This is a genomic window from uncultured Dialister sp., from assembly GCF_900541605.1.
Taxonomy (GTDB): domain Bacteria; phylum Bacillota; class Negativicutes; order Veillonellales; family Dialisteraceae; genus Dialister.
In genome coordinates this window covers 1-48,577 of record NZ_UQKJ01000001.1, presented here as the reverse complement: position 1 = coordinate 48,577, position 48,577 = coordinate 1, and the positions used below count along the sequence as shown (strand labels likewise).

The following is a 48,577-nucleotide window of genomic DNA, read 5'->3' as shown; positions in this document are numbered from 1 at the left end:
TAGGGCAGGTCGGGTGCGCCGGAGGCGGCGAAAGCGCAGCATTCCACCAGGCGCTGGACAGTGCCGGGCTTGTAGTAGGAGGGAGCAAGGGAACTGGTGGCCACGAATCCACACTCCTGGGCAAAAGCGGCCAGTTCCCGGGCGTCCCAGACGCTGTTGGAACCGGTATGGGCGATAACTTCCACGCCATGCTTGGCGGAGGCTTCCTTCCAGGCGGAATAGATTTCCTTGCGTTCTTCAAGCTGCATGGAGGAGGATTCACCGGTACTGCCGGTAATGAAAGCAAGCTTGATGCCATGGGAGGCAAGCAGCTTGGCCTGGGCGTCAACGCTGGAAGGATTCAGAGAACCATCCGCCTTGAACGGAGTATGTACGGCGGCCACCAGGCCGTGGAGTTTCAATGACGTGTCCATATTGTATAGTGATATGAAAATAATTCGGGGCGATGATTGCAAATCATCTTGGGAAAGACAATCCCTGAATCCTCCTGAATCAAAAAAGACCACATGAAAAAATGCGCGTGAGCGCAGATGCAGAGAATTCTTCAAAACGCTGGAGGGAACGGTCTATTGGTTCATAACGTGATGCGGCGATTTGGCCGGGTGATTGCAGAAAAGGCATCCATTGCCGGCGCTGTCGGCGGCTGCCAGGCGGAATGCGGCGCTGCCTGCGGCATGGCGGCCGCTGCGGCGGTGGACCTTCTGAAGGGGTCCACGGAACAGATGGGGAATGCCTTTGCCCTGGCCCTGAAAAATATCCTGGGCCTGGTCTGCGATCCGGTGGGAGGCCTCGTGGAGGTGCCCTGTGTGAAGCGGAACGCTTTCCATGCGGTCCACGCCCTCCTGGCGGCGGATATGGCCATGAACGGCATCAAGAGCGTCATTCCGCCGGATGAGGTCATCGAAGCCATGGGCGATGTGGGACGGCGGCTGCCGGTGGAACTGAAGGAGACAAGCCGGGCAGGCCTGGCCATGACAAAGACCGGCAGGAAAATCAACGATGAACTTGTGAAGCGGGCGAAGGAAATTTAATAAGGCCGAGGTCGAGATTGAGATCGAGGGAACCAGGGAAGCACTGATTAATTCGCAGAGTCAGATTTCATAAGGATTTTTATGCACTGCTTCGTCATAATCCTCGTTACATAGCTGGCTTTTGGCTGTCAGGAAAGCTCACGGCTTTACGGCTTGATTATCTGGTCATACCTGATGGAGAAGCGCCTTATAGTATCGACACTCGACACTTAATACTCAACTTTTATATCATTTTTCAGGAGGGCTCCTATGAACCTGTTACTCGTGAATCTCCATAAATTTGTGGGCTACAGCGGCGGCATCGAGCATGTACTGTCACGGATGGCGCAGGCCATGAAGGACAGGGGCTATGACGTGTCTGTGGCCATGGCCGATGAAAGGGAGGGCTCTCCTTTTTATCCGGTCCCGGAGGGTGTGGATTTCTATAATATTTTCCACATGGACGGCATGGCGCCAGTCCATACGGGGGCAGCGGACAAGATTCTACGGGAGGCCACCCGCCTCTTCAGCAAGGAAGGGGCAAGGAACAGGAACTATAAAATCCTCCGGAAAGCGGAAAAGGGGATGGAACGGGTACTGGAACTGGCAAAGCCCGATGTCATTGTCTCTTTCCGGGAACCGACGGGGCGGCTCCTCCTGGAGGGGCTTCACACGGATATCCCGGTAATTTCCATGCTTCATAATGACCCGGATGAAATATTCCTCCATTCCCCTCTGGCGGAAAAGAAAGCACTGGAGAGGAGTGCGGCTATCCAGGTACTCATGCCGTCGTTCATCCAAAAAGCGGAGAAATATCTGGATTACGGCCATTTCGTCTATATTCCCAATGCGGTGAACGTACCGAAGGTCCATTCTTCGGCGGGGGAGGAAAAAAACCACCACCTGATTACCAATGTGGGCCGGGTTACCGGACGGACCAAGCGGCAGCACCTTCTGGTGGAAGCCTTCAGCCTGGTTGCCTCCGATTTCCCGGACTGGGAAGTCAATATATGGGGAGATACTTACGATAAGGCCTATGTGGCGGCTCTGAAGAAATTGATTCACAGCAGGCACCTGGAGGAACGGGTGCACCTTAAGGGCACTACCAGAGATATGGCCAGCGTCTGGAAGGATACGGATATTTTTGCCTTTCCCAGCCACCATGAGGGATTCCCTCTGGCCCTGTCAGAAGCCATGGCCGTGGGAATACCGGCAGTGGGCTACCGTTCCTGCTCCTCGGTGAATGAACTGATCAGGGACGGGGAAAACGGTTTCCTCGTGGAAGAGGGGCCGGAACCTTTCAGCCGGGCACTCCGGACACTCATGGAAGACAGGGAGCTCCGAGGCCGGCTCGGGGAGGGCGCCAGAGAATCGATGAAGCCCTTTTACCCCGATGCGGTGTGGGATTCCTGGGACCGGCTTATCCGGAAAACAATAGATAAAGGCCTGTAAAGCAGGAGTAAGGAACCATATGAAAGAAACTAATGTGAATGCAGACTTGAGCCACAAGACCATTGTGCTTATTTATATGCTCTATTTCGGGGACATGGTGTCCATTACCCCATTCCTGGAGGTCCTTCGCCGGGCGGCGGTGGGGTCTAAAATCATCCTTGTCATGGATGCCCGGTTCCAGGATGCGGTCCGGTACAATCCCAATGTGGATGTGATCGTCCCCTTTGACCGGCACGGGAAAGAAAAAGGCATGGGGGCCACCTGGAAACTGGGAAAAAAGCTCGCTGCCCTTCATCCCGATATCCTTCTCACCCTTCATGGGACCACCAGAAGCACGATCCTTGCCCTGGCCATGCATCCAAAGCACTGGGGCGGCGAAGCGGGTACCCGGATTGACTCTCTCTTCATGGATTGGCCCATGACCATTGAGACCTATAATTCCCATGCCGTAGACAAGTACCTGAAAGTGCTGGAACGGCTGGGGGTAAAGGACCTCCACCACAGCGGCATGCGGACCTACACCTGCGATGCCTGGGAAAAACGGGCAGACGATTTCTTCCGGTCTAAGGGTATCGGTGAAGGAGACCGTCTCCTGGGCCTCTCCGTAGGAAGTTCCACGGCAGAGAAGAACTGGCCGGCTAAAAATTATGGGAAAGTGGCGGACCACTTTGCAGAAAAAGGGATGATTCCTGTTTTCTTCGGCGTACCGTCGGAAAGGAAACTCATCGATGAAGCCCTGTCAGTCATGAAAAACAAAACTGCCATCATAGCGGCAGGAGAACTGTCCATGGGGGAATTTATGGCTGCTGCCGGCCGCTGCTCCCTGGCCTTTACCAATGACAGCGGACCTATGTATGTATTTGACAGCCGGGGGGTCCCGACCATTGCCATGTTTGGGCCAAGCAATGCGAAATTCCACCATCCCCTGGGTCCCTGTTCCAAGGCCCTTTCGTCCTGGGATATGCCCATGGGACCGGAACATGTCAACAAGACCATAGCCTCCGGGAAGTACACGCCTATTTCCAAGATTTCTGTGGAACAGGTCATAGAGGCAGGGGAGGAAGCCCTTCGTAAGGCAGGGAAATAAGAGGGAAACCGGAATCGGACCGAAGGCCTGAAAAATCAGGAATGAAGAATGGCGGCGGTCCACGAAAGTGTGGGAGTGACCGTGTGCTGGCCCGGTCGGAAAGACCTGTTTTTCCATTGTCCGCCATTCTTTGCTTCCCTTGCAATCAATTCTCAATTCTCAACTCTTTTTTAATTACAGGGACTGGATTTCCATGGTGAAATCCAATCCTTTTTTATCTGTTAAAACCGGCCGGTCCAATGGGGAAGAAAATCCCGTAAAACATGAATTTCATAAAAATGGTATAATATCATAATGGCTTTATTATGCGTTGTTTACAGGAGGTAAGTCGTGGAAGAGAAACGGCTCACAGGCGAAAAACTTTACTATACAATTACTTATGGCTGCCAGATGAATGAAAGTGATACGGAGCGTATCAACGGGCAGCTGGAAGAACTGGGATACAAACCGGCGGAGAACATGGAAGATGCGGATATTGTCATCATGAATACCTGCTCGGTCCGGCAGAATGCGGAAGAAAAGGTGTATGGGAAAATCGGGGAAATCAAGAAGCTGAAAGAGAAGAATCCCCACATGCTCCTCGGCATTGCCGGCTGCATGGCCCAGGAAAATAAGGGAAAGCTCATCGAACGGATGCCGATCATCGATTTTGTCATGGGACCTTACCATATTCATGACCTGAAGGATATCATCACGAAGGAAACCGCCACCGGCGGCCATGTGGTGAAAACGGAGCGGAATCCCCACAGCGTGAACGATTACAGCGAGCTCCATGCGGTGAGAAAGTCAAAAATCTTTGCATGGATTCCCATTATGCAGGGCTGCAACAAGTTCTGCACCTACTGTATTGTTCCCTATGTGCGGGGCCGGGAAATCAGCCGGACCATCCCCGATATCTGCGGGGAAATCCGCCAGCTTGCCAAAGAGGGGTACAAGGAAATCACCCTTCTGGGACAGAATGTCAATTCCTATGGACTCGATTTCCGGAATGGCACGAATTTCGCAGACCTTATCCGGGCTATCGATGAAATCGACGGCATCGAACGGGTACGGTACATGACTTCCCACCCAAGGGATATGACCTTCGACATGGTGGATGCCATGGCAGCTTCCCCGAAGGTGGTGCGCCATATGCACCTGCCCGTGCAACACGGGTCCAATGAAATGCTTCGCCGCATGAACCGGGGGTATACCATCGAACATTTCAAGGAACTCCTTGCCTACGTGCGGGAGAAAATGCCCGATATCGCTGTGACTACGGACCTGATTACCGGATTCCCGGGAGAAACGGAAGCTATGCACGAAGAAACCCTGAAGCTTCTGGAAGACCTGCGCTTTGATTCGGCCTATACCTTCATCTATTCCCCAAGGACAGGGACTCCGGCGGCCCGGATGGAAGATCAGATCGATGATGCCACAAAGCATCGCCGGCTGCAGGAACTGATGGATACGGAAAATCCGATTTCCCTGGCCCTCAATAAAAAGATGGAGGGCCATACCTATGAAATCATCGTAGAAGGACCGTCCAAGCAGGATGAAAACCACTGGTATGGCCGCACGTCTTCCAATAAGATGATTCTCTTCCCCCATAAGGAAGGCATCCATGTGGGAGATACGGTGAAGGCAAAGGTGGACCTGGCCCAGACCTGGGTGCTCAAGGGAGAACTGGTGGAGTGAGGATTCGGGCCGAAGGCCCTGTAGATCTAGATCTGGATCTAGACCCTTAGCGGCGGAGCCGTAGAATTTTGCTATCATTATTTCAAACAGGAGGGTGACATGGCAAAGACTCCTTTAATGGCACAATATAAGCAGGTAAAGGATGGATACAAGGACTGCCTCCTTTTCTATCGGCTCGGCGATTTTTATGAGCTCTTTTATGATGATGCCCTGACGGCATCCCATGAACTGGAACTGACGCTGACAGGGAAAAATGCAGGTCCCGAAGGCCGGGTACCCATGTGCGGCATCCCTTTCCATGCGGCGGAAATTTACATTTACCGGCTCATCCAGAAGGGCTATAAGGTGGCCATCTGCGAACAGCTGGAGGACCCCAAGAAGGCAAAGGGCCTTGTGAAGCGGGACGTGATCCGGGTCATTACGCCGGGCACCATTCTCTTTGAAAATTCCATTGCCGACAAATCCAACAATTACCTGATTTATATCATGGAGGCCGATAAGGAAATTGATGCGGTGCTGGCCGATGTTTCTACCGGTGAATGCTGGTGGGGGGTGTGGGACAAGAAGAAGGAAAAAGACGATTTCTTCGACATGCTTTCCGTCTATTCCCCGGCAGAGGCTGTATGCTCTGTGTCCGATGAATTCTATGGGAAACTGACCAGCTTCTGCGCTGCCCGGCTGGGGGCCTGCCTCATGTCCCGGTCCGAATCGGAGGAGGAAGGGGACATTCCGCCGGCCGCCGCTTCCATTGATAATGACAATGTGCAGCTCGTTTTCCGGCGGCTGTCGGCGTACCTGAAGGATGTCATGAAGACAGAGGCCGCCACGTTCCATTCGGTGCAGCCCATGAGGGAAGACCATACGCTTACTCTGTCGGAAGAGTGCCTGCGGAACCTGGAAATCACGAGAAACATGCGGGATGGCGGTCGGAAGGGAACGCTCCTGGAACTTCTGGACTATACCCATACCGCCATGGGAGCGCGGCTGCTCAAACGGTGGCTGGAACGGCCGCTGACCGATGTGAACCGGATTACCCTCCGTCAGAATGGTATCGAAGAACTCACCACCCATATGACGGAGCTTACGAACCTGGAGGACATGCTGTCCCAGGTGTTCGATTTCGAACGAATCCTTGGCCGTATCGAGGCAAATTCCACATCCCCCAAGGACCTCCTGGCCCTGAAGGCCAGCCTGAAAATGGTGCCCCATATCAAGAACCTTTTAAGTGGGGCGGGGTCGGTGATCCTGAAGAAACTGAATGCCCAGATCGGCATCCACGGCCCGGTGTATGACCTGCTGGACCGTTCCATGAATGAAAATGGTACCGGCAATATCCGGGACGGAAAATATATCAAAGAGGGATTTTCCTCTGAGCTGGATGAGGTCCGCTCCCTTTCCGAGAACAGCCAGAAATATATTGCGGATCTGGAGGAGCGGGAAAAGGAAAAAACCGGCATTAAGCTGAAAATCGGATTCAACAATGTATTCGGCTATTATTTCGAAATTTCCAATGCCAATAAGATTCCAGTGCCGCCTTACTATATGAGGAAGCAGACACTGGTGAACGCGGAACGGTACATTACGCCGGAACTGAAGGAATTTGAGGCGAAGGCTCTGACGGCAAAGGAAAAGACGGAGGAGCTGGAACTGAAGATTTACCAGGCCGTGAAGGCGGAAATCCGTCCGGAAATCCCGGACATGCAGAAGACCGCCAGAGCCCTGGCCCAGCTGGACTGCCTGGCCAGCCTTGCCCGGGCAGCCCTGAAGGACCGGTATGTGAAGCCGGAGATTACCAATGCCAGGGAAGGCCGGATTACCATCAAAGATGGCCGTCATCCCATGGTGGAGCATGCGCTGAAGCGGGAAATGTTCGTACCTAACGATACGGAGCTGAACCACAGGGACCAGGAAATCCTCGTCATCACGGGCCCCAATATGGCAGGCAAATCCACCTACATGCGGCAGGTGGCGGTGCTGACCATTATGGCCCAGGTGGGGTCCTTCATCCCGGCGCGGAGTGCCTCTTTCTCCCCGGTGGACCGCATATTTACCAGGGTCGGAGCCAGCGACGATATTTCTACGGGCCAGAGTACATTCATGGTGGAAATGCAGGAAGTTTCCCATATCCTCCGGAATGCCACGAAGAACAGCCTTATCCTGCTCGATGAAATCGGCCGGGGGACCAGTACCTACGACGGCATGAGCATTGCCCGGGCGGTGGTGGAATATATCGATGAAAAAATCCACGGGTTTACCCTCTTTGCCACCCATTACCATGAACTGTCGGACATGGCGGATCACAGCAGCCACATTAAAAACTATACGGTCACCGTCAAGGAACGGGGGAAGGATATTACCTTCCTTCGCCGCATCGTGCCGGGCTGCGCCGACAGGAGCTATGGCATCCACGTGGCAAGGCTGGCGGGGCTGCCGGAGTCCCTTCTGAAACGGGCCGATGATATCCTCCAGTCTCTGGAAGAAAAGGACGGCGTGAAGCCGGCTGCGGCTCCCGTCAGACAGGGGCAGGACAGTCCCATGGGCATGGACCTTTTCACATCCCCCATTATCGATGAACTGGCGAACATGGATGTTATGAGTAAAACCCCCATTGAGGCCATGGAAATCCTGTTCCGCCTCAGTAAGGAAGCAAAGGAGGGAAGATAATGGCACTGATTCATGTGCTCGATGAAGTCACGGCAAACCAGATTGCTGCCGGTGAAGTGGTGGAGCGTCCGGTAAATGCGGTGAAAGAACTGGTGGAAAACGCGGTGGACGCAGGGGCCCATGAAATCGAAGTGGAAATCGCCGACGGCGGCATGACCTATATCCGGGTCACCGACGACGGCTGCGGCATGTCCGAGGAGGATGCCAGGCTCTCGGTCATCCGCCATGCCACCAGCAAGATTTCTACGGTGGATAATATTTACCACATCGCTTCCCTGGGGTTCCGGGGAGAGGCACTCCCCAGTATTACCTCCGTTTCCCGCTCTTCCATTACCACCCGCCGCAATGAAGACGTGGAAGGTACGGTGCTGGAGATGGAGGGGGGCGAAATCAAAGAAGTAAAGCCCTGCGGAGCCCCGGCAGGGACTACGGTGGAAGTGCGGGACCTCTTCTATAACGTACCGGCCCGCAAGAAGTTCCTGAAGTCCGAACGGACCGAGTCCAGCCGGATCAACAGCATGGTGGGAAAGCTGGCGCTGGCAAATCCGGATATTGCGTTCCGCCTCATCAATAATGGCCGCACCGTCATCGAAACCCCGGGAAACGGGCGCTTGATCGATGTGGTCTCTGCCCTTTATGGTACGAAGACCGCCGGTGAAATGCTGGATGTGAAGGATGAGGGGAATGATGTTTTCCTGGAAGGCCTCATTTCCAAGCCTTCCCTTCTGAAAAGCAGCCGCCAGTACCAGACCATCATCATCAACCGGCGGGTGGTGGAAAGCGCGGTGGTCACAAAGGCAGTGGATAATGCGTACCATTCCCTGCTCCCGAAGAACGGATATCCCCTCATGGTCCTTTCTTTCCAGGTGCCGCCGGAAAGTATTGACGTGAACGTGCATCCACAGAAGCGGGAAATCAAATTCTCCGATGAACAGGCCCTGTTCCGCCTCGTTTACCATGCGGTGCTGGGGACGCTGACTTCCCAGTCCACGGCGGACAGTATCGCCCGTGAAATGATCCGGGACCCGGGCCATGAAATTGTCCATGGCGGCAGCTTCAGGCCCGGTGATGTCCGAGTGGAAGACAGGCCGTCCGGAAAGCCGGATATCGGCCTTTCTGAAGAAACGGCGTCAAAATCGTCCTGGGGAGAGCCGGCCGGATCTTCCTACCAATCCCGGTCCCAGGGTTCCTTTACGGGAGAAGAACGGAGGGCGCCCGGGGGACCGGCCTATGTGCCCGATACGGACAGGAAAGACCTTTTCTCCGGTCATTCCGTATTCAGCGGATATCGGAAGGAAGAGGGAAAATCAGAAGAAAAGAAGGCAGTCACTGCGGATCCCCTCTTTGAAGAAGAAAAACAGGAGGACCCGGTGATTCCTTTGGGGCAGGTATCGGACTGCTTTATCCTTTGCCAGCATGGGAAGGACCTCCTCATTATCGACCAGCATGCGGCCCATGAACGGGTGCGGTATGACCACCTGGCAGAGCGGGCAGAGGGAATCCCGGTGCAGGAAATCCTGGTTCCCTATCTCATTCACGTGGACAGCGAGGATATACCCCTGCTGGCAGATAAAAAGAAAGATATCGAAAGGCTGGGCATTACCTTTGAACAGGCGGGGCCCAATGTCATCCGCATCACCGGGGCGCCGGAGGATCTGTCCCAGTCTGAAATGGAACGGGTGGTACAGGAACTGGTGAAGGCGTACCACGAAAAGGATGTGCCTTCTCCGGAGACCATGCGGCACCGCATGATGGCCTACGCAGCCTGCCGGGGCGCCATCAAGCGGGGGAATCCCCTGAATATCCGGCAGATGAAGGAGCTCATTACGGACCTCTTCCACACATCCCGTCCCTTTGTGTGTCCCCATGGCAGACCTACCATTGTCAAGTTCACACCCACAGAACTGGGAAGGCTCTTCAAACGGCCATGACCATCGGTGTGACTACCATCCGGAATGTGACGAGGCCGGTGAAAGAGGAGGCCTGGAGGAGGGCAGAGGCCCTGGGTCTTCCCTTTTTCCGGCGGGAAGGCACCTTGGATGATATGATTTCTACTTTCCGGCTGGAGGGACTCCTGGTATATGGAAAGGATCTGCCCTATTACTATGCCGGCAGGGGGGAGTACCATTACCATTTCGGCACAGCGGTGCTCCGGAAAGAGCAGATGAAGCAGGGCCACGAAGACCGCCTCTGCCGCCTGCTTCCGGAAAAAGAGGGCCTCTCGGTGCTGGACGCCACATTCGGCCAGGGAGGGGACTCCCTTACCATGAGCTGGTTTCTGGGAAACCGGGGCCATGTGACGGCCCTGGAAAAGAGCAGGGCCCTCTATGAAATCGGGCAGGCTGCCATTGCTTCCTTCCGGGACCCGAAGGATAAGGAACTTACGGAAGCGCTTCGGCGGATTACCCTGATCCATGGCGATTTCCTTTCTTTCCTCCGGGAAGCGGGGCCGAAGAGCTTTGATGTCATTTATTTTGATCCCATGTTCAAGGCGCCGGTGAAACGGAGAGAAAATAATATGGAAGGATTCCGCCGGGCAGCGTCCTATGATTCCCTGACGGAAGAAGCGCTGGAGCTGGCCCGGAAGGCGGCGGGTATGCGGATTATCGTGAAGGAACGACCCTTTTCCAGCCTCTTTTCTACGGGCCTCTTCCGCTTCGTGGACAGGAGGCGGGGGCAGAGTACGGCTTACGGGGTGATTGATGTATGAAAAAAGATAAACTCATAACCATACTGGGCCCTACGGCATCAGGAAAGACGGATCTCTCCATTTACCTGGCGAAAGCACTGGGGTCATCCATTATTTCCGGCGATGCATTCCAGGTTTACCGGCACATGGACATCGGTACCGCCAAAGTGACAAAAGAAGAGGCCCAGGGGGTTCCCCATTACCTGGTGGACGAACTGGAGCCTTCGGAGCCCTGGTCAGCCGCCGATTTCCAGGAAAGGGCTCGAAAGATTATTCACGAGGAAAACAAGGCGGGCCGCATTCCCATCGTCTGTGGCGGTACAGGTCTCTATATCCAGGGCCTTCTGGAGGGGTACTCTTTCCTGCCCAAAGGAAAGGGGAGAAGCCACTGGGAGACCATGCTGGAAGAAAGAGGAAAGGAAGCCCTGGTGGAAGCACTGAAGGAAAGGGGAGAAGGGGATATCCCTCCTGACCCCCAGCGGATGGTGCGAAAACTGGAACTCCTTGAGGCTGGCGAGGGAGATGAAAAGCCCCAAAAGGCGAATTTCCTTCTTTTTGATGGTCCTGTTTTAGGAATTGCTATGGACAGGACCGTTTTATATGATAGAATAAATAAGCGAGTCCATCTCATGATTGAAGCAGGACTCCTGGACGAAGTCAGGCAGCTCCTGGCCTCCGGCCTTTCTGAATCATCCCAGGCACTGAAGGGAATCGGCTATAAAGAGCTCATTCCTGTGGTGAAAGGGGAGCGGACCTTAGAGGAAGGGGAAGCATTGATCCAGAAAAATACCAGGCACTTTGCCAAAAGGCAGATGACCTGGTATAGACGAATGCCATATATTCACTGGGTGGAACGGGGTCCATCAGAAGAAGACATATGGTACAGGGAAATCAAGGCCTATGTCATTTCATATTTCAGAGGAGAAAACAACGATGGAAGGTAAACTGAATCTGCAGGATACATTTTTAAATGAAGCAAGGAAGGAAAATGCGGCGGTAGCTATTTTCCTGATGAATGGAGTCCAGCTGAAGGGCCGGGTCAAATCGTTTGACAGCTTTACTGTGCTCCTTGTCAGTGAAAACCGTTCCCAGCTCATTTACAAACACGCAATATCAACAATTCAAAGGATCTGATGACAACAAATGAATAAAAAACTGGAACAGGTACAGAAAGAGGCGCTTGCTCTTTGTGCGCCTGTTTTTCATGAAATGGAAGAGATTTCCCTCTTCAATACACAGAAAGTACTGGAAGCATTCCGGAAACACCATCTTTCCGCCTATCATTTCGCAGCGTCCAACGGCTATGGCTACGGGGACCCGGGCAGGGAGAAACTGGAAGAGATCTGGTGCGATGTTTTCCATGCAGAAAGCGCACTGGTGCGGCCGCAGTTCGTGTCCGGCACCCATGCACTGGCTACGGTGCTCCTGGCCCTTCTCAATCCGGGAGATACCATGGTTTCTGCCGTAGGAGCTCCCTATGACACCATGGAAAGCGTCATCGGCATTACAGGCAATGCGCCGGGAAACCTGAAGTCCAGAGGAGTCCATTACAAGGAAGTCCCCCTGAAAGGCAATACCTATGACCTCAAGGCCATTTCCGATGCCGTAGATGAACATACAAAACTGGTGGAAATCCAGCGGTCCCGGGGATATATGCTGCGGGATTCCCTTTTCCCATCGGATATTAAGAAAATCATTGAAACCGTAAAAGCAAAGAACCCGGACACCATCTGCTTCGTGGATAACTGCTACGGCGAATTTACAAACAAAGAAGAACCGATTGAACTGGGCGCCGATATTACTGCAGGCTCCCTCATTAAAAATGCCGGCGGCGGCCTGGCACCGACGGGAGCCTACATCTGCGGCCGGAAGGACCTAGTGGAACTGTGCTCCTATGTATGGACAGCTCCGGGCCTTGGAGCGGAAATGGGATCCTACGCCGCTTCCTACCGTCCCTTCTTCCAGGGACTTTTCCTGGCACCTCACATGACGAGACAGGCCATGATGAGTGCTGAATTCTGTTCTGCTGTTTTTAAGCTTCTGGGATTCAAGACGTCCCCGGAACCGGGTCATCTCCGTACAGACCTCATTACCACGGTGACACTGGATTCGGAAGAAAACATGTGCCGCTTTGCAGAAGCCATCCAGAACTGGTCTCCCGTAGATTCCGATGCTACGCCGGTACCCGGTCCCATGCCGGGATATGTGGACCCCATCATCATGGCAGCAGGTACCTTCGTCCAGGGCTCTACCATTGAAATGTCTGCCGACGGCCCTGTCCGCCCGCCCTATGTAATGTATTTCCAGGGGGGCCTTACCTTCGAACATGCCCAGCTGGCCATCATGGGAGCTGCAGAAAAGGTACTGGAAGCCCAGGGTAAGATATAAGTAAGATGGAGACCGAAGTTGAGATCGAGGGGAGGACCGCAGGCCTGAATCCGGGTCCGACCATAAGCGGCCCGGGCCTGTTTCTTACCGGGCAGGATTACGGCTTACAGTGAAGCTGCTGAATCCTCTTCAAATAAAATTATTACACAGGCTTAACATTTCTGACCATTCGTGGTATAATAGTTCTCGTCATGGGGCTATAGCTCAGTTGGTCAGAGCGCTTCGCTCACATCGAAGAGGTCTCCGGTTCGAACCCAGATAGTCCCACCAAACCCCGCCTACGGCGGGTTTTTTAATGCCCCGATTCAAGGGGACAGTAAACAGGACATAAGGGTCAATCCCCACCTGTGCAGGTCCCTGGATAAGGGCCGTGCCAGCTCCGGAAATGGATTGATGGCAGGGAAGGATATCCGATGATACCCCATCCATGATACTTACTCATGGTATGTTTCTGAATGAATATATTTTTTCTGCATTTCAGCAGGGAAGATTCTGAAGTTTTGTGGTAATATAGGGCAGTGCCTGATTTTTGAAAAAATGAAACATATAAGGAGGATTATATGATTACCGGCGATATCCATCATCTGGAAGCCTACAAAAGACAGCTTCCTTCTTTTATTTATGAATGCCTCAAAGCGGTGAAGCACTTTCCTTTTTCTGAAAAGGAAGACGGTAAGTACGATATTCTGGGATGCGCCATGTCCGTGGAGTCTCCCATGACGGAAAAGGTGGAGGACCGGAAGCTGGAAGGCCATAAGAAGTTTATTGACATCCAGTTTGAAATCTATGGGGAAGAAGAATGGATCGGCGTGGAGACGTCCTTTGAAGCGGGCCCCTGCATCGAAGCCCATGAAGACAGGGATCTCTATTTCTACAAATCCGGAAGGAATGGAGAATCCCGTGTGTATTTCACCACCGGCCGGTTTGCTGTTTTCTTCCCGGAAGACCTGCACCGCCCGCTCTGCATGGGAGATACAGGGGCCTGCCAGCTACGGAAAGCCGTGGTAAAGGTCCCCGTGGAAAGGGTATAAAAAATTTCTTCACCATTGTCATAGAGCATTGGTACCGAACTCCATATTGACTATTGGTCAACTGTTTGTTATGATAAGAAAGATTCATAAGAGTATACAGGATTGTTTGAGTCTGTTTCATTTTTCCCAATTTTACTCTTCCATCTTTTTCAAGGGGGTTATGTATGAGATATAAGAAGTTAGCTGCCGCTATCATGGCAGCCGGTTTCCTTCTGTCCGCCGGCGCGCTCATGGGCGGATGCGGCTCTTCCAAACAGGCAGGAGCCCAGCAGCAGGCCATGAAGGTGACGACCTTTAAGCCTTTTAAATCGGATACCCCGATTATGAGGGAATATACCGGCTCTATTATGGCGCTGCAGGAGGTACCGGTGCGGGCCAAGGTGTCCGGTACGGTGATGGAGAAATATATTTCCGGTGGGGCCCAGGTAGTTCAGGGCCAGCCCCTGTTCCGGCTGGATACCAGAAACTATTCTTCCAGCCTTGCCGCAGCCCAGGCCAGTGCAGCCCAGGCATCGGCAAACTATGAAAATGCGAACCGGGATCTGGCCCGTTATGACCAGCTGATCCAGTCCGGTGCCATTTCCCAGAAAACCTATGACAGCCAGAAAGCGGCCACCGATGCTTATAAAGGTGTGCTGGATGCAGCGGAAGCACAGGTCAATATTGCTTCCAATAACCTGAACGATACCATCGTGGTGGCTCCTTTCAACGGCACCCTTTCCATGGATGACGTGAACGTAGGAACCTACGCTACCGCTGGTACTACAGCTCTGGTGACCATTTCTTCTTCGGACCCCATTTACGTGCAGTTCGATATGTCTGAAAGCGAATACCTGTCCCTGAAGAAACAGAATGCGGAACTGGGAGATAACCTGAAGCTCCGTCTTTCCGACGGCACCATCTACGGGGAAACGGGCAAAATCGTCCAGGTAAACCCATCTATGACCGGTGGCCAGCTGTCCATGAAGGCTGCCTTCCCAAACCCCGATAACCTCCTTGTACCCGGCATGTATGCCTCCATTGTTTCGGATAACGAAATTGCCAAAGGCAGTATTCTCATCCCCACAAAGGCCCTTGTACAGCTCCTGGATAAGGATATGGTGGACGTGGTGGTAGATGGAAAGGTGACACAGAAGGCTGTCAAAGTAGGAGGTACCTACGGTATTTATTCCATCATTGTAAGTGGAATCGATGCCAATGATATGATCATTGTGGATGGCCAGAATAAAGTGAAGGTCGGCCAGGCTGTAGAGGCTGAGGAAACGACGAAAGATAAACTGGAGTCCGATGCTGCGGCATCTGTCAAAGGCCAGACCGCTTCCGACCGCAAAAACGGAAAGTAAGGTGGGACTATGGCAAATTTCTTTATCAAACGTCCTATCTTTGCTATCGTTGTGGCTCTGGTTATTTCCATTGCCGGCCTCATCTGTATCTTTACGCTCCCCATGGACCGGTATCCGAAAATCACGCCGCCCCAGGTATCCGTTCGTGCTACCTATTCCGGCGCTGATGCGGAGGTTGTGGCCCAGACGGTGGCGGAAGTCATCGAAAAGAATGCGGTGTCAGTGGAAGGCTTTGAAAGTATGTCTTCCAGCAGTAACTCCAACGGTTCCTACGTACTGACAGTGCAGTTCCTGACGGGGACAGACTCCGATATGGCTACGGTCCGCACACAGAATGCAGTCACTGCTTCCGATGCCAGCCTGCCGGATACGGTCCGTAATATCGGCGTTACCACCAAAAAATCGTCCGGCGACATGGCTCTTGTAGTCAGCTTCTATTCGCCGAACGGCACCTATGATAAGAACTTCCTGAAGAACTACTTCAGCATGAACTATCTGGATGAACTGAAGACCATCAAGGGCGTCGGTACGGTCCAGGAATTCGGTTCTGACTACGCCATGCGTATCTGGATGGATCCGACGAAAATGGCGCAGAACAATATCACCGCTTCTGAAATCATCTCTGCCGTAACGAACCAGAACCAGCAGATTGCTGCCGGCAATATCGGTGCGGCTCCGGTGACAAAGGACCAGCCCTTCCAGTATGTGGTTACCGCCAAGGGCCGTCTGGTGACAGCGGAAGAATTCGGCAACATTATCCTTCGTACGAATAAAGACGGCAGCCTCCTTCACCTGAAGGATGTAGCCCGGACGGAATTGGATGCAAGGAACTATGATTTCATCTCCCGCGCCGGCAATTATGAAACCTCCGCCGTTGCCTTCTCCCTCACCGACGATGCAAACGCCGTGGAAACCATCGGCGCCATCAAGGCGAAGCTGGCGGAAGACGCAAAGACATTCCCCGATGACATGAAGTACGTCATCAACATGGATAACACCGATTTCATTTACGCCTCCATCAAGGAAGTGCTCCATACCTTCGTGGAAGCCCTCATCATCGTAGCCATCATCGTGTACATTTTCCTCCAGAACTGGCGGTCCACCCTGATTCCTATGATTGCGGTGCCGGTATCACTGCTCGGTACTTTTGCTTCCTTCAAAGTTCTTGGATTTACCATCAATACCCTGACCCTCTTTGCCATGGTCCTGGCCATCGGCCTTGTCGTGGATGATGCCATCGTGGTAATCGAAGCCGTGGAATACGAAATGCGGTACAACAACCTGAATCCCCGGCAGGCAACCGTGGCGGCCATGAAAAAGGTGCAGAGCCCGGTTATCGGCGTCGCTGTGGTGTTGTCAGCCGTATTTATTCCGGTTGCCTTCCTCGGCGGCATCATGGGTATCCTGTATAAGCAGTTCGCTTTAACCATTGCAGTATCCGTCATTCTTTCCGCATTTACCGCCCTCTCCCTGACGCCGGCTCTCTGCGCGGGGCTCCTGAAGCCGAACAAGAAACAGGCGGATAAGGGACGGCTGGACCGTTTCTGGGACCGCTTCAACAATGGTTTCGACCATATGGTTGAAGTTTATGGAGCCATCCTGGCCCGTTTGGCCCATGCCATTTATGTGCCTATCGGGGTGCTGGCAGTCCTCTTTGTGGCGGCTACGTTTATGTTTATCAAGCTGCCGACGGCCTTCATTCCCCAGGAAGATAACGGATTCTTCCTGAATGCTTTCCAGCTCCCTGAAGGTTCTGTCAATGTCCGTACTGCCCAGTATGTGACGGAATTCCTGAAGTACATGGGCAAAGACCCGGCAGTACAGGTGACCCAGGGCGTTGTGGGCTTTGATATTCTTTCTGATGGCCAGAAGCCGAATGCCGGCCTCTCTTTCATCAAGCTGAAACCCTGGGATGAACGAAAGACCAAGGACCAGCAGCTTGATGCGGTCATGGCCAGGGCCTTCGCTTTCAATGCCACCCATCCCGGTGTGACACTGATGCCCCTGAACCCGTCGCCTATTCCGGGTCTCGGTGCTTCCGGCGGTTTCACCATGTACATCCAGAATAAGAATGGCGATTCCAATGAAGCCATGCAGGCCGTGGTGAACCAGTTCCTGGCCGCTGCCAACCAGCGCCCGGAAATCCAGCAGGCCTACACCACATTCCGCATGGATACGCCATCTTACAATTACGATGTGGACAGAGACAAGGCGGCCAAGTACGGCGTCAATGTGAGCGATATCTTCACCGCCCTCCAGGCCTTCTACGGCTCTGTACAGATCAACGATTTCACCCGTTTCGGCCGTAACTTCAAAGTTGTGGCCCAGGCGGATACCCAGTACCGCATGAGCCCGACGGACAACAAGTTCATGTCTGTCCGTGATTCCAGCGGTAATATGGTACCTATCAGCAACTTCATTACTCCGAAGAAAGGGAACGCCGTATCTGTCATTACCCGGTTCGATAACTTCCCGGCCGTTAAGATCGGCGGCAGCCAGGCTGCAGGCTACTCTTCCGGCCAGGCCCTGAATGCGCTGGAAGAAGTGGCAAAGGAAACCCTGCCGAACGGCTACGGATATGCCTTTGCTGAATCCTCGGCACAGGAACGGGAGGCCAGCGGCAAGACAGTCTACGCACTGGCTTTGGGCATGCTCTTCGTATTCCTGTCCCTGGCAGCTCTCTACGAAAGCTGGAAAGTGCCATTCTCCGTTATCCTGGGTATTCCGACAGGTTTCTTTGGAGCCTGCCTCGGTGCCTTTGTTTTCAATGTGTACAATGATATTTATTTCCAGATTGGCCTTCTGACAATCATCGGCCTGGCGGCAAAGAACGCCATACTGATTGTAGAATATGCGAAGGTCCGTGTGGACAGCGGCATGGAACTGGTGAAAGCCTCTATCGAAGCGTCCAAGATTCGTCTCCGTCCTATCCTCATGACCTCCCTGGCATTTATCCTCGGCAACGTACCGCTGGCCCTGTCCACCGGTGCCGGATCTGTATCCCGCTCCGAAATGGGTATCGCCGTAGTATTCGGTGTGCTGTCGGCTACGTTCTTCCAGATTTTCATCGTCCCCATGCTGTTCATCGTTATCGAACGGATCCATGGGTTCCGCAAACCGAAGAAACCGGTTTCCGTCGATGAATAATCGGTAATACCGGATCTAAGGAAGTGCTGATTAATTCGCAGAGTCAGATTTCATAAGGATTTTTATGTACTGCTTCGTCATAACTCTCCTTAAATAGCTCGCTATTCGCGTCGAGTTATTCCTTGCATTGCATAAAAATCCAAGAATGAAATCTGACAACGATTTAATCAGTGCTTCCCTAAAAATCCTGAAAAGTGAGAAATCATTTTTCAGGATTTTTTCTTTTCCCTGGCAGGCTGTCAGGGGAAGGGGAGAGCTTTCCTGGCTGCCATCCACTGATTCGGCAGGCGAAGCAATTCCATGCTACAATAAAACAGAGGTGATTACGATGGGAAAGACCTGGGACAAAAATCAGATAACCGCTATCCACTGCTTCGGCGACAGCCTCACAGAGGGCTATGGTGTAGGGCAGGGGGAAGGATGGGTGGATCTTCTGGGGAAACGGATGAAATCCATTTCCTTTTATAATCATGGGGTCTGCGGGGCATTGGCAGTGGATATCCTGGACAGCCTTTTTGAGGCCTCTTTCCGCCCGGAAGAGGGGGAGGCGTTTTTCTTCATGGCCGGCACCAACGATATTCTCACAGGTCTCCAGCTGAGCGTTCTGGAACGGGATGTGTCCCGGGGAATCCGGAGTATGGCCAGGGCAATTCCCCTTACACTGGGTATCCCGCCCCAGACCACGGCAAACAGTATTGAGACCGGCTGGCAGGCGGCCTACGTGTATGAAAGAAACAGGAAGGATCTCGCTGAATATGCCCGGTTTTTGAGGAACCTGGCGGAGGATGAAGGCATTCCATCCATTGATTTCTTTCGCGGCCTTCCTGCGGACGACCGCTGGTTCACTGACGGGGTCCATCCCAACAGCAAAGGCTATGATAAGATGGCCCAGTTGGCCATGAAAGTGTGGAAGAAATGACGGATCGCTGCCTGTAGGGATGGAATAGGGGGATTGTACCGGTGGGAGCCGATGGAGGCTGCCCAATCCATATAGTCCTGCTTTATGATTTTTTGCTACGGTCATTCCTATGGTATAATATCCAAAGATGACTCGAATTCATTTTATTGCAGTACAGGAGATTCTATGCAGCTGGATGGCGAACGATTTTTAAGAGATGAAATTACCCATATCAAGGCAGCCGTGATCGGTGATATGATGACGGACCGGTATATTACGGGGAAGGTGAACCGGATTTCCCCGGAGGCGCCGGTGCCGGTGAACCTGGTCCAGTCCCAGCGGGACGTGCTGGGGGGCGCAGCCAATACGGCGGCAAACCTGGCAGCCCTTGGATGCAAGGTCTATGCGGCAGGGATGAGGGGAAATGACAGTGACGGCGCCGTCCTTTCCTCCCTCCTCCAGCAGGCGGGCATCGATATGTCCGGACTCGTTACGGCGGACCATTACCATACCACCGCCAAGATCCGCATCCTCGGCGCCCGGCAGCAGATGATGCGCCTGGATTATGAGGAAAAGAAACAGCCCTCTTCGGAGCAGGTGAAATTTATCATGGACTGGCTGGAAGGACTCCTCCAAAATGGCCTTGGAGCCATCGTTCTTTCCGATTACGGTAAGGGCATGATTACGGAAGAACTGGCCCAGTCTGTCATCGGGCTGGCAAAATCCTTTTCCGTGCCGGTGCTTGTGGACCCTAAGGGGAGCGACTGGACCAAGTATGACGGGGCCTATGGTATTACGCCGAACCTGAAGGAACTGGCGGACTGCGTGGGAAAGGAAATCCCCAACGAGGAAGAAGCCATTGTAGCCGCGGGCCGGGGGGTGAGAGCAAAGTTTCACCTGACCCATCTCTTTGTGACCCGTTCAGAAAAGGGGATTACCGCGGTCAGTGAAAACAGTGCCGTCCACCGGGCATCGGTGGCCCAGGATGTATTCGACGTGTCCGGCGCCGGGGATACGGTGATGGCTGTCACCGCCGCTGCCACGGCAGCCCATATGGATATGGAAACCCTGCTGGAACTGGCCAACAAGGCGGCGGGCATTGCCGTTTCCAAAGTGGGGACATACCAGGTGAAACGGGAAGAACTGCTCCATGCCTGGGTATCCGGCGATACCATGCGCCTTTCTTACCATCCCCTGACCTGGGAGGAAGCGGAAAAGAAGGTTGCCCGATGGAAGGCCCGGGGAGAAGTGGTGGTCTTTACGAACGGCTGCTTTGATATTCTCCATCGGGGGCATATTACCTATCTCCAGCAGGCGGCCTCTTTAGGGGATCATCTCATTGTGGGACTCAACTCTGACCGCTCCGTGAAAGCGCTGAAAGGTCCTTCAAGGCCGGTCAACAATGAAGAGGACCGGAGTTTCATGCTGGCTGCCCTCCGCTCTGTGGATGAAGTGGTTATCTTTGATGAAGATACACCGGAAGAGCTCCTGTCTCACCTGAAACCGGATATTCTCGTGAAAGGCGGGGATTATAAGGTATCGGAAGTGGCAGGGCGCCAGTATGCGGGGAAGGTGGAAATCCTTCCCTTTGTAGATGGATATTCGACGACAAATATGATCAAAAAGATTCGAAATAAATAAGGTCGATAGCAAGACCGCCGGTTAGCTGAAAAAGCCGTTCCTGCAGGCAAAGGAGGAACGGCTTTTTACGTTGGAAATTGCAATTTCTGAGTGGCAGGTATTTATTCCTGCTCAGATTGACCGGGCCTTGTATAGAGCACGATGAGGAGTATCTCCAGAAGTCCTGTCACCAGGAGGCCGGCGGAGGTGCCGAGGTATTCGATGATGGTGCTTACGAGGAGGGAACCGAAAGGGGCACTCCCCAGAAATACGAAGGTGTAAAGTCCCATGATGCGGCCCAGGTATTCCTTTGGCGACGCCAGCTGGATGGCGGTGTTGCAGTTCACCATGAAAATGATCACTGTGAATCCCAGAATCCCGAAAACCAGGAGTGCCAGGGGCTGGAAGGAAATATAGCTTACCGCCATAAGAAGGAGACCACAGGCGATGGCGGAATGGAAAATGCAGGACTGGGACAGGTGTTTTTTCGAAGCGGCGGAAAGGACACCGCTGGCCATGGAACCGGCGCCGGCAGCAAAGAGGATGGAACCGAAGCCTTCCACCCCGGCGTGGAGTACCCGGTCTGCGAAGAGGGGACCGTAGGTACCCATATTCAGGATCAGTCCGCTCACAATGCCGGCGGCCAGGAGGTTTTTGTAAATGATGGGATTCCGTTTGGCCTCCAAGAGGCCCTCTCTGATTTCCTGGAGGGGATGGCGGTTTTCTGCCGGGGCAATGACAGAATTCACATTCATGAAGCTGTAGGCGATGATGATGGGAATGAGGGACAGGGCATTCAGGAAGAAAATGGTACTGTAGGAAAGATAGCTCAAAAGGAAGGCTGCCAGCAGGGGACCAATCATGCGGGTAAGGTTAAAATTGGCGGAATTCAGGCTGATGGCACTGTGAAGGGCATCTTTTCCCACCAGTTCCGGCATGAACGCCATACGGGCAGGCATGTCGAAGGAATCAATGGTGCCCAGGAAGAAGGCAAAAAACAGGATCCACCCGTAGGTCTCGTGGCCTGTATACAGCAAAAGTCCCAGGAGGAAAGCCTGTACCAGGTAGGTAATCTGGGTGCCGATGAGGATTTTCCTCTTATTGTGCCTGTCAATCCAGAGGCCCGTGAAGAGGGTAAAAAAGAGGCTCGGTGCAAACTGACAGGCCGAGAGCAGTCCCAGAAGGAAAGCGGAGTCCGTCATGGTATACACCAGCCACTGCTGGGCGGTGAGCTGGAGCCAGAACCCGATGAGGGCAATCCACTGGGTGACCCAGAAAATCCGGTAATTCCGGACCTGGAGGGCCGGGAAAAAATGAAGTAATGACATACAGGGTCCTTTACATCAATCAATTTACAGATTACGAAATTTCAATGTATCTATTATACCATAGGGCGGGATGGGAATATGAAGGAACAGAAGGATCCTATGCCGGTTGACGAGTTGCTTGAGTGCAGCGGTTATCATGCTTCCGTGTAGAGCCACAAGCCTTGAGCAGTGAGCCTTTAGCCTTGAACTGGACAACCGCTTCGCAGCGGCTTTGCATGCTGATAGATGAAGTTATTCTCGTGGAGGTTCCCTGGCAGCCAGGAGTCCCACGTACGAATGACTCTATCCATCAGCGACGAAAACCATCAGCTCGCAATACTGAAATATTCCTATGCCATTGTATTTCTACAATAGAAACTCAGTTATAAATTTTTAATTCTATATCTATTGACCTATAGAATAATACTTTATCTGAATATAAATATTACTATTCTCAAAATAGATGTAATCATGTATAATCAATACGGATGAGGGCATACGCCTTTTCGGGGAGAGGCCTCGAAAAAATACCCGGACAAGGCGGAAGCTGCAAGCCATCCTGCAAAGATGAATCCATAAGAGCTCCGGGATCAAAACCCGTTCGATGCATTTCCCCCTGTTTCCTTCCTTCCGGATGGAAATAGACGCCGGTAAAAAACTGAACAGGTCGTCAAAGATAAGCCTGAATGAATGGTTAGAGCATGGCAGACACTTTTAGTGCTGCGTGGCCCTTGCTTTCGATAACCCTTCTTTCGGGCTTATTGTGGTGGAATAAGGGATGATAACAGTAAAGGTTGGGAAACAACGGACGGATCCGATCCGGCTTCATGCGTTAATCCCATGGCCGGCACCAAAGGAAGCGGTTTAGTGTGCAGTAAAGGCATCAACTTGTAGTAGGCGCAATGAGCAATCCTCTGTAAGACTTTCGCAGAGTCGACAGGAGAGTTTCGTATAGTTCCGGTTCTCTTTCGGCGCTGTAATGCCGTCATAGTCATTTACCGGAAAGATTTCTCGACTCGTCGCAGCTGTAGCGATTCTTCAGGTATAGAGCCATTTGGCATGCTCACTCCGCTCGAGATGACGATATAGGGGTAGAGACACGAGACCGACAGTGAATCTGCTTATAGGTTTCATAAGGCAACGCTTCCTTAGCCCCTTTAGTCACCTTTCTCATGCCGCAGGCGGACCGGCTTTTCTGGCGGCTGGCTTCCCACGTTTACATGCAATCTCATCCACATCTGTTACCACTATATTTTTTCTGTAAGTACCTATAGAATCTTTTTAATACGTAACGATTTGACAGGAACAGGGAAAATCCCGTATACTTTATACAAGAATTTAACAAGGGCAAAGGCGCCGATCAGTGATCGGTGCCTTTTGCTTTTCAGTAAGGGCGCTGTCTATGTGGCAGTGCTTTTTTGCTTTCAGACATATGTTGGGGTTGACTTGCTCAGGTAAACAGGAATTCGGAGGTGCTTATTATGAGAAAGCCGAGAATTGGTATCACGCCATTGTGGGATGAAGAGAAGAAGAGCATCTGGATGCTGCCGGGGTACATGGATTCTATCCGGGAGGCCGGGGGAATTCCCCTGATCCTTCCGCTCCATATGACGGAGGAAGAATTCGTAGAGGTTCGGGATGATTTCGATGGTTTCCTTTTTACCGGCGGTCAGGATATATCCCCAGCCCTTTATGGGGAGAAGAAGAAGGCCTGCTGCGGTCCGGTGTGCGAAGCGAAGGATACGCTGGAAACCATGATTTTCAGTTACTGCTGGAGCCACGATGTGCCGGCCTTGGGAATCTGCCGGGGGTTGGAACTGATGAATGCCCTCCTGGGAGGAACCCTGTACCAGGATATCGATGAAGAACGGCCTTTCCTCCATGCGCCGGAGCACACCATGAGCTTCGCCTACGACTGGACTGCCCATTTCAATCATATCCTGGAAGGGACGCCGCTCTATGCAAGACTGGGGGTGCCCATGCTCGGTGTAAACTCACTCCATCATCAGGCGGTGAAGAAGCTGTCTGACAGCCTTGTGCCCATGGCCATGTCGGAAGATGGACTGGTGGAAGCGGCCTATGCACCGGAGAAACGGTTTATCTGGGCCGTACAGTGGCATCCGGAATATTCCTACGTCTATGACGGACTGGATATGGCGATTTTTGAATCCTTCACCGAAGCGGCGGCAGACCGGGTGGATGCGCCGGTATCACCGTTCCTTCCGCCGGATTATACCTTTGGCTCGAAGAAGTTGGGATAGATCAGTCTTATGAATTCATAGCCCACAGGTATGGATGGTTCGTAAGGGGTGTGGCTTTCACGTTGCTGACAACTCCTGGTCCCATTCACTGATTTGGTCATCTGTCCAAACATACACATTAAAAAGAGCTGTGACCTTTTGGTCACAGCTCTTTTGCTTATCAGGAATCAGTCCCAGGCCGGTTCGATGGTACCGTGGTATTTTTCTGCAATGAATTTCTTTACAGAATCAGACTGGTAGGCCTGTACAAATTTTTTGTAGGCCGGCTGGTCTTTATCTTTATCACGGACAGCGATGATCATGACTGCCAGTGGGGTATCCTTGTCTTCCAGGAAGATGCCCTGGTCTTTCGGGGAGAGGCCGGCGCTCATGACGTAGTTCATGGTGATGACAGAAGCGTCCACGTCATCCAGGCTTCTTGGAAGCTGGGCAGCTTCGATTTCTTTGAACTGGATATGCTTCGGGTTTTCTACCACGTCAGCGGGGGTAGCTTTCATGCCTACGCCATCTTTCAGTTTGATGACGCCCGCTTTTTCCAGGAGCTGGAGACCACGGCCTTCATTGGTGGGGTCATTCGGAATGGAAATGGTAGCACCGTCGGGCAGGTCTTTTACGTCCTTCACTTTGTTGGAGTAAATGCCCATGCGCATGAGGATGGCTTTGCCGATGGCGGTGAGGTGGGTACCATGCTGTTTATTGAAGTTTTCCATGAATGGCTTGTGCTGGTAAACGACGATGTCCAGGTCTCCGTCAGCCAGTGCCTGGTCCGGAGTGATGTAATCGGAGAATTCCTTTACGTTGACTTTGAGGCCGTTCTTTTCAGCTTCCTTGGCAGCAGCTTCAACGACTTCCGCATGGGGGCCGGCAGTGGCGCCTACGGTGATTTCTTTCTTTTCTGCCGGTGCAAATGCGGCAGCGGAGGAAGCAGGTTTCTGGCTGGAACCGCAGCCGGAAATGAATGCTGCTGCGGAGAGGGCACAGAGACCGGCGATGACTAATTTCTTTAACATAAATAAGACTTCCTTTCTCTTTTAGGAAGCACTGATTAAATCTGACTCTGCGAATTAATCAGCGCTTCCTATACTTTTTCCCTTCCACGTGAGAAGGTTCTGTATGGAGGGATTCGGATTTATATAAGGGGGAAACCCGTTATATACGCAAATGGTTACACAAACAGGATATGGGAAAATGAAAATTAAATTAGGAATGAGGAATTAGGAATGGAGGTGGCGGCGCATAAATTATAGAGCGCCGCAAATGATGCAATATTGTGAATTTGCTTTTGAAATTTTCGGATTGGAAATATTCATTATCTATCATTCTGTGCTGTTCTATCAGGGTTTAGCGGCACATCACCATTCCTGGCTGATTTCTTCTTGTGAATTAAGACGTTATTACCTTTTTGATGATTTTCTCATCGTTTATCCGCTTTTCTGGCAAGTCTGCTGCCGATGAGCTGGATGAGCTGGACGATGATGACCAGGACGATAATGGTGGCAATCATGACGTCTGCCTGGAAACGCTGGTAGCCGTAGCGGATGGCCAGGTCACCGAGGCCGCCGCCACCGATGGTGCCGGCCATGGCGGATGCACCGATGAGGGAGACGATAACTACGGTCAGACTTTCAATGATGGAGGGGAGGGCTTCCGGAATGAGGACTTTCCAGATGATCTGGAGAGGGGAAGCGCCCATGGACTCAGCAGCTTCAATGAGGCCGAAGGGAATTTCACGAATTGAAGTTTCCACCATGCGGGCGGTATAGGGGATGGCGGCGATGGTCAGGGGGACGATGGCGGCGGTGGTACCAATGGAGGTGCCTGCTACGAGTCTTGTGAACGGAATGATAGCCACCATGAGGATGATGAACGGAATGGAACGGATGAGGTTGATAATGAAGGCCAGGGGCTTATTCAGCACCGGGCAGGAGAGGATGCCGTTCTTTTCGGTTACCACCAGGAGAATGCCCAGGGGAATGCCGATGATGGCGGCGATGAAAGCGGAAACGGAGAGCATGTACAGCGTTTCCGCCAGGCTTTTCAGAAGAAGATTAGTTATTGCTGGAGACATATCCGATCACCTCGCTTGTAATAGGTAAAGATTTCAAATGGCCAAGGGCTTTGTTCATGTCCTCTTCGCTGCCGTTGATCATGATGATGAGGCGGCCGAAGGAGACGTTCTGGATATAATCGATGGAGCCATAAAGGATACTCACATCGAGGTTGTATTTCTTGATGAGGTTTGCAATGATCGGTTCATTGGCCACGTCGCCCCGGAATTTGAGGCTCACCACGGTCTGGTCATTATCCTTTGTTTTCTCTTTGGAAATATTCATGTGGGAGAGCTGTTCCGGTACATCGGAGGACATGACGGAACCTACGAACTTTTTCAGGGTTTCGGTCTGGGGATTCGTGAAGAGGTCCACCACGCTGCCCTGTTCGATGATGCGGCCCTTTTCGATGACCGCCACCTGTTCGGCAATTTCCTTGATGACTTCCATCTGGTGGGTAATCATGATGATGGTGATGCCCAGTTTTTTGTTGATGTCCTTCAGCAGCTGGAGGATGGATTTTACGGTTTCCGGGTCCAGGGCGCTGGTGGCTTCATCGGAAAGGAGAACGGAGGGATTGGAAACGATGGCCCGGGCAATGCCGACTCTCTGTTTCTGGCCGCCGGAAAGCTGGGAGGGATACTTGTTTTTGTATTCCGTAAGGCCTACGACGTCCAGGATTTCATCAATCCGTTTTTTCTGTTCCGCCTTCGGTACGTTGGACAGTTCCAGGGGGAATGCCACGTTGCCGGCCACGGTACGGTTGGAGAGAAGGTTGAAATGCTGGAAAATCATACCGATTTTCTTTCTCTCTTCCCTCAGCTGGGTCTTCGTAAGTTTCGTCATATCCTTGCCGTCAATCAGCACTTCGCCGGACGTTGGCGGTTCCAGCATGTTGATGCACCGGATCAGGGTGGACTTACCGGCGCCGGACTGTCCTACAATCCCGTAGATTTCCCCATCTTTGATGGTGAGATTGATGTCGTCCAGTGCTTTGAAACTGCCATATAGTTTCGTTATATGTTTAAGTTCAATCATTGGGGGCTCCTTTATCAGTCAAATTCTCATAAAAAAACTTTCATCGAAAGATGAAAGTCAGTTTTTAACATCATCTTCCGAGTATTCACTCGCTGGAATTGGCACCGTTTTCTAAAAAGAATGGTTGCCGTGGCTTCAATGGGCCAGTCCCTCCGCCACTCATGATGAATCCATATGAAATTAACCCTCATGAAATAGGGTTGCACTTATAGTACTATCAATGAAAAGTGTTGTCAATATAACTTTTTGCTATAACAAGAGATAGCTGAAAACTGGAACGGACCGGCTGGATGGGCCGGGAAGGTCTATTGCCCATTCACATGCATGGGACATCCGCGAAGCGCAGTTCACCCACCACCTTTAGCCCCATACATCCGCATGGTTGTAACTCACGTCACCACAATTTGACCTCCTTTCCTTTTGCACCTGTCAGCCTGTAATGTTATAATATACTAAAGTAAAGAAGACACAGGCCTTTTGCTATAGAAGGAGGGGTTTACCATGAGTGTGAACCAGAGACTTGTCAATCCTTTGACAGATACCTTATTTGACGGCATTCTCTCCCTGAAGACCAGGGATGAGTGCTATGAATTCTTTGAAGATTTATGCACCATCAATGAGCTCCGGGATATGTCCCAGCGCCTTGAGGTGGCCCGGATGCTGGAGGAAGGCGAGAAGTACGACCAGATCGAGAAGAAGACCGGCGCCAGCACAGCCACCATTTCCCGTGTGAAACGGTGCCTGAAGTATGGAGCGGACGGGTATATTACCGTGTTGAAGCGGCTGCAGGAACAGAAAGGAGGAAAATAACCGGCATGGAACCTTTACAGATGTCTCATGAAGGATTTAAGGCCTACGATATCCGGGGCATTGTCCCGGCAGAAGTGAATGAGGACCTGGCGTACCGGGTGGGAAGGGCCTATGCTTCGCTCTTCCATCCGAAGACCATGTGCATCGGCTATGATGTGCGGCCCAGTTCGAAGTCCATTATGGAGGCGGCGGCCCGGGGACTCATGGATGGAGGCAGCGATGTCTATGACATCGGCCTCTGCGGTACGGAAATGATGTACTTCGGTACGTTCTTCTATCATATGGATGGAGGATTCATGATTACCGCCAGCCATAATCCATCCGATTATAATGGTATAAAAATAGTGCGGCAGGAAGGTATCCCTGTGAGCGCCGATACGGGGCTGAAGGATATAGAAGCCCTGGCATTTTCCGGGAATTTCTCTGAATCCGCGAAAAAAGGAAGCCTGTATCGAAAGGAAATCCTTTCGGACTATATCAGCACCATCCTTTCCTTCGTCGATGTGAACCGGATGAAGCCGTTTCATATCGTGGTGAACGCAGGAAACGGCTGTGCCAATATCGTATTTTCCGAATTGAAGAAACACCTGCCCTTCCACTTCACGGAACTGTACATGGAACCGGATGGTTCCTTCCCCCATGGCGTGCCGAACCCCATGCTGGAGGAATGCAGGAAGCCCCTGGTGGATGCGGTGCTTCGGGAAAAAGCGGATCTCGGTATCGCCTGGGATGGGGACTTCGACCGCTGCTTCTTCATTGATGAGAATGGCCACTTTGTGGAGGGGTACTACATGGTAGGCCTTCTTTCTGAATATTTCCTGAAACGGCATCCCGGAGAGACTATTGTCCATGACCCCCGGGTATTCTGGTGCACGGAAAAAATCTGCCGGGATCTTAAAGGAAAGGCGGTGGAGTCCAAAGGGGGCCATGCCTTCATGAAGGAAACCATGCGCCGGGTCCATGGTATTTACGGGGCGGAAAATTCGGCCCACCATTTCTTCCGGGATTTCTCCTACTGCGATTCCGGCATGATTCCCTGGCTCATTGTGGCCCAGGTGATGAGTGAAAAAGGAAAGCACTTGGGTGAGCTGGTGTCGGAGATGGAAAAGGAATATCCCTGCAGCGGGGAAATCAACCTTACCATCAAAGACGGTGCCACTGTCATTGAAAAGGTCAAGGAAAAATATGAGAAAACGGCGGCCCGCATCGATTTGACCGACGGTATCGGCGTAGAATTTAACAACTGGCGCTTCAACCTGCGCCCCTCCAATACGGAGCCCCTGATCCGCTTCAATATGGAAACAAAGGGAGACCGGGCTCTTCTGGAAGAGAAAAAGAAGGAAGTCATGGATTTCATCCATTCCGTAGAATAAAGAAAGCCGGGCACCCTGCCCGGCTTTTGCTCATAGTTAGCAGGATATTGGAGTGGATTGACATTGCTGCACTTGTCAATTGGGGTGGGACGCTTCTCTTACTATAGAAAAGGGAGATCATAGATCTTATATAGTAATGTGGTATCACCGCTTAAGTTTAATAGTGGGTGATTCACCTTATGCTCCTGGTGCGAAGCACCCACAACCCGGTGAACAGGCGCAGCGCAGTTCACCCACCACCTTTAGCCCCATATATCCTGTTTGGCCGCATACTCATTACACAATAAAGGAGAATATCATGAATACAACGAAACGTACATTATATCAGGCAGCCCTGCTGCAGTCCCTGGTACTGGGCCATTATGAAGGATTTATCCCGGTGAGGGATCTCATGGGCCACGGAGATTTTGGCATCGGTACTTTTGATTCCCTGGATGGGGAATTGGTGATGGTGGATGGACAGGTTTACCAGGTCAATGGCAGGGGAGAGGTGAAAAAACCGGAGGGGAATGTGAAGGTTCCTTTTGCGGATGTTTTCTTCTTCGAACCGGACCGGGAACTGCCGCTGGAACATATCAGCTCCCTGGCAAAGCTCCGGGGGGAAGCGGATGACTTCATCAATCGATGGGGAAAGAATTATTTTTATGGTATCCGAATCCGTGGAACCTTTGAAAAAATGTATACTCGAAGCGAAAAAGCACAGCAGAAACCCTACCGCCGTCTGGATGAAGCCATGAAGACGGACCAGGTGGAATTCCATTTTGAAAACACCACGGGTACCCTGATTGGGCTCTACTGTCCGGCTTTCATGGCCAGTCTCAATATGCCGGGCTGGCACTTCCATTACATTTCCGATGACAGGAGCCGTGGCGGCCATGTGATGGATCTTTCCCTGAAAAAGGGAACTGCCGAGTTCTGCCTGCTCTCTGATTTCTCCCTGGTTCTCCCCAAATCCTCTTCCTTCGGTAAAATCGATTTCACCACGGACCTGGCGGGAGCCGTAAAGACGGTAGAAGGATAGATGGGAGAGCATAGGGCAGTACCGATTGATGGGGCTAAGGGTTGTGGGTCGGACTTCGCTGCGCTTGTCCGACCGGGTTGTGGCTTCAACATCGCTGCGCTTGTTGAAGCGGGGACATAAGGTGGATTTGCCGCTAAAGGTGGCTTATGAACCTTATGCCCCTGGTGCGAAGCACCTGCCACCCGGTGAACGAGCGTCAGTGATGTTCACCCACAACTGTTAGTCCCATTTATCTGGTTGCTGTTCGGACTCTCTACCCACGTTCTATGCCCTTTTTGCAAAGATATTCCCTTTACCTATATGAATATTGCAATTTTCCGGTATAGGGAAAGATGTTACAATAAATAGGTAAGTTCAGTGATCCCATTTCAAAAAAGGAGTGAACCAATATGGAATATCGTATTGAACATGATTCTTTGGGCGAAGTCAAAGTTCCGGCGGACCACATGTGGGGTGCCCAGACCCAGCGGTCCTTCGAAAATTTCAAAATCGGCGGCCATGCCATGCCGAAGGAAATCATCCGTGCCTTTGCGATCCTGAAGAAATGCGCAGCCAGGGTGAATGAAGAAGACGGCAAGCTGGACCCGGAAAAGGGAAAGGCCATCCGCAGCGCCTGCGATGAAATCCTGGCGGGACAGTGGGATGGAGAATTCCCTCTGGTGGTTTACCAGACCGGTTCCGGTACCCAGAGCAATATGAACATGAACGAAGTGGTGGCTCACATTGCCAATGCAAAGCTGGAAAAAGCGGGCAGTGATAAACGGGTCCATCCGAATGACGATGTGAATATGTCCCAGTCCTCCAACGATACATTCCCCACCGCCCTCCATGTGGCAGCGGTGTATGTACTCCATCATTACCTGTATGGTTCTCTGGACGGCCTCATTGATACGTTCGCAGCGAAGAGCAAAGAATTCATGCATGTCGTGAAAATCGGCCGCACCCATGTACAGGATGCGGTGCCCCTGACATTCGGACAGGAAATTTCCGGATGGCTGGAAATGCTGAAGCAGGCCCGTTCCATGATCCATGATGCAGAAAAGTACCTGCACCCCCTGGCCATCGGCGGTACGGCGGTAGGTACAGGCCTTAACAGCCCGAAGGACTTCGGGGAAAAAGTGGCTAAAGCCATTTCCGAAGAAACCGGTATGCCTTTCACATCAGCACCCAATAAATTCTACGCTTTAACCGGCAGGGATAACATCGTCTTCGCCCATGGCGCTCTCGATGCGCTGGCAGGGGACTGCATGAAGTTTGCCGATGATATCCGCCTTCTGGCCGGCGGCCCGAGAGCAGGACTGGGAGAAATTTCCATTCCCGCCAATGAACCGGGCTCTTCCATCATGCCGGGCAAAGTGAACCCCACCCAGTGCGAAGCCCTCACCATGGTGGCCTGCCGTGTCCATGGCAACCAGACCGTGGTATCCATGGCTTCTTCCCAGGGCCGTTTCGAACTGAACGTATTTGCACCGATCCTGGCAGAAAGCTTCATCGAATCCACCCGTCTTCTGGGCGATGCTATTCATTCTTTCGATATTCACTGTGCCCAGGGCATTAAGGTGAATGAAGAGCGGATGGAAGAACTGGTAGAGAAATCCCTTATGCTGGTTACCGCCCTGTCTCCCCATATCGGCTATGAAAAATCGGCACAGATTGCAAAGAAAGCCTTTGCCGACAACAGCTCCCTCAAGGAAGCGGCAGTGGCCCTTGGTTTTGTGACTGCCGAAGACTACGATAAATGGGTGAACCCAAGAGAAATGACCAATGTAGACCGGTAAGGTCAGTATAAACAAACAGCTGTCGTTGCATCCCGTGACGGCAGCTGTTTTATAGTGCAGGAGCGGCTGAGAGACATCTCATACGTATGAATGGGGCTAAAGGTGGTGGGTTGCATCGCTGGCGCTTGCCAACCGGGGTGTGGCTTTACCTGGGGCTGACGCCCCGGTAAAGTGGGGGCGTAAGGTGGATCTGCCGCCGAAGGCGGCTGTTTTTCCTTATGCCCCTGGCGCGTCAGCGCCCACAACCCGGTTAACGAGCGAAGCGATGTTTACCCACCACCTTTAGCCCCATTCACCCAATTGGGGAACTTGCCAACTCCGCCTGATCCCATACTGCTTCTTTTCTTTTCCTTAACGTCCTTTTCCCTTTCGGGTATAATAGAGAAAATACGGTCTTTGTGCGTTCTTTCGGGCATTTGTAAAATTTTCATATCATCTTTAATCTCCCCGGACTTTGTGATAGAATAATAGCGTTGACTTGAAAAAGTATATACTGTTTATACATCTGTTTTGGAGGTTTTATGGGACATATTTCTGTGATCGGAAGCTGCAATATGGACCTCACCGTAGAGGCGGACCGCCGTCCGCAGGCCGGTGAAACGGTGATGGGGAAGCGGCTTGTTGTTTCTCCCGGCGGCAAGGGCGCCAACCAGGCGGTGGCGGCTGCAAGGCTCGGAGAAGAGGTCTACATGATCGGCTGCGTGGGAGATGATCCCTACGGCAGTCTCATGCTGAAAGCCCTGAAGGACAGCCACGTGAAGACGGACTATGTGTCAGTGCTGGAGGGTGTCAATACCGGTACAGCCCACATCATCCTGGCGGAAGGGGACAACAGCATCATCGTTATCAAAGGGGCCAATGAAAAGGTGACCCGAGACGTGGTGGACAAGGCCTTTGATGTGATCCGTACATCGGACCTGGTCATGCTGCAGCATGAAATTCCCATGGATACCATCGGTTACATTATTGACCGGTGCTGCGAAGAAAAGGTTCCGGTCATGCTGAATCCGGCTCCCTATATGGATATTCCGGAGGACTGGATTGAAAAGGTGACTTACATAACCCCCAATGAACACGAGGCGGCCCTCATGTTCAAGGGCATGGACCGGGATGAAATCCTGAAGTCCCATGCGGGCAAGGTGATTATGACTGTGGGAAAGGATGGCGTCCTCTATGGTGAAAAGGAGGAAGTCGTCCATGTTCCCGGATTTTCTGTGTCCGTGGTAGATACCACAGGGGCAGGAGATACATTTAATGGCGCTTTTGCAGCAGGCCGGTGCGAGGGGCTTTCCGTAAAGGAAGCCATCCGTTTCGCCAATGCCGCCGCTGCTTTGTCTGTAGGTAAACTGGGTGCCCAGGGAGGAATGCCCTGGCGGAAAGATGTGGAGGATATGCTCTCATGCAAAAAGTAGGAATTCTGAACAGCAGTATTGCCAAGGTTCTGGCTGACCTGGGACATACGGATAAGGTGTGCGTAGGAGACTGTGGCCTCCCCGTTCCGGCAGGCGTTCCTAAAATCGATCTGGCCCTTCGGCTGGGCGAACCGCCATTCATTGAAGTGGTGAAGGAAATGGCGAAGTACATGCAGATCGAAAAAATCTATATTGCACCGGAAACAAAGATCAAGAATCCAAAGCAGTGGGCAGCACTGCAGGAAGTTTTCCCGGAAAGCGAAGTGGAATGGGTGCTTCTGGATTCCCATGAACAGCTGAAAGCCTGGGAAAAGGACTGCAAGGCAGTCATCCGCACCGGGGAAATCACACCGTTCTCCAACGTCATTCTCCAGTCCGGAGTCATCTTCTAAGAGAGGGAAACGAGTTACATGGACATACAAATGGCAGGGATTTGCAAATCCTTCGGTACCAATAAAGTGCTGGGCGGGGTTAACCTTCATATCCGTCCCGGCGAAGTTCATGCCCTCATGGGGGAAAATGGCGCCGGCAAATCCACATTAATGAACATTCTCACCGGTATCCATAAGGCCGATGCCGGTACCATTCTGGTGGACGGGAAAGAAGTGACTTTCCGCAATAATAAAGATGCGGAAGAACACGGTATCGCCTTCATCCACCAGGAACTGAACATCTGGCCGAATCTTACGGTGCTGGAAAACCTGTTCCTCATGAACCAGCCCAAGACAAGATTCGGGACCATTGATTTCAAAAAGATGCACGAAATAGCAGAAGCCAAGTGCAAGGAAATCGGTATTGACCTGCCGCTGGATGAAGTGGCAGGGGACTGTTCCGTGGGCCAGCAGCAGATGACGGAAATTACGAGATGCCTTATGCTCGATGCCAAAACGGTCATCATGGATGAACCGACGGCTGCCCTGACGGAAAGGGAAACGGACCGCCTCTTTGAAGTGATGAAAAAACTGAAAGCCCGGGGCGTTTCCATTATCTATATTTCCCACCGTATGGAAGAGGTTTTTGCAAACTGCGATACCATCACCGTCATGCGGGATGGACAGACCATCAGCTCCCGTCCTACGGAAGAAACGAATATGGACCAGATCGTAGGGGATATGGTGGGCCGTGTGATGAGTGAATATTATCCGGCCCGCACCAATGTGCCGGGAAATGAAATCTTCCGGGTGGAACACTTTACCCAGCCCGGCGTTTTCAGGGATATTTCCTTCAATCTCAGAAAAGGGGAAATCCTCGGCGTGGCTGGCCTCATGGGCGCCGGCCGTACGGAAATCATGCGGGCAATCTTCGGCGTGGATCCCCATAAGGAAGGGAAGCTCTTCTTTGAAGGGAAGGAAATCCATATCAATAATCCCCGGGATGCCATCAAAGCTGGATTTGGTTTCATTACGGAAAACAGAAAAACCGAAGGTCTGATTCTTGATTTTTCCATTGAACGTAACATTGCCCTGCCCAGTGAAGAACGGCTGGCTAAGCACGATGTAATTAATGATAAAGAGGAATTTGATTTTTCCAGCACCCTTTCCAAACGGCTCGGCGTGAAAGCCCAGGATATCAACCTGCCCGCCAGCACTCTTTCCGGCGGCAACCAGCAGAAAGTGGTCATTGCCAAATGGGTGGGCATGCACCCGAAACTTCTGATTCTCGATAAACCGACAAGGGGCATCGATATCGGCGCCAAAAAAGATATTTACGATCTGATGAATGAACTGACTGCCCAGGGCGTATCCATTATCATGGTCTCTTCGGAACTTCCGGAAGTCATCGGCATGAGCGACAGGGTTCTGGTCATTCACGAAGGCACGGTGGCCGGCATTGTCGAACATAAAGATGCCACCCAGACCCGCATTATGACACTTGCAACCGGAGGAGAGTAACAGCATGAGTTCTGCAAAAGTAAAAAATATAATCAGAGAAATGGGACCGCTCATTGGCCTCATCGTTCTCTTCGTTGTCATTTCCGCATTGAATGACAGCTTCATTGATCCGTCAAACCTGAAAAACCTGGCACGCCAGATTTCCATTAATGCCCTGATTGCCTTTGGGATGACCTTTGTCATCCTTACCGGCGGCATCGACCTTTCCGTAGGCAGTATCCTGGCCCTGTCCAGTGCTCTTATGGCCAGCATGATTGCCAAAGGGACCAATCCGGAAATGGCCATCGTCTTTTCCGCTTTTATCGGTATTCTTCTGGGCGCCATCAACGGTATCATTATTTCCTATGGCAAGGTGGCACCTTTCATCGCTACACTGGCTACCATGACTATTTACCGTGGTTCCACCCTCGTGTTTACAAACGGCAACCCGATTTCCGGCCTTTCCGATGATCCTATCTTCACCGGCTTCGGCCAGGGCTTTATCATGGATATCCCGGTACCGGCCATTATCATGCTCATTGCTTTCTTTATTCTCTGGTTTGTATTAAAGAAGACACCCCTTGGCCGCCAGACCTATGCCGTAGGTGGCAATGAAAAAGTTTCCTACATTTCCGGTATCAAGATTGACAGAATCAAGATTTTTGCCTATTCTTTAACAGGATGCCTCTGCGCAATTGCAGGTGCTATCCTTACTGCCCGCCTGAACAGCGCCCAGCCGACAGCCGGTATGGGCTATGAACTGGATGCCATCGCAGCCGTTGTTCTTGGCGGTACGTCTCTTGCAGGCGGCAAAGGCCGTATTTCTGGTACCCTGATCGGTGCACTGATCATCGGTACCCTGAATAATGGTCTTAACATATTAAATGTATCCAGCTTCTACCAGCAGGTTGTCAAAGGCGTAGTTATTCTGCTCGCAGTACTTATGGATCGCAAGAAAAACTAAGGAGGAAAACAAGTGTTAAAGAAAATCGCATTAGCTGCTCTCATTGGCGCAGCTCTCATTTCCGTCGCAGGCTGCGGCTCTTCTGACAAGAAGGCTGCCGGTTCCGCTTCTGCTTCCAAGAAAGTAACCATTGGCTTCTCCGTATCTACCCAGAACAATCCGTTCTTCGTGACCATGGCTAACAGCGTAAAAGCAGCTGCTGATAAGGCAGGTGTCAACGTAAAGATCGTTGATGCCCAGAATGATCCGGCTAAACAGTCCAATGATATTGCCGACCTGCTCCAGGGAAATATCAGCGTACTCATCGTTAACCCGGTAGACTCTGCTGCAATCTCCAACTCCGTACTGGCTGCCAACAAGGCAAAGATTCCGGTCATCACCATCGACCGCTCTGCCGATAAAGGCGAAGTCGCTGCCCATATCGCTTCCAACAACGTCAAAGGCGGCGAAATGGCTGCAGAATATATCGTTTCCAAACTGGGTGAAGGCACTCCGGTGGCTGAACTGGAAGGTATCCCCGGTGCTTCTGCATCCCGTGAAAGAGGCCAGGGCTTCCACAACGTGGCAGACAGCAAACTGAAGGTCCTTGCTAAACAGAACGCCGACTTCGACCGTTCCAAAGGCCTCACCGTTGCTGAAAACATTCTCCAGGCAAATCCTGATGTAAAGGCAATCTTCGCACAGAACGATGAAATGGCTCTCGGTGCTGTAAGTGCAGCAAAAGCAGCTAACAAACAGGTATTCATCATCGGCTTCGATGGCACCGATGACGGTATCAAAGCAGTCAACGATGGCTCCATGGCGGCTACCATTGCCCAGCAGCCGGATAAGATGGGTGAAATCGGCGTAGAAACCGCTATCAAACTGGCTAAGGGTGAAAACGTAGATAAGAATATTGCCGTAGACCTGAAACTGGTAGAAAAGAAATAATCATAAAATAAATTTTTGACAACCTGGAAAAAGCCGTGGGAATTGATTCCCACGGCTTTTTTACCTGTAGTGGTGAATACATCTGCTATAAACGGACAGGAAATATCTGGTTCTCCATAGTTTCATTTTTCCTGCCACATACCAATTTTATAATTTCCATTGACGTTACCAACAGGCAAATTTATAATAGTATGAGTAATTATTTCAATGGAAAAGGGACACATATGAATAAAGAATATGCACAGATTTTTTCAAATGTTTTAGATGAAAAGCAAATAAAAATAAATGAGCCCATGAGCCGTCACACCACCTTTGGTATCGGTGGTCCGGCGGATTGTTTTCTTGTGCCCAAAACGGCGGAGGAGCTCTGCGTGGTATCGAAGCTGGCTCACAGGAATCATATCCCCGTATTTATTCTTGGTGGCGGGGCCAACCTGCTTGTCCGGGATAAGGGAATCCGGGGCGTAGTCATTTTTACAGGACGGCTCCATAAGATTGAACAGAGCGGAAATCTCCTGAAGGTTTCAAGCGGTGTTTCTACGGCCCAGGCAGCCCAGGCAGCCTATGAAAGGGGACTCTCGGGCATGGAATTCGCCAGCGGTATTCCGGGTACCATCGGTGGGGCAGCTTATATGAATGCCGGTGCCTATGGCGGTGAAATGTCGAAAATTATTGTTTCCGCCACTACCTGTGATGCCAGGGGAGATCTGATTACCTATGACAGCCGGGATATCGGCTATTCCTACAGGCATAGTCTTTTCATGGAAAACGGAGAAGCCATTGTGGATATTACGCTTTCCCTGAAGCCGGGAAATAAAAAGGATATCCGGGCTCTTATGGATGACCTGAACCACCGGAGACGGACGAAGCAGCCCCTGGAAAAACGGAGCGCCGGCAGTACGTTCAAGCGGCCATCCGGTCATTTCGTGGGCCAGATGATTGAGGAACTGGGTCTTAAGGGCTATGCGGTGGGCGATGCCCAGGTCAGCGAGAAACATGCGGGTTTCCTGATCAATAACGGCCACGCCAGCTGCGAAGACATGCTTCATCTTATTCACGATGTGCAGCAGAAGGTCAAAGAAAACTACGGTGTGGATCTCCATACGGAAGTCCAGATCGTGGGAGAAGAATGATAAGAATAGGCTGTGACCTTTTCTCTGGTTAAGGCTCTGACTTACGGTAAAGCTGCCGTCAGGAGTCACGGCGGCAGCACTTTCGGTTTTAGATACTGCTTTGGGTTACCTTGCTCGAAGAATAGTACCTTTCCATTAACTTATTTATAATGATGCGGCGCACAAATGATGTTGCGCCGTCTTTTTTTATAGTCATACGACGCGAAGTGGCCGGATATGTCCTGCAATAGCAGCCTGGTCGTCTGACGACGTCTGATGGTAGAAGCTCCAATCACCGGATGGGGGATCGGCCATTGGGCCTGCAGGACCTGCCTGGCTCCATTCCTTGGAGAAAAGGTTCAAAGCTCTAAGCCCTTCGCATAAAATTGGCCTCTCAAGCGCCGCAGGCTGTCCACCTGCCTGCCACGCCATGATATAATGAATAGAATAAACAGATGAAAGGAGACATGGCTATGGAAACCATTGGATTTTATGGCCCTCCGGGGACGGGGAAAAGTGACCGGGCCCTGGTGATTGCCTATGAAAACAAGGCATCCTGTATCATTGATGATGGCATCCTGATTTACCACAGCCGTATTGTGGCGGGGAAATCAGCCAAACGGGAAGCAAGCCGCCTCAAGGCGGTGTGGCGGGCCATTTTCTGGGATAAAGAGCAGCGGGATGAAGTGCGGCAGGCTTTGAAGAAAATCAATCCGAAGCGGGTCCTTATCCTTGGTACCTCAGACCGTATGGTGGTGACCATTGCAAAGGCACTGGATCTTCCTATGCCTTCCAAATATATCCGTATCGAAGATGTGGCAAAGCCGGAAGACATGCTGAAGGCCAGCGAGGCCCGGCATAAGGAAGGGAAGCATGTCATCCCTGTGCCTACCATGGAGCTGAAGCCCTATTTCAAAGGGTATATGGTGGATCCTCTCCGTTTTCTTCGAAACCGGAAAAAAGAGCCGAAGCGGTTCAGTGAATGGAATGAGCGCTCCGTAGTGCGGCCGGTGTTCAGCTATTATGGAAAGCTTACATTTTCCGACCAGGTCATTGAAGATCTTGTACGGTATTCCGTGCGGAACCTGAAAAAAATCCGGATTCGCCATGTAAAGAGCAAGAAGAGTGAAAGCCAGGTGAACGGATTGATTCTTCGGCTGGATGTGACTGTCCGCAGCGGCACGCCCCAGGAAATCAAAAGGACCATCCACACTATGCGGGACCATGTACAGAAGGAAATCGAATATACCACCGGTATGTCCCTGGAGGCCATGAAGATTGACATCGTCACCGGGGTGGCGCAGGATTGATTACGGCTGGATGAACGGGTGGGGGATATATGGATGAGCTTCCTGCAGACGGGGCCTTTGGCAAGTCTGCGGTGCTCCATGAATTGTACTCCGCCACAGCTATTCCTGATTTTTGGGCCGCTGCGTGCTTCTTTTGCAATCCTCTTTTCTCTTTGCTTTTTTCTTATCAGACAGGACTGTATCTATGAAAACGAAAATCAAGATTTGCGGTATCACTACACCGGAAGAAACAGAATACCTTCCACCGGAAGAGGTAGATTTTATGGGGATGGTCCTGTTCTGTCCAAAGAGCAGGCGGAATATTTCCCTGGGCCGGGCCATGGAGATTATGGAGGCGGCGCCGAAGGAAATCCAAAAGACGGCGGTCACCGTATCTCCTTCCCTGGAGCAGGCTTTAGCAATTGAGAAAGCCGGGTTTGACTGTATCCAGATCCATGGAGCCCTGGATTCCCGCATGATCCGGACCATTCATATCCCCATCATCCGGGCGGTGAATATGAAGGAAGGCATGCCGACAATAGAAGACAATGCCCCTGTCAGGGCCTGGCTTTTTGATGCGGCCCAGCCGGGCAGTGGGAAATCGTTCGACTGGAATCGGCTGGCTGGGATTCCAAGGGGAGGTAAGAAATGGATTCTAGCTGGCGGCCTTACTCCGGTCAATGTGGGGGAAGCCATTGCTATTGTCCATCCGGATATGGTGGATGTATCTTCCGGTGTGGAATATGAGGACCGGAAGGGTAAGGATCCGGAGAAAATCGCTGCCTTTATCCGCGCCGTGCGGGAGGCGGATGGAGAATAAAGGGGCTAGGGAAGCGCTGATTAATTCGCAGAGTCCGATTATACATGTATTTTCATGCAATACTGCGTCATAATCCTTCTTAAATAGCTCGCTAATCGGGTCGGATTATTCCTTGTATTGCATGAAAATACAAGAGTATAATCGAACAACGATTTAATCAGTGCTTCCCTAGGGCAGCTCAGGGGGAATGGCTTCCGGTCAAAGGGGAAGTGCGGCAGGGCCGCGGTTCTGTATCAGATTGGAGGCTTCCCTGTTTGTGTTCGGTTACATTTGCTTCTCACTCTTCACTATTTACCACTTGACAATTTTCCCATCCCATGATACATTTAACACAACTTCAAACAAGGAAGAAAAGAGTAGGTTCCTGAAAACAGCCTAGCGAGTCCGGATAGTGAAAGCGGATATGGATAGGGCGCTGAAGTGCATTTCTGAGTTTGGAAGGCCGAAAAAGAGTAGGCTTTCCCGGGAACTCCCGATACAGAGTCAGGGTATACGGTAATCAAGTACCCCATAAGGTGCTTCTGGTGACAGGAGCATGAATATTAGGTGGAAACACGAGTCTCTCGTCCTGGTAAAGGATGGGAGTTTTTTTATTTTCCGGGAGGATGAAACAGGATGAAGAAACTGGCAGAAATGATGGATACCGTAAGATGGGGCCTTTACAGCTGCCTTCTCTTTATCGGAGTTTCTTCTCCGGCATTCCATCAGTTTTACGGAAAATAAAAGTGTGTGATATCCGGGAGACGCCCGTTACAGCGCAGGGGCATAGAAACATGCCTTGAAACAGCCTGGCCCTGGCCTGGCGATAATGACCTTAAGAAAGAGGAGGAGCAGGATATGACAGTGGGTTTCCGATGTCGGGCCATGATTGGTTCAAACAGTGAAAAACAGGCAGAAAACAGATAATATTCAATTTATAACCATGGGAGGAATCAATTATGGCAGACACAAAGAAATATCGTTTTGAAACACTTCAGCAGCATGCAGGACAGGTACCGGATCCCACCACAGGAGCCAGGGCTGTTCCGATTTACCAGACCACATCCTACGTATTCCATGATGCCCAGGAGGGGGAAGATCTCTTTGCTCTTCGGAAACCGGGATTCATCTACGGCCGCCTCACAAATCCTACCCAGGATGTCCTGGAAAAGCGGCTGGCTGCTCTGGAAGGAGGCACTGCAGGTCTTGCTGTAGCCAGCGGTGCGGCGGCAGTGACCTATTCTATCCTGAACATTGCCGGCGCCGGCGATGAAATTGTTTCCACTTCCACTCTTTACGGCGGCACCTATGAACTCTTCACCGACACCCTGCCACAGCTCGGTATCCATACCCGCTTCGTAAACCCGGACCATCCGGAAGAAATCGAAGCGGCCATTACCGAAAAGACAAAGGCCGTTTATATCGAAACCCTGGGCAACCCGGCCATCAATATTCCGGACTTCGATACCATCCGCGACATTGCCCACGCCCATCACCTGCCGGTACTTATTGATAATACGTTCGCGACCCCCTACCTCTTCCGCCCATTGGAACACGGACTGGATGTTGTCATTCATTCCACTACGAAATTCATCGGCGGCCATGGGACGACTCTGGGCGGCGCTATTATTGAAAATGGACAGTTCGACTGGAACCAGCCAAAGCGGTATCCCCATTTTGCCAATCCAGATGCTTCCTACCATGGTATCAATTTTGCCAAAGATGTACCGGGTGCCGGCTTTGTCACCCGTATTCGTGCCAAAGTTCTCCGGGATACGGGCGCCGCTATTTCCCCGATTTCCGCATGGTTCTTTATCCAGGGTCTGGAAACCCTTTCTCTCCGCGTAGAACGGCATGTATCCAATGCCCAGAAACTGGCAGAATTCCTGGAACAGCACCCGAAAGTAGCCAAGGTCAATTACCCGGGCCTCGAATCTTCGCCGTACCACAAACTCCAGCAGAAATACCTGCCTAAAGGGGCCGGCTCTATTTTCTCCATTGAACTGAAAGACGGCTTCCAGGCAGCCCGTAAGTTCATCGACAGCCTGGACATTTTCTCGGACCTGGCCAACGTAGGGGATTCCAAGTCCCTGGTTGTCCATCCGGCATCTACCACCCACCAGCAGCTGGATGAAGCGGCCCAGAGAGCTGCCGGCATTACCCCAGGCACCGTCCGTATCTCCGTAGGTATTGAAAATATTGACGACCTTCTGGAAGACGTAGAACAGGCGCTGGCTAAGATCTGATGATCCTTCATAAGGGCTGTACTCCTCACGGGGATGGCACCACAAATAAAAAACACCCGGAACGGGTTAACCGTTTCAGGTGTTTTTTATTCGTGGATGAGTGTCGTGCGAAAGAATGAAATGGACGACAATATAATATATGGAAGCTCCGCCTTATGAAGCCGTCTGGCCTCAATTCTCTTCACACCATTCTCACCCTTCCCAATGTTCCGGGATTTCCGGGAAAGGCTTCATTATCATCATGGTAGCCAGGATATTGGCCATGAGATGGTTTTCTTCATCGTACATATTGGCTTCGATAACGATGGTCTTCCGCCCCCGGTGGGTGATATGGCTGGTGACACGAATTGTTTCTCCGGACTTCGCATTGCGGATGAAATTCATGGTCATGGATACAGTGACCACCGACGCACCTACGGAGGCACTGGTAACGCCGGTTACGGAGTCCGCCAGGGCTACCAGGACACCGCCATGGAGGCGGCCGGTGTGGTTATTGTGTTTGGCGGGGTCTGTTTTCAGGCTTACCGTCACGCTGCCGCAGTGGATTTCATCAATGTGGATATGGAAATAATCAGCCATGAAATGGTTCTTGCTGTAAATATCCCGTATATGCTGCCGGATCTTTTCCGGGTCTGTAATCTGGATAACTTCGTCTGCCATAATGGTCCCATCCTTCTTATGATTTATCCTATCTATCTTACTCGACAGGGGAGGGGATTGCAAGATGGGAGGGCCGCCAGTTCTCCTGAAAGCCAACTATACGATATCCGGTGAATCCCCGGTAAGCTGTAAGCTTATCCCGCTTAATCTCATTTGCCCGGAGAGTCTATTCCTATCAGTGTTCAAGGCTAGAGGCTCTAAGTTCTATCTGTTAGCATGTCTTTCTGCCGGAAGGCGCCCGGCCCCGGCCGTCTTCCCTTCTGTCATTTTCTACCGACCTAACGTATAATAGATAGAGGTATGACAATTATGCTGCCCTTTGGCAGTGACCTATAGAAACTTTGTGGTTATATGACAGGAGGTACTATGTTTACAGCAACAACGATACTGGCGGTCAAGAAAGACGGCCATACGGCCATGGCCGGCGATGGGCAGGTAACCATGGGCAATGCGGTGATCATGAAGAATACAGCCCGCAAGGTACGCAGGCTTTACCACGGGAAAATCATTGCAGGGTTTGCAGGTTCCGTGGCCGATGCCTTTTCTCTTTTTGATAAATTTGAATCCAAACTCCGTGACTGCAATGGCAACCTTGTCCGGGCAGCGGTGGAATTTGCCAAGGACTGGCGCAGTGACCGGGTGCTGCAGAAGCTGGAGGCCCTGCTCATTCTTACCGATGGGGAGCATCTTTTCCTTGTATCCGGCAGCGGGGAAGTCATAGAACCTGATGATGGCATCCTGGCCATTGGAAGCGGCGGCAACTATGCTCTGGCAGCCGCCCGTGCTCTTGCCCAGTCCACGAATCTCTCCGCCCGGGAAATTGCAGAAAAATCGCTCCATATTGCAGCGGACATCTGCGTTTATACGAACCATAATGTAATAGTGGAGGAAATCTGATGGAAGAACTGACACCTCGTAAAATTGTAGAGTATCTGGACCAGTATATCGTAGGCCAGAAAGAAGCGAAACGTTCTGTGGCTGTAGCCCTTCGGAACCGCTGGCGGGCGAGTCGTCTTGCCCCGGAAATTGCAAAAGAAATCAGCCCGAAAAATATTCTCCTTATCGGTCCTACGGGCGTAGGCAAGACAGAAATTGCCCGACGTATTGCGTCTCTTACCCATGCTCCCTTCGTGAAGGTAGAAGCGACCAAGTACACAGAAGTAGGGTATGTAGGCCGGGATGTGGAGTCCATGGTGCGGGATCTGGTGGAAGAAGCGGTACGGCTGGTGAAAAAGGAAGAATCATCCCGCCATGGCCGGGATGCGGAGGAAGAGGCAGTGCGCCGCATCGGAGAAGCCATGTGGCCATCGAAGAAGCCGGAAACCCGGAGCCCCATGGATATCATTTTCGGTGAGAAGAAACAGGAAGCCCCCCAGAATGAGGGAGAAAAGGAACGGCGGAAGGACCTGCTGGAAAGGATCCGGAGCGGAGAGCTCGATGACCGGCAGATTGAAATCGAAGTGGAGGACCGAGGCAGCGCTCCCCAGTCTGATAATGAACAGGCCAACCAGATTTCCATCATGATCACCAGCATGATGCCGAAAAAGATGAAAAAGAAAAAAGTGACCGTCCGTGATGCAAAGAAGATTCTGGCCGAAGAGGCGGCAGACGAAATGGTGGACATGGAAGTAGTGAAGGATCGGGCCATCCATTACGCCGAGGAACGGGGCATCATTTTCATTGATGAAATCGATAAAATCGCTGGCCGCCACGGTTCTTCCGGCGGCCCCGATGTATCCCGGGAGGGAGTGCAGCGGGATATCCTTCCCATTGTGGAAGGGGCCACGGTGAAGACAAAGTATGGCCAGGTGAAGACAGACCACATTCTTTTCATGGCTGCCGGAGCATTCCATGTTTCCAAACCCAGTGATCTTATTCCGGAACTGCAGGGCCGTTTCCCTATCCGCGTGGAACTTTCGAGCCTTACGAAGGAGGACCTGCGCCGGATTCTGACAGAACCGAGGCAGGCACTGATCCGTCAGTACACGGCACTTCTGGAAACGGAAGGAGTCAAGGTGACTTTCCGGGAAGATGCGCTGGATACGATTGCAGAAATCGCATCCCGGGTCAATTCGGAGACGGAAGATATCGGAGCCCGCCGGCTCTATACCATTCTGGAACGGGTGCTGGAGGATCTGTCCTTTGAAGCACCGGACCTTGAAAATAAGGATGTCACCATTGACAGTACCTATGTCAAGGAAAAGCTGGGCCAGATTACGGAAAATATTGATATTTCAAACTATATCCTGTGACAGGCAGTCCCCGGAGATGGAAACCATCTCCGGGGATTTTTGATGAGGCTGAAGAATATGTGAACATAGGGAGCCTTGCGTTGGGCAGGCCTTTTGAGCAAATGATATCAAGCTCCAATGGGAAAGGGATTACAGCTATCCGCTTACAGCTTACCGGGAATGAGCCGCTTCGCAGCTGTTGTCGTGTGGCGGGATATTTAAGGAGAGTTATGACGAAGCAGTGCATAAAAATCCTTATGAAGTCTGACTCTGCAGAAAGCTCCCTTTAGAAAAGGGAGCTTTCTGCAGAGTCAATTGCACGTTGGGAGGAACAGAGTCATCAGAATCCCATCTTCGGCCCGGCACCCAAAGGCGGCACTTCCTGGTATTCTGCGCTGCCGCCATCCTTCCTGTGAGGATTATTCTCCTTAAAAATAATGTCAATACATATGATAAATCAGGTTGACTAATGGTTTACAACTGACTATAATTAGAGAAAATAGTACAGGCAGAGAAAAGAAATTTCTCCATGCCTTTTGGACATCATCCATTCTAATAGGAGGCGTTTTATGAGGAACGAGATTCTGGAGTATTTCAGAAAGGCCAATGGACAATTTGTTTCCGGACAGCAGATTTCCAAAGACCTCCATGTTTCCCGGACGGCTATCTGGAAACATATTAACGTATTGAAAGAGCGGGGCTATATTTTTGAATCCAGTACCCGGAAAGGGTACCGGCTCATTTATGCGCCCAATCTTTTGACCCCTTTGGAAATTGAAAGCGCCCTCCATACGGAGACCTTTGGCCGCCATGTGGTATATCTGGAAACGACTTCCTCCACCAACGATGAGGCCAAAGAAATCGCCAGAAAAGGGGCGGAAGAAGGGACCATTGTCATTGCCGAGGAACAGACAAATGGCCATGGCCGGCTGACGAGGAAGTTCAACTGTCCCTTTGCCAAGGGTATCTGGTTCTCCCTGATCCTTCGTCCGAAGTTCTTCCCCATGGAAGCAGCGAAATGTACACTGCTGGCAGCCATCGGCGTATGCCGGGGCATCCGCCGCATGGGACTTAAGGATGCCGGTATCAAGTGGCCCAATGATATTCTCTACCATGGAAAGAAAATGGTGGGCATTCTTACAGAAATGTCTGCTTCCATGGAAAAGATTGACTATATTATTATCGGCATTGGTATCAATACGGGTATGAAGAAAAATGATTTCCCCGAAGAAGCACGGGAAACGGCGACTTCTTTCCTGAATGAAGGTATCGATGTATCCCGGAAAGACCTGCTGGCTGCGGTTCTGTGGGAACTGGAAAAGGAATATAAAGTGGCCCAGGAAGAGGGGTTCGATAAGGTTCTGGAAGACTGGAAATCCCTCTCCGTCACCATCGGTCAGGATGTACGTGTTATTTTCGGTGATGACAGCTATACGGGCAAGGCTATTGGCATTGATAAGGATGGATGCCTTCTGGTGGATACGGGTAAAGCAGTAACCCGTGTACTGGCAGGAGATGTATCGATTCGCCCCGTTGATGCACCGATACCAAAGCGCTGATGGTGCAGTGGTGAGATTGTGGCACCTGGCAGGTGCCGGATAGAAGGAGGTCCCGGTTTTCAGAGTCCGGGAACATTGTGAGCAGCAGCCGTTCCGGGCATTTCACTCTTCATGTCTGAGTCACGGACGGTCAGCCGAAAAAGGAGAAGAGGATTCCTATGGAAAAAGAAAAAATGCATAACATGATCAGTGCCGCCATATTTGCGGGAATTATGGCGATTTTATCCCAGTTCACGTTCCCCATTGGACCGGTGCCGATTACTCTGCAGAGTTTCGTTTGTGCCCTGGCCGGCGGTGTGCTGGGGCGGAAATGGGGAGCCATTTCCATAGGACTGTGGCTCCTTTTGGGGCTCATGGGGGTTCCGATTCTCACCATGGGCAAAGCAGGAGCAGGCATTTTCCTTTCTCCTGTTGGCGGCTATTATCTGGGCTTTGTGGTGATGGCCTGGGTGTCCGGGTTCCGGCTTGCTGAAAAGGGCCATTTCTTACGGCAGGTATCTTCCGCCGTACTGGGCCTCATCTGCTGCTATTTCCTGGGACTTGTATGGTTCATTGGATATTTCCATTTCGGACTGGGCAAGGATATGCCTCTCTGGACAGCACTGACTCTGACCGTATTCCCCTTCGTAGCTTTTGACCTGATCAAAGTGGTGCTTGGCGTCATTCTGGGGACCCGGATCCGTCAGTCCCTGAACCAGGCAGGATACTACGCATCTACAGAACATTGATGGTGATTTAGGGAAACGCTGATTTAATCAAGAAAATATCGTCAGAAAACACTCTTTCCTGTAAAATAGAGATAAAAGGTAAAAAGTGTCATGAAAGGCGGTATTCCCTTATGAAACAGCAGACTTTCACAGAT

The 48,577-nt window shown here is 51.6% G+C and carries 38 protein-coding genes, 1 tRNA gene, 1 pseudogene and 1 riboswitch; of the genes and pseudogenes, 34 read left to right on the top strand and 6 right to left on the bottom strand.

Annotation, left to right across the window (positions count from 1 at the left end; translation table 11 throughout):
• The coding region (locus tag QZR21_RS00200) for a dihydrodipicolinate synthase family protein (protein WP_296973109.1) at positions 1-401 on the bottom strand (401 nt) is incomplete at its 3' end.
• 195 nt (positions 402-596) lie between these two features.
• On the opposite strand from QZR21_RS00200, the pseudogene QZR21_RS00195 reads away from it, so the two are divergent.
• The 16 genes and pseudogenes from QZR21_RS00195 to rfaE2 form a co-directional block, all read left to right on the top strand.
• Positions 597-1,031 (top strand): annotated as a pseudogene (locus QZR21_RS00195) (L-serine ammonia-lyase, iron-sulfur-dependent, subunit alpha); the annotation flags it as partial.
• 249 nt (positions 1,032-1,280) lie between these two features.
• Positions 1,281-2,462: a glycosyltransferase gene (locus tag QZR21_RS00190; RefSeq protein ID WP_296097277.1), complete on the top strand. Its 1,182-nt coding sequence runs from the start codon at positions 1,281-1,283 to the stop codon at positions 2,460-2,462.
• Between the two features lie 19 nt (positions 2,463-2,481).
• Entirely contained in the window at positions 2,482-3,549 is a 1,068-nt protein-coding gene (locus QZR21_RS00185; protein ID WP_296097275.1) for a glycosyltransferase family 9 protein, read from the top strand.
• A 330-nt stretch (positions 3,550-3,879) separates the two neighbouring features.
• A complete protein-coding gene (gene miaB / locus QZR21_RS00180; RefSeq protein WP_296097273.1) occupies positions 3,880-5,226 on the top strand; it encodes a tRNA (N6-isopentenyl adenosine(37)-C2)-methylthiotransferase MiaB in 1,347 nt (448 codons plus the stop codon).
• Between the two features lie 99 nt (positions 5,227-5,325).
• Positions 5,326-7,890, top strand: a complete 2,565-nt coding sequence (gene mutS / locus QZR21_RS00175; protein ID WP_296097271.1) for a DNA mismatch repair protein MutS — start codon at positions 5,326-5,328, stop codon at positions 7,888-7,890.
• The gene (mutL, locus tag QZR21_RS00170; RefSeq protein WP_296973103.1) at positions 7,890-9,821 is read left to right on the top strand and encodes a DNA mismatch repair endonuclease MutL; all 1,932 of its coding nucleotides are present in this window, start codon (positions 7,890-7,892) and stop codon (positions 9,819-9,821) included. The genes mutS and mutL overlap by 1 nt, the downstream gene beginning before the upstream one ends.
• Positions 9,818-10,600 carry a class I SAM-dependent methyltransferase gene (locus QZR21_RS00165; RefSeq protein WP_296097267.1) on the top strand — a complete coding sequence of 261 codons (783 nt, stop codon included), beginning with the start codon at positions 9,818-9,820 and terminating at the stop codon, positions 10,598-10,600. Before mutL ends, QZR21_RS00165 begins: the two co-directional genes overlap by 4 nt.
• Positions 10,597-11,523, top strand: coding sequence for a tRNA (adenosine(37)-N6)-dimethylallyltransferase MiaA (gene miaA / locus QZR21_RS00160; protein ID WP_296097265.1), 927 nt, complete (start codon positions 10,597-10,599; stop codon positions 11,521-11,523). The genes QZR21_RS00165 and miaA overlap by 4 nt, the downstream gene beginning before the upstream one ends.
• A complete protein-coding gene (gene hfq / locus QZR21_RS00155; protein WP_296097263.1) occupies positions 11,513-11,713 on the top strand; it encodes an RNA chaperone Hfq in 201 nt (66 codons plus the stop codon). Before miaA ends, hfq begins: the two co-directional genes overlap by 11 nt.
• Before the next feature lie 9 nt (positions 11,714-11,722).
• Entirely contained in the window at positions 11,723-12,967 is a 1,245-nt protein-coding gene (locus tag QZR21_RS00150) for a methionine gamma-lyase family protein (protein WP_296097261.1), read from the top strand.
• A gap of 193 nt (positions 12,968-13,160) precedes the next feature.
• Positions 13,161-13,237: transfer RNA gene (locus QZR21_RS00145), tRNA-Val, on the top strand.
• Between the two features lie 290 nt (positions 13,238-13,527).
• A complete protein-coding gene (locus QZR21_RS00140) occupies positions 13,528-13,998 on the top strand; it encodes a YhcH/YjgK/YiaL family protein (RefSeq protein ID WP_296097258.1) in 471 nt (156 codons plus the stop codon).
• A gap of 164 nt (positions 13,999-14,162) precedes the next feature.
• Entirely contained in the window at positions 14,163-15,341 is a 1,179-nt protein-coding gene (locus QZR21_RS00135) for an efflux RND transporter periplasmic adaptor subunit (protein WP_296097256.1), read from the top strand.
• A 9-nt stretch (positions 15,342-15,350) separates the two neighbouring features.
• A complete protein-coding gene (locus QZR21_RS00130) occupies positions 15,351-18,488 on the top strand; it encodes an efflux RND transporter permease subunit (protein WP_296973096.1) in 3,138 nt (1,045 codons plus the stop codon).
• Between the two features lie 328 nt (positions 18,489-18,816).
• The gene (locus tag QZR21_RS00125) at positions 18,817-19,407 is read left to right on the top strand and encodes a GDSL-type esterase/lipase family protein (RefSeq protein ID WP_296097252.1); all 591 of its coding nucleotides are present in this window, start codon (positions 18,817-18,819) and stop codon (positions 19,405-19,407) included.
• A 165-nt stretch (positions 19,408-19,572) separates the two neighbouring features.
• Positions 19,573-21,027, top strand: a complete 1,455-nt coding sequence (gene rfaE2 / locus QZR21_RS00120; protein WP_296097250.1) for a D-glycero-beta-D-manno-heptose 1-phosphate adenylyltransferase — start codon at positions 19,573-19,575, stop codon at positions 21,025-21,027.
• Positions 21,028-21,128: 101 nt separating this feature from the next.
• On the opposite strand, the gene QZR21_RS00115 is transcribed toward rfaE2, so the two are convergent.
• Positions 21,129-22,334 carry an MFS transporter gene (locus QZR21_RS00115; RefSeq protein WP_296097248.1) on the bottom strand — a complete coding sequence of 402 codons (1,206 nt, stop codon included), beginning with the start codon at positions 22,332-22,334 and terminating at the stop codon, positions 21,129-21,131.
• 1,460 nt (positions 22,335-23,794) lie between these two features.
• On the opposite strand from QZR21_RS00115, the gene QZR21_RS00110 reads away from it, so the two are divergent.
• On the top strand, positions 23,795-24,574 hold the full coding sequence (locus tag QZR21_RS00110; protein ID WP_296097246.1) for a gamma-glutamyl-gamma-aminobutyrate hydrolase family protein: 780 nt from the start codon (positions 23,795-23,797) through the stop codon (positions 24,572-24,574).
• A gap of 167 nt (positions 24,575-24,741) precedes the next feature.
• Here QZR21_RS00110 and QZR21_RS00105 read toward each other — a convergent pair whose 3' ends face one another.
• The 3 genes from QZR21_RS00105 to QZR21_RS00095 form a co-directional block, all read right to left on the bottom strand.
• Positions 24,742-25,584 (bottom strand): MetQ/NlpA family ABC transporter substrate-binding protein, encoded by an 843-nt coding sequence (locus QZR21_RS00105; protein WP_296097244.1) that lies wholly within the window; start codon positions 25,582-25,584, stop codon positions 24,742-24,744.
• 404 nt (positions 25,585-25,988) lie between these two features.
• Positions 25,989-26,642 (bottom strand): methionine ABC transporter permease, encoded by a 654-nt coding sequence (locus tag QZR21_RS00100; RefSeq protein WP_296097242.1) that lies wholly within the window; start codon positions 26,640-26,642, stop codon positions 25,989-25,991.
• Positions 26,623-27,660 (bottom strand): methionine ABC transporter ATP-binding protein, encoded by a 1,038-nt coding sequence (locus QZR21_RS00095; protein WP_296097240.1) that lies wholly within the window; start codon positions 27,658-27,660, stop codon positions 26,623-26,625. Before QZR21_RS00095 ends, QZR21_RS00100 begins: the two co-directional genes overlap by 20 nt.
• A 67-nt stretch (positions 27,661-27,727) precedes the next feature.
• A riboswitch (SAM riboswitch) is annotated at positions 27,728-27,831 on the bottom strand.
• Positions 27,832-28,161: 330 nt separating this feature from the next.
• On the opposite strand from QZR21_RS00095, the gene QZR21_RS00090 reads away from it, so the two are divergent.
• The 13 genes from QZR21_RS00090 to QZR21_RS00030 all read left to right on the top strand — a co-directional run bounded on the left by QZR21_RS00090 (position 28,162) and on the right by QZR21_RS00030 (position 43,265).
• Complete coding sequence (locus QZR21_RS00090) at positions 28,162-28,470, top strand: YerC/YecD family TrpR-related protein (RefSeq protein ID WP_296097238.1); 309 nt, start codon at positions 28,162-28,164, stop codon at positions 28,468-28,470.
• Positions 28,471-28,475: 5 nt separating this feature from the next.
• Entirely contained in the window at positions 28,476-29,843 is a 1,368-nt protein-coding gene (locus QZR21_RS00085; protein ID WP_296097236.1) for a phosphomannomutase, read from the top strand.
• A gap of 298 nt (positions 29,844-30,141) precedes the next feature.
• Entirely contained in the window at positions 30,142-30,864 is a 723-nt protein-coding gene (gene budA / locus QZR21_RS00080; protein ID WP_296097234.1) for an acetolactate decarboxylase, read from the top strand.
• 389 nt (positions 30,865-31,253) lie between these two features.
• Complete coding sequence (gene fumC / locus QZR21_RS00075) at positions 31,254-32,642, top strand: class II fumarate hydratase (RefSeq protein WP_296097233.1); 1,389 nt, start codon at positions 31,254-31,256, stop codon at positions 32,640-32,642.
• A gap of 521 nt (positions 32,643-33,163) precedes the next feature.
• On the top strand, positions 33,164-34,054 hold the full coding sequence (gene rbsK / locus QZR21_RS00070; protein ID WP_296097231.1) for a ribokinase: 891 nt from the start codon (positions 33,164-33,166) through the stop codon (positions 34,052-34,054).
• On the top strand, positions 34,042-34,446 hold the full coding sequence (rbsD, locus tag QZR21_RS00065) for a D-ribose pyranase (RefSeq protein WP_296097229.1): 405 nt from the start codon (positions 34,042-34,044) through the stop codon (positions 34,444-34,446). The genes rbsK and rbsD overlap by 13 nt, the downstream gene beginning before the upstream one ends.
• Positions 34,447-34,464: 18 nt before the next feature.
• Complete coding sequence (locus QZR21_RS00060; RefSeq protein ID WP_307973791.1) at positions 34,465-35,946, top strand: sugar ABC transporter ATP-binding protein; 1,482 nt, start codon at positions 34,465-34,467, stop codon at positions 35,944-35,946.
• Positions 35,947-35,950: 4 nt separating this feature from the next.
• A complete protein-coding gene (rbsC, locus tag QZR21_RS00055) occupies positions 35,951-36,889 on the top strand; it encodes an ABC transporter permease subunit (protein ID WP_296097223.1) in 939 nt (312 codons plus the stop codon).
• A gap of 12 nt (positions 36,890-36,901) precedes the next feature.
• Positions 36,902-37,819 (top strand): ribose ABC transporter substrate-binding protein RbsB, encoded by a 918-nt coding sequence (gene rbsB / locus QZR21_RS00050; protein ID WP_296097221.1) that lies wholly within the window; start codon positions 36,902-36,904, stop codon positions 37,817-37,819.
• A gap of 191 nt (positions 37,820-38,010) precedes the next feature.
• Positions 38,011-38,952 (top strand): UDP-N-acetylmuramate dehydrogenase, encoded by a 942-nt coding sequence (gene murB / locus QZR21_RS00045; RefSeq protein WP_309296411.1) that lies wholly within the window; start codon positions 38,011-38,013, stop codon positions 38,950-38,952.
• 452 nt (positions 38,953-39,404) lie between these two features.
• A complete protein-coding gene (locus QZR21_RS00040; RefSeq protein WP_296097217.1) occupies positions 39,405-40,241 on the top strand; it encodes a hypothetical protein in 837 nt (278 codons plus the stop codon).
• Between the two features lie 184 nt (positions 40,242-40,425).
• Positions 40,426-41,040: a phosphoribosylanthranilate isomerase gene (locus QZR21_RS00035; protein WP_296097215.1), complete on the top strand. Its 615-nt coding sequence runs from the start codon at positions 40,426-40,428 to the stop codon at positions 41,038-41,040.
• 938 nt (positions 41,041-41,978) lie between these two features.
• A complete protein-coding gene (locus tag QZR21_RS00030; RefSeq protein ID WP_296097213.1) occupies positions 41,979-43,265 on the top strand; it encodes an O-acetylhomoserine aminocarboxypropyltransferase/cysteine synthase family protein in 1,287 nt (428 codons plus the stop codon).
• A gap of 192 nt (positions 43,266-43,457) precedes the next feature.
• Here QZR21_RS00030 and QZR21_RS00025 read toward each other — a convergent pair whose 3' ends face one another.
• Positions 43,458-43,925, bottom strand: a complete 468-nt coding sequence (locus tag QZR21_RS00025) for a PaaI family thioesterase (protein ID WP_296097211.1) — start codon at positions 43,923-43,925, stop codon at positions 43,458-43,460.
• A gap of 366 nt (positions 43,926-44,291) precedes the next feature.
• On the opposite strand from QZR21_RS00025, the gene hslV reads away from it, so the two are divergent.
• The 4 genes from hslV to QZR21_RS00005 all read left to right on the top strand — a co-directional run bounded on the left by hslV (position 44,292) and on the right by QZR21_RS00005 (position 48,443).
• A complete protein-coding gene (hslV, locus tag QZR21_RS00020; protein WP_296097209.1) occupies positions 44,292-44,822 on the top strand; it encodes an ATP-dependent protease subunit HslV in 531 nt (176 codons plus the stop codon).
• On the top strand, positions 44,822-46,177 hold the full coding sequence (gene hslU, locus QZR21_RS00015) for an ATP-dependent protease ATPase subunit HslU (RefSeq protein ID WP_296097207.1): 1,356 nt from the start codon (positions 44,822-44,824) through the stop codon (positions 46,175-46,177). Before hslV ends, hslU begins: the two co-directional genes overlap by 1 nt.
• A 548-nt stretch (positions 46,178-46,725) precedes the next feature.
• Entirely contained in the window at positions 46,726-47,715 is a 990-nt protein-coding gene (locus QZR21_RS00010) for a biotin--[acetyl-CoA-carboxylase] ligase (RefSeq protein ID WP_296097204.1), read from the top strand.
• A gap of 158 nt (positions 47,716-47,873) precedes the next feature.
• A complete protein-coding gene (locus tag QZR21_RS00005; protein WP_296097202.1) occupies positions 47,874-48,443 on the top strand; it encodes a biotin transporter BioY in 570 nt (189 codons plus the stop codon).
• The last annotated feature ends 134 nt before the right edge of the window (positions 48,444-48,577 follow it).

What these genes read in the sequence shown, in the direction of transcription:
- QZR21_RS00190 (WP_296097277.1), top strand. Translation starts at nt 1,281, where the DNA reads ATGAACCTGTTACTCGTGAATCTCCATAAATTTGTGGGCTACAGCGGC.
- QZR21_RS00185 (WP_296097275.1), top strand. Translation starts at nt 2,482, where the DNA reads ATGAAAGAAACTAATGTGAATGCAGACTTGAGCCACAAGACCATTGTG.
- mutS (WP_296097271.1), top strand. Translation starts at nt 5,326, where the DNA reads ATGGCAAAGACTCCTTTAATGGCACAATATAAGCAGGTAAAGGATGGA.
- mutL (WP_296973103.1), top strand. Translation starts at nt 7,890, where the DNA reads ATGGCACTGATTCATGTGCTCGATGAAGTCACGGCAAACCAGATTGCT.
- QZR21_RS00165 (WP_296097267.1), top strand. Translation starts at nt 9,818, where the DNA reads ATGACCATCGGTGTGACTACCATCCGGAATGTGACGAGGCCGGTGAAA.
- miaA (WP_296097265.1), top strand. Translation starts at nt 10,597, where the DNA reads ATGAAAAAAGATAAACTCATAACCATACTGGGCCCTACGGCATCAGGA.
- hfq (WP_296097263.1), top strand. Translation starts at nt 11,513, where the DNA reads ATGGAAGGTAAACTGAATCTGCAGGATACATTTTTAAATGAAGCAAGG.
- QZR21_RS00150 (WP_296097261.1), top strand. Translation starts at nt 11,723, where the DNA reads ATGAATAAAAAACTGGAACAGGTACAGAAAGAGGCGCTTGCTCTTTGT.
- QZR21_RS00140 (WP_296097258.1), top strand. Translation starts at nt 13,528, where the DNA reads ATGATTACCGGCGATATCCATCATCTGGAAGCCTACAAAAGACAGCTT.
- QZR21_RS00135 (WP_296097256.1), top strand. Translation starts at nt 14,163, where the DNA reads ATGAGATATAAGAAGTTAGCTGCCGCTATCATGGCAGCCGGTTTCCTT.
- QZR21_RS00130 (WP_296973096.1), top strand. Translation starts at nt 15,351, where the DNA reads ATGGCAAATTTCTTTATCAAACGTCCTATCTTTGCTATCGTTGTGGCT.
- QZR21_RS00125 (WP_296097252.1), top strand. Translation starts at nt 18,817, where the DNA reads ATGGGAAAGACCTGGGACAAAAATCAGATAACCGCTATCCACTGCTTC.
- rfaE2 (WP_296097250.1), top strand. Translation starts at nt 19,573, where the DNA reads ATGCAGCTGGATGGCGAACGATTTTTAAGAGATGAAATTACCCATATC.
- QZR21_RS00115 (WP_296097248.1), bottom strand. Translation starts at nt 22,334, where the DNA reads ATGTCATTACTTCATTTTTTCCCGGCCCTCCAGGTCCGGAATTACCGG.
- QZR21_RS00110 (WP_296097246.1), top strand. Translation starts at nt 23,795, where the DNA reads ATGAGAAAGCCGAGAATTGGTATCACGCCATTGTGGGATGAAGAGAAG.
- QZR21_RS00105 (WP_296097244.1), bottom strand. Translation starts at nt 25,584, where the DNA reads ATGTTAAAGAAATTAGTCATCGCCGGTCTCTGTGCCCTCTCCGCAGCA.
- QZR21_RS00100 (WP_296097242.1), bottom strand. Translation starts at nt 26,642, where the DNA reads ATGTCTCCAGCAATAACTAATCTTCTTCTGAAAAGCCTGGCGGAAACG.
- QZR21_RS00095 (WP_296097240.1), bottom strand. Translation starts at nt 27,660, where the DNA reads ATGATTGAACTTAAACATATAACGAAACTATATGGCAGTTTCAAAGCA.
- QZR21_RS00090 (WP_296097238.1), top strand. Translation starts at nt 28,162, where the DNA reads ATGAGTGTGAACCAGAGACTTGTCAATCCTTTGACAGATACCTTATTT.
- QZR21_RS00085 (WP_296097236.1), top strand. Translation starts at nt 28,476, where the DNA reads ATGGAACCTTTACAGATGTCTCATGAAGGATTTAAGGCCTACGATATC.
- budA (WP_296097234.1), top strand. Translation starts at nt 30,142, where the DNA reads ATGAATACAACGAAACGTACATTATATCAGGCAGCCCTGCTGCAGTCC.
- fumC (WP_296097233.1), top strand. Translation starts at nt 31,254, where the DNA reads ATGGAATATCGTATTGAACATGATTCTTTGGGCGAAGTCAAAGTTCCG.
- rbsK (WP_296097231.1), top strand. Translation starts at nt 33,164, where the DNA reads ATGGGACATATTTCTGTGATCGGAAGCTGCAATATGGACCTCACCGTA.
- rbsD (WP_296097229.1), top strand. Translation starts at nt 34,042, where the DNA reads ATGCAAAAAGTAGGAATTCTGAACAGCAGTATTGCCAAGGTTCTGGCT.
- QZR21_RS00060 (WP_307973791.1), top strand. Translation starts at nt 34,465, where the DNA reads ATGGACATACAAATGGCAGGGATTTGCAAATCCTTCGGTACCAATAAA.
- rbsC (WP_296097223.1), top strand. Translation starts at nt 35,951, where the DNA reads ATGAGTTCTGCAAAAGTAAAAAATATAATCAGAGAAATGGGACCGCTC.
- murB (WP_309296411.1), top strand. Translation starts at nt 38,011, where the DNA reads ATGAGTAATTATTTCAATGGAAAAGGGACACATATGAATAAAGAATAT.
- QZR21_RS00040 (WP_296097217.1), top strand. Translation starts at nt 39,405, where the DNA reads ATGGAAACCATTGGATTTTATGGCCCTCCGGGGACGGGGAAAAGTGAC.
- QZR21_RS00035 (WP_296097215.1), top strand. Translation starts at nt 40,426, where the DNA reads ATGAAAACGAAAATCAAGATTTGCGGTATCACTACACCGGAAGAAACA.
- QZR21_RS00030 (WP_296097213.1), top strand. Translation starts at nt 41,979, where the DNA reads ATGGCAGACACAAAGAAATATCGTTTTGAAACACTTCAGCAGCATGCA.
- QZR21_RS00025 (WP_296097211.1), bottom strand. Translation starts at nt 43,925, where the DNA reads ATGGCAGACGAAGTTATCCAGATTACAGACCCGGAAAAGATCCGGCAG.
- hslV (WP_296097209.1), top strand. Translation starts at nt 44,292, where the DNA reads ATGTTTACAGCAACAACGATACTGGCGGTCAAGAAAGACGGCCATACG.
- hslU (WP_296097207.1), top strand. Translation starts at nt 44,822, where the DNA reads ATGGAAGAACTGACACCTCGTAAAATTGTAGAGTATCTGGACCAGTAT.
- QZR21_RS00010 (WP_296097204.1), top strand. Translation starts at nt 46,726, where the DNA reads ATGAGGAACGAGATTCTGGAGTATTTCAGAAAGGCCAATGGACAATTT.
- QZR21_RS00005 (WP_296097202.1), top strand. Translation starts at nt 47,874, where the DNA reads ATGGAAAAAGAAAAAATGCATAACATGATCAGTGCCGCCATATTTGCG.